Origin of the sequence: Clostridioides sp. ES-W-0018-02, from assembly GCF_020658175.1 — a bacterium.
In the GTDB taxonomy this organism is placed as follows: domain Bacteria; phylum Bacillota; class Clostridia; order Peptostreptococcales; family Peptostreptococcaceae; genus Clostridioides.
Genome location: NZ_JACVVY010000001.1, coordinates 1,095,759 through 1,153,429 on the forward strand (window position 1 = coordinate 1,095,759; position 57,671 = coordinate 1,153,429).

The 57,671-nt window shown below is 28.2% G+C and carries 51 protein-coding genes and 1 riboswitch (2 of these 52 cut by a window edge); of the genes, 10 read left to right on the top strand and 41 right to left on the bottom strand.

Annotated elements, in window-relative coordinates; translation table 11 throughout:
- The 5 genes from IC219_RS04895 to IC219_RS04915 form a co-directional block, all read right to left on the bottom strand.
- A protein-coding gene (locus IC219_RS04895) for an aminotransferase class I/II-fold pyridoxal phosphate-dependent enzyme (protein WP_227432654.1) crosses the window boundary here: on the bottom strand, positions 1–774 show its 5' portion. Its footprint begins 486 nt before the window's first position; 774 of the gene's 1,260 nt are visible here — the first part of the coding sequence; its start codon is at positions 772–774; its stop codon lies beyond the left edge, outside the window.
- A 260-nt stretch (positions 775–1,034) separates the two neighbouring features.
- Positions 1,035–3,026: a sigma 54-interacting transcriptional regulator gene (locus IC219_RS04900; protein ID WP_255612851.1), complete on the bottom strand. Its 1,992-nt coding sequence runs from the start codon at positions 3,024–3,026 to the stop codon at positions 1,035–1,037.
- Positions 3,027–3,047: 21 nt separating this feature from the next.
- A complete protein-coding gene (locus tag IC219_RS04905; protein WP_413926921.1) occupies positions 3,048–4,874 on the bottom strand; it encodes a diguanylate cyclase domain-containing protein in 1,827 nt (608 codons plus the stop codon).
- A gap of 83 nt (positions 4,875–4,957) precedes the next feature.
- Positions 4,958–6,799 carry a GGDEF domain-containing protein gene (locus IC219_RS04910; protein WP_227860517.1) on the bottom strand — a complete coding sequence of 614 codons (1,842 nt, stop codon included), beginning with the start codon at positions 6,797–6,799 and terminating at the stop codon, positions 4,958–4,960.
- Between the two features lie 130 nt (positions 6,800–6,929).
- Positions 6,930–7,349: a DUF3785 domain-containing protein gene (locus IC219_RS04915; RefSeq protein WP_227432650.1), complete on the bottom strand. Its 420-nt coding sequence runs from the start codon at positions 7,347–7,349 to the stop codon at positions 6,930–6,932.
- Positions 7,350–7,674: 325 nt separating this feature from the next.
- Here IC219_RS04915 and IC219_RS04920 point away from each other — a divergent pair, with 325 nt between their 5' ends.
- Together IC219_RS04920 and IC219_RS04925 are read left to right on the top strand one after the other, a co-directional pair.
- Positions 7,675–7,857, top strand: a complete 183-nt coding sequence (locus tag IC219_RS04920; protein ID WP_227432649.1) for a hypothetical protein — start codon at positions 7,675–7,677, stop codon at positions 7,855–7,857.
- A gap of 332 nt (positions 7,858–8,189) precedes the next feature.
- Positions 8,190–9,206: an alpha-hydroxy-acid oxidizing protein gene (locus IC219_RS04925; protein ID WP_227830729.1), complete on the top strand. Its 1,017-nt coding sequence runs from the start codon at positions 8,190–8,192 to the stop codon at positions 9,204–9,206.
- Positions 9,207–9,313: 107 nt separating this feature from the next.
- Here IC219_RS04925 and IC219_RS04930 read toward each other — a convergent pair whose 3' ends face one another.
- The 4 genes from IC219_RS04930 to IC219_RS04945 all read right to left on the bottom strand — a co-directional run bounded on the left by IC219_RS04930 (position 9,314) and on the right by IC219_RS04945 (position 12,615).
- Entirely contained in the window at positions 9,314–9,919 is a 606-nt protein-coding gene (locus IC219_RS04930) for a peptidoglycan-binding domain-containing protein (RefSeq protein ID WP_227830730.1), read from the bottom strand.
- A 63-nt stretch (positions 9,920–9,982) separates the two neighbouring features.
- Positions 9,983–11,026: a M56 family metallopeptidase gene (locus IC219_RS04935; RefSeq protein WP_227830731.1), complete on the bottom strand. Its 1,044-nt coding sequence runs from the start codon at positions 11,024–11,026 to the stop codon at positions 9,983–9,985.
- Between the two features lie 175 nt (positions 11,027–11,201).
- Complete coding sequence (locus IC219_RS04940) at positions 11,202–12,248, bottom strand: M56 family metallopeptidase (protein ID WP_227830732.1); 1,047 nt, start codon at positions 12,246–12,248, stop codon at positions 11,202–11,204.
- Positions 12,241–12,615 (bottom strand): BlaI/MecI/CopY family transcriptional regulator, encoded by a 375-nt coding sequence (locus IC219_RS04945; protein WP_255612849.1) that lies wholly within the window; start codon positions 12,613–12,615, stop codon positions 12,241–12,243. The genes IC219_RS04940 and IC219_RS04945 overlap by 8 nt, the downstream gene beginning before the upstream one ends.
- Positions 12,616–13,331: 716 nt before the next feature.
- Positions 13,332–13,428, top strand: a riboswitch (cyclic di-GMP riboswitch).
- Between the two features lie 48 nt (positions 13,429–13,476).
- Here IC219_RS04945 and IC219_RS04950 point away from each other — a divergent pair.
- A complete protein-coding gene (locus tag IC219_RS04950; protein WP_227432645.1) occupies positions 13,477–13,653 on the top strand; it encodes a hypothetical protein in 177 nt (58 codons plus the stop codon).
- A 551-nt stretch (positions 13,654–14,204) separates the two neighbouring features.
- On the opposite strand, the gene IC219_RS04955 is transcribed toward IC219_RS04950, so the two are convergent.
- From IC219_RS04955 to IC219_RS04980, 6 genes are all read right to left on the bottom strand, one after another.
- Entirely contained in the window at positions 14,205–15,215 is a 1,011-nt protein-coding gene (locus tag IC219_RS04955; RefSeq protein ID WP_227830733.1) for a biosynthetic peptidoglycan transglycosylase, read from the bottom strand.
- 127 nt (positions 15,216–15,342) lie between these two features.
- The gene (locus tag IC219_RS04960; protein ID WP_227432643.1) at positions 15,343–15,849 is read right to left on the bottom strand and encodes a PolC-type DNA polymerase III; all 507 of its coding nucleotides are present in this window, start codon (positions 15,847–15,849) and stop codon (positions 15,343–15,345) included.
- Between the two features lie 158 nt (positions 15,850–16,007).
- Positions 16,008–16,679, bottom strand: coding sequence for a hypothetical protein (locus tag IC219_RS04965; RefSeq protein WP_227830734.1), 672 nt, complete (start codon positions 16,677–16,679; stop codon positions 16,008–16,010).
- Between the two features lie 332 nt (positions 16,680–17,011).
- Positions 17,012–17,518 (bottom strand): flavin reductase, encoded by a 507-nt coding sequence (locus tag IC219_RS04970; protein WP_227824161.1) that lies wholly within the window; start codon positions 17,516–17,518, stop codon positions 17,012–17,014.
- Positions 17,519–17,891: 373 nt separating this feature from the next.
- Positions 17,892–18,929, bottom strand: coding sequence for a 3'-5' exonuclease (locus tag IC219_RS04975; protein WP_227830735.1), 1,038 nt, complete (start codon positions 18,927–18,929; stop codon positions 17,892–17,894).
- Between the two features lie 37 nt (positions 18,930–18,966).
- Positions 18,967–19,827 (bottom strand): tRNA 2-thiocytidine biosynthesis TtcA family protein, encoded by an 861-nt coding sequence (locus IC219_RS04980; RefSeq protein ID WP_227432639.1) that lies wholly within the window; start codon positions 19,825–19,827, stop codon positions 18,967–18,969.
- Between the two features lie 267 nt (positions 19,828–20,094).
- Between IC219_RS04980 and IC219_RS04985 the strand changes: the two genes are divergently transcribed.
- The 3 genes from IC219_RS04985 to IC219_RS04995 are packed head-to-tail and all read left to right on the top strand — an operon-like array spanning position 20,095 to position 21,171.
- Positions 20,095–20,304: a spore coat associated protein CotJA gene (locus IC219_RS04985; RefSeq protein ID WP_227432638.1), complete on the top strand. Its 210-nt coding sequence runs from the start codon at positions 20,095–20,097 to the stop codon at positions 20,302–20,304.
- Positions 20,304–20,570 (top strand): spore coat protein CotJB, encoded by a 267-nt coding sequence (locus IC219_RS04990; RefSeq protein ID WP_021385274.1) that lies wholly within the window; start codon positions 20,304–20,306, stop codon positions 20,568–20,570. Before IC219_RS04985 ends, IC219_RS04990 begins: the two co-directional genes overlap by 1 nt.
- A gap of 28 nt (positions 20,571–20,598) precedes the next feature.
- Positions 20,599–21,171, top strand: coding sequence for a manganese catalase family protein (locus IC219_RS04995; protein WP_227432637.1), 573 nt, complete (start codon positions 20,599–20,601; stop codon positions 21,169–21,171).
- 264 nt (positions 21,172–21,435) lie between these two features.
- Here IC219_RS04995 and IC219_RS05000 read toward each other — a convergent pair whose 3' ends face one another.
- Positions 21,436–22,626, bottom strand: coding sequence for a C40 family peptidase (locus IC219_RS05000; protein WP_227830736.1), 1,191 nt, complete (start codon positions 22,624–22,626; stop codon positions 21,436–21,438).
- Between the two features lie 260 nt (positions 22,627–22,886).
- Positions 22,887–23,318, bottom strand: a complete 432-nt coding sequence (gene dut / locus IC219_RS05005; RefSeq protein ID WP_227432635.1) for a dUTP diphosphatase — start codon at positions 23,316–23,318, stop codon at positions 22,887–22,889.
- A 112-nt stretch (positions 23,319–23,430) separates the two neighbouring features.
- On the opposite strand from dut, the gene IC219_RS05010 reads away from it, so the two are divergent.
- The gene (locus IC219_RS05010; protein WP_227830737.1) at positions 23,431–25,671 is read left to right on the top strand and encodes a type IA DNA topoisomerase; all 2,241 of its coding nucleotides are present in this window, start codon (positions 23,431–23,433) and stop codon (positions 25,669–25,671) included.
- A gap of 114 nt (positions 25,672–25,785) precedes the next feature.
- On the opposite strand, the gene IC219_RS05015 is transcribed toward IC219_RS05010, so the two are convergent.
- Positions 25,786–26,271 carry a MarR family winged helix-turn-helix transcriptional regulator gene (locus IC219_RS05015; protein ID WP_227432633.1) on the bottom strand — a complete coding sequence of 162 codons (486 nt, stop codon included), beginning with the start codon at positions 26,269–26,271 and terminating at the stop codon, positions 25,786–25,788.
- A gap of 250 nt (positions 26,272–26,521) precedes the next feature.
- Between IC219_RS05015 and IC219_RS05020 the strand changes: the two genes are divergently transcribed.
- Genes IC219_RS05020 through IC219_RS05030 form a run of 3 tightly spaced genes read left to right on the top strand, consistent with a single transcriptional unit; the run spans position 26,522 to position 32,220 of the window.
- A complete protein-coding gene (locus IC219_RS05020; protein WP_227830738.1) occupies positions 26,522–27,745 on the top strand; it encodes an efflux RND transporter periplasmic adaptor subunit in 1,224 nt (407 codons plus the stop codon).
- A 4-nt stretch (positions 27,746–27,749) separates the two neighbouring features.
- Positions 27,750–30,881, top strand: coding sequence for an efflux RND transporter permease subunit (locus IC219_RS05025; protein ID WP_227432631.1), 3,132 nt, complete (start codon positions 27,750–27,752; stop codon positions 30,879–30,881).
- A gap of 22 nt (positions 30,882–30,903) precedes the next feature.
- Entirely contained in the window at positions 30,904–32,220 is a 1,317-nt protein-coding gene (locus tag IC219_RS05030) for a TolC family protein (protein WP_227830739.1), read from the top strand.
- Positions 32,221–32,385: 165 nt separating this feature from the next.
- On the opposite strand, the gene IC219_RS05035 is transcribed toward IC219_RS05030, so the two are convergent.
- From IC219_RS05035 to IC219_RS05145, 23 genes are all read right to left on the bottom strand, one after another.
- Positions 32,386–32,631: a hypothetical protein gene (locus IC219_RS05035; protein ID WP_227432629.1), complete on the bottom strand. Its 246-nt coding sequence runs from the start codon at positions 32,629–32,631 to the stop codon at positions 32,386–32,388.
- Between the two features lie 228 nt (positions 32,632–32,859).
- Positions 32,860–35,487, bottom strand: coding sequence for a pyruvate, phosphate dikinase (gene ppdK / locus IC219_RS05040; protein WP_227432628.1), 2,628 nt, complete (start codon positions 35,485–35,487; stop codon positions 32,860–32,862).
- 63 nt (positions 35,488–35,550) lie between these two features.
- Positions 35,551–36,393: a pyruvate, water dikinase regulatory protein gene (locus IC219_RS05045; protein ID WP_227432627.1), complete on the bottom strand. Its 843-nt coding sequence runs from the start codon at positions 36,391–36,393 to the stop codon at positions 35,551–35,553.
- Between the two features lie 6 nt (positions 36,394–36,399).
- Positions 36,400–37,038, bottom strand: coding sequence for a helix-turn-helix transcriptional regulator (locus IC219_RS05050; protein ID WP_227432626.1), 639 nt, complete (start codon positions 37,036–37,038; stop codon positions 36,400–36,402).
- Positions 37,039–37,494: 456 nt separating this feature from the next.
- Positions 37,495–38,787, bottom strand: a complete 1,293-nt coding sequence (locus IC219_RS05055; RefSeq protein WP_227830740.1) for an NAD(P)-dependent oxidoreductase — start codon at positions 38,785–38,787, stop codon at positions 37,495–37,497.
- Between the two features lie 37 nt (positions 38,788–38,824).
- On the bottom strand, positions 38,825–39,181 hold the full coding sequence (locus IC219_RS05060) for a PTS glucitol/sorbitol transporter subunit IIA (RefSeq protein ID WP_227432624.1): 357 nt from the start codon (positions 39,179–39,181) through the stop codon (positions 38,825–38,827).
- 28 nt (positions 39,182–39,209) lie between these two features.
- Positions 39,210–39,569 carry a transcriptional regulator GutM gene (locus tag IC219_RS05065; RefSeq protein WP_227432623.1) on the bottom strand — a complete coding sequence of 120 codons (360 nt, stop codon included), beginning with the start codon at positions 39,567–39,569 and terminating at the stop codon, positions 39,210–39,212.
- 50 nt (positions 39,570–39,619) lie between these two features.
- Entirely contained in the window at positions 39,620–41,593 is a 1,974-nt protein-coding gene (locus IC219_RS05070; RefSeq protein ID WP_227830741.1) for a BglG family transcription antiterminator, read from the bottom strand.
- Between the two features lie 220 nt (positions 41,594–41,813).
- Positions 41,814–42,827, bottom strand: a complete 1,014-nt coding sequence (locus IC219_RS05075; RefSeq protein WP_227482828.1) for a PTS glucitol/sorbitol transporter subunit IIB — start codon at positions 42,825–42,827, stop codon at positions 41,814–41,816.
- A 12-nt stretch (positions 42,828–42,839) separates the two neighbouring features.
- Positions 42,840–43,385 (bottom strand): PTS glucitol/sorbitol transporter subunit IIC, encoded by a 546-nt coding sequence (locus tag IC219_RS05080; protein WP_227432620.1) that lies wholly within the window; start codon positions 43,383–43,385, stop codon positions 42,840–42,842.
- Positions 43,386–43,764: 379 nt separating this feature from the next.
- Entirely contained in the window at positions 43,765–44,634 is an 870-nt protein-coding gene (locus tag IC219_RS05085) for an AraC family transcriptional regulator (RefSeq protein ID WP_227432619.1), read from the bottom strand.
- 157 nt (positions 44,635–44,791) lie between these two features.
- Entirely contained in the window at positions 44,792–45,910 is a 1,119-nt protein-coding gene (locus tag IC219_RS05090) for a C45 family peptidase (protein WP_227830742.1), read from the bottom strand.
- Positions 45,911–46,234: 324 nt separating this feature from the next.
- Complete coding sequence (locus tag IC219_RS05095; RefSeq protein WP_227432617.1) at positions 46,235–46,399, bottom strand: hypothetical protein; 165 nt, start codon at positions 46,397–46,399, stop codon at positions 46,235–46,237.
- Positions 46,400–46,464: 65 nt separating this feature from the next.
- The gene (locus IC219_RS05100; RefSeq protein ID WP_227432616.1) at positions 46,465–46,872 is read right to left on the bottom strand and encodes a MerR family transcriptional regulator; all 408 of its coding nucleotides are present in this window, start codon (positions 46,870–46,872) and stop codon (positions 46,465–46,467) included.
- Between the two features lie 247 nt (positions 46,873–47,119).
- Positions 47,120–48,538 carry a TIGR00366 family protein gene (locus IC219_RS05105; protein ID WP_227830743.1) on the bottom strand — a complete coding sequence of 473 codons (1,419 nt, stop codon included), beginning with the start codon at positions 48,536–48,538 and terminating at the stop codon, positions 47,120–47,122.
- A 23-nt stretch (positions 48,539–48,561) separates the two neighbouring features.
- On the bottom strand, positions 48,562–49,701 hold the full coding sequence (locus tag IC219_RS05110) for a M20 family metallopeptidase (protein WP_227830744.1): 1,140 nt from the start codon (positions 49,699–49,701) through the stop codon (positions 48,562–48,564).
- A gap of 370 nt (positions 49,702–50,071) precedes the next feature.
- Positions 50,072–51,535: an alanine/glycine:cation symporter family protein gene (locus tag IC219_RS05115; protein ID WP_227432613.1), complete on the bottom strand. Its 1,464-nt coding sequence runs from the start codon at positions 51,533–51,535 to the stop codon at positions 50,072–50,074.
- Positions 51,536–52,176: 641 nt separating this feature from the next.
- Positions 52,177–53,439 carry an MFS transporter gene (locus IC219_RS05120; protein ID WP_227432612.1) on the bottom strand — a complete coding sequence of 421 codons (1,263 nt, stop codon included), beginning with the start codon at positions 53,437–53,439 and terminating at the stop codon, positions 52,177–52,179.
- A 23-nt stretch (positions 53,440–53,462) separates the two neighbouring features.
- The gene (locus tag IC219_RS05125; protein WP_227830745.1) at positions 53,463–54,671 is read right to left on the bottom strand and encodes a PLP-dependent aminotransferase family protein; all 1,209 of its coding nucleotides are present in this window, start codon (positions 54,669–54,671) and stop codon (positions 53,463–53,465) included.
- A 28-nt stretch (positions 54,672–54,699) separates the two neighbouring features.
- Complete coding sequence (locus IC219_RS05130; protein ID WP_227830746.1) at positions 54,700–55,593, bottom strand: bifunctional enoyl-CoA hydratase/phosphate acetyltransferase; 894 nt, start codon at positions 55,591–55,593, stop codon at positions 54,700–54,702.
- A gap of 17 nt (positions 55,594–55,610) precedes the next feature.
- The gene (gene buk, locus IC219_RS05135) at positions 55,611–56,669 is read right to left on the bottom strand and encodes a butyrate kinase (protein ID WP_227830747.1); all 1,059 of its coding nucleotides are present in this window, start codon (positions 56,667–56,669) and stop codon (positions 55,611–55,613) included.
- Between the two features lie 158 nt (positions 56,670–56,827).
- Positions 56,828–57,367: a 2-oxoacid:acceptor oxidoreductase family protein gene (locus tag IC219_RS05140; protein WP_227830748.1), complete on the bottom strand. Its 540-nt coding sequence runs from the start codon at positions 57,365–57,367 to the stop codon at positions 56,828–56,830.
- 12 nt (positions 57,368–57,379) lie between these two features.
- A protein-coding gene (locus IC219_RS05145) for a thiamine pyrophosphate-dependent enzyme (protein WP_227432607.1) crosses the window boundary here: on the bottom strand, positions 57,380–57,671 show its 3' portion. The gene runs 428 nt beyond the window's last position; the window shows 292 of its 720 coding nt (coding positions 429–720); its start codon lies beyond the right edge, outside the window; its stop codon occupies positions 57,380–57,382.

A 57,671-nucleotide genomic window follows, 5' to 3' on the forward strand; every position in this document is an offset into this window, starting at 1 on the left:
CATACTAAAACCAACTAATATAAGAACGTTTTCAGGCAAGTTAGAAAATTTCTTAAAGAATTTTCTACATACATCATCATCACCTGCAAAGTCAATATATGCTGAATCTACGAAAAATATTATCTTTTTGTCTTTATCTTGTGCAACTTCTTTTGATAAGTCTAATATTTTATCCCACTCATCATCTGCAACACTATATCCTGTTGGATTGTGAGCTGGTGTATTTATAATTGTAAAAACTCTTCCTTGTTTTTCTGCTATATTCACAAAATTTTCTTTGAATGAATCAAAATTAAATTTTCTATTTTCATCAAACAATTGGTAGTTTACTACTTTTCTATTAGCTTCTTCAGCTATACTAACATATGGACTCCAAAACCAATCAGATGTTAACACTTCATCACCTTCATTTGTATAATTCCATACAGCTAGTTTTATTGCACCACTTCCTCCCGGTGAAGCTAATACTCTTATATGTCCTTCTGGTAAGTAATCTCTAAAAAATACTTTTTTAACTGCTTCTAAGTAGTCTGGCTGACCTTCAAGGGCTGCATATGCACCTATATCACAGTTATCTAATGCTTTATATTCATCATATACAGTTTTCATTGTTATTAATTTTCCTGAGTCATCCATTAGAGCGCCTATTGTTGCATTTATTACATTATCCATACCTAAAGCTTTTTCTGCTGCTTGAGCTCTTCCAGATAAGCTAAATATAACATCATTTTCTTTTGGCCACATTGCATGCTTACCAACCATACTTTGACTCATACCATCACCCCTAAAATTGTATTTACTCTCACATTTATATTAAGCAATTAGCATGCCAACAAATTTAACTTTATGTAAAACTACTTTTGTTTAGAATTCTGATTTTTTTCACTACTAAAATTAAGTGTTTAAGTTATTTTTCTTACAAATCTATGTACTTGTCTGAAAAAATAAAATTCTACAAAAAAATAATGTTAATTTTTCTTAACATTCGTTTTGAAAAATTAACATCACTTCAAAATAATTTATATGTAATTATGTCAAATATTTTTATTATACTTTTTCCATAGAGATGTTCTACTTATTCCAAGAACTTGTGCAACTTCATTTTTGGAAAGCCCCTGAGCAAAAAGCATGCTTATTATTTTTTCTTCAACATACTTATTTACTTCTTTTATATCTATACTTACCTTACCATCATTTATCTTACTTATATCTATGACTTTATCTGTAGTTTCCATACTGGCTGTTGTTTCAACATTAAATTCTTCTACACTGGAACTAGGTACTGCTTCTTTAGCCTTAAAGTTTTGCTCTTTTCTTAATTTAATTTTCCCTGTCACAACATACTTTTGAGCTATTGTTTTTAGCTCTCTAACATTTCCAGGCCAACTATAATTATATAGCGCATTTATCTCATCCTTAGTTATAGCAAAATTTTCATCTATACTGTTTATTCCATGTAAACCATCATCCTTTAAAACTTCATTTACAAAATTATTAAACAATGGTATTATATCTTCTCTTCTATCTCTTAAAGGAGGGATATTTATCTCTAAACTACTTAATCTATAAAATAAGTCAGCTCTAAATGTACCCATAACTATTTTTTCTGTTAAAGATTCATTGGTAGCTGCTATGATTCTAATATCCAAAGGTATTATGTAGTCAGAGCCAATTCTCATTATTTGTCGCTCCTCTATTACTCTTAATAGTTTTGTCTGAATATTAAATGAGAGACTGTTTATTTCATCAAGAAAAAGAGTTCCTCCATGAGCAAGTTCAAATAACCCTCTTTTTCCACCTTTCCTAGCACCTGTAAATGCACCTTCTTCATATCCAAAAAGCTCACTTTCAAGTAAATTTTCTGCTATAGTAGCACAGTTTATAGCCACAAAAGGCCTGTCTTTTCTTTTGCTTATATTATGTATACTATGGGCTATAATTTCTTTACCAGACCCACTTTCTCCATAAAGTAGCGTTGTGTAATCACTTTTCCCAATTTTTTTAGCTTCTTCAATAAATTCCTTTGTTAATTTATCTTTAAATAAAAAATCATCAAAAGTATATCTAGCATATAGACCTTTTTGATTTAAATCAAACCTTATTTTTCTTTCTAAATTTTGTAGCTTAGTTATATCTTGTATTATTCCTAAAACTCCATAAGTGCTATCATCTACTTTTATTAATGTTGTTCTAGTATTAACAATCAAGTTGTTTATATTTCTTATCTTCCTATCTTCTACATCATCTTTCTCATGTAGACAATCTAATAGCCATCCCATTTTTGGAAATATATCTAGAATATATTTATTAAGCGCGCATTTTCTTTCTACTTTAAGCATGTTTTTTGCACTTTCATTGTACAAAATTATACTTCCATTACTATCTATAGCAATTACTCCATCTTTTATACCATCTAATATATTTCTTAATACTTCATTATTAAATTTTTCCTCGCCTAATGTATCTAATAATTTCTTACAATACTCAACAGCTTCTCTTATAGATTCGTCACTGGCAGTTGCAAATACACTATCAATACCATATTGTCTCGCAAAAGAACACGCTAGACCTCCACCAACTATTACAACTTCATCTTTTTGGTCTATATACTTTACAACCTTACTTCTTATTTCGTATTTAGATTCAAACCATTCTTCAGTTATTTCAGTACTTATGACATTTCTCCAACCAACATAATCAAAAGAAACTTCATTATCTCCAAGTATTAATACTACTTTTTTAGAATATCGCTTTGCCATTTCTATTGCTCTTAGAAGGTCGGTTGATTTCATATTCATGGGTATTACAGGTACACTTACTGTGTCTATTACTAAACTATAACCTCCTCCTCTACCGATTATAGCTTGAGCACCTTTCTCAACAAGTATACGTCCTTGATTTTCCATTAAATCAAGATTAAGTATGTCGATTATTATAGTTCCATTTTCTACATCTTCTCTATATAATTCTTCTATTCTTTCTTTTAATTCAATATCAGAGGCTATAATTCCTATCTTCTTTTGCAATAAAATCACCTCAATTTTAAATTATAGTATATACTGATTTCTACCTGCTTTTTTTGATTTATATAGGTTTTTGTCTGCATCTTCAATTAATATCTCGACATCTTTTCTACTACGACATCTTTTTATACTTACTCCAGCACTTATAGTCACATAGTTTTCTACTTTAGAGTATATATGTTCAATTCCTTCAAATTCAAGAAGTTTAAAAACTCTTTTAATATATATTTCTATCTTATCAATCTCTTCAACATTTATTGATTTTATAGAATCTACTAATATTAAGATTTCCTCTCCTCCATATCTAATTATGTGTTCAGTAATATCTATAAATACATTTTTTATAATGTCAGTTACTTTAATTATAACTTTATCTCCTGCTGGATGACCATAGTTATCATTATAGCTTTTAAAATAATCCATATCAATCAATATTGCCATCATATTTTTATCTCTATCTTCATTGAATAAATTCAATTGTTGTTCTAAGTATCTTCTATTATATAGTCGAGTTAGTCCATCAGTTAGAATATCATTTTCCAATTTCTTATTATTATCTACAAGTAATCTTAAACTTTCTTGTTTTTGTCTTAATTCATATTGTTTATGAATACCTTGTGATGTTTTATAAGAATTGTTTTTTTCCCACTTATCTGAATACCAATCCATACTTTTATAATATTCAATTGCTAGTTTGAACTCTTTTTTCAATTCATATCCTTTTGCTATTAGGCCATAAAATATCGACAGTTTTTTAGGATTTAATGAACTTTTTTTAACTAAGTTTAAACCTTTCAAATAATATCTTATTCCTTCATCTACATTGTTAAATTTTATATATAAATCTCCATATAACTTATAAATATAATCTAATTTAGAATTATATATAAAAACATCTCCAAAACTTTTATATATGTTTTTTGATAAAATCAAATATGCATTTACTCTTTCAAAATTACAAGTATCTTTCTTTAACTCTATTTCGGCTGAATATAAAAATATGAATGAGTACAAATAATCTTTATATACGCCTTCAACAACATCCATCAGTTCTATAGTTTTTTCTAAAACAACTTCTGCTTCTTTATTCATATCTTCTTTTAAATATGCCCATATAAGGTCTATTTTTATTGCTACTCTTTCAGTTGAACATACTGAATTATTATTATGTGCAACATCTAGTGCATTTTTTATATACTTTATGGCTTCTCTGTTATTCCCACTTTCTAAATAACAGAGGCTTATTATACATTTGCAAAAAGCTTCTATAGAATATAGATTATTTTCCTGGGCTAATCTTAGACATTCAATCAAATACTCCATACTTTTTATAAAGTTGTTAAATAAGTATAGATATACCCTACCAAATATATAATTCGCTCTACTTACAAGAACTTTATTTTTTAATTTTTTAAAAAAAGATACTTCCTCTACTAAGAGTACTACTTCAGATTTAGTTTTATATAGTGCACTTATTTCTACACATAAACTCATGTTAAACAAAACCAATAATTCATTCAAACGTTGTTGTTTTATAATTTTTTTGGCTAAAAAATAAAAATGATTTGCTTTATCGTATTTTTTTATAGAAATAGCAGATAGAGTAAGATAAATATAAATCTTAGATATTATATCTGCATCATCTTTTAGTGATAATTGTTTAATATCTTTTAGTGAAACTATCAAATAATTATACGATGCTTCTCTATCTTTTTTTACATAGTTTATTAGACTAATTAAATATAAAATATAGACTCTATCTTTAGCATCTATTTTTGTATTTAAAAGGTCTTTGTGATAATCCAAGATGTAGTTTAAATCGGTCAAATTCAGATAGAACTTAGTCAACATATCATATTCTATCTTTTTTATATTTCTCTTTAAATCTTCTATTAAACTCCCTTTCAAGTAAATCACCAATCCTATTTCAAGAGTTAAAAATTCTTAAAATCATAATAATGCAAACATCTATTTCTTCCAGTTTGTTTTGCTTTGTATAAGGCTTTATCCGCATTTTCAATTATTTCACTTATATCTATACTACTATTTTTACAAGTATCAATACCAATACTAATCGTCAAATCATCATTTAAGAATTTTTTTACAACCTTACATAACTTTTTTCCAAATACTTTGCTTTTTCTATAATCTTTGCATATAGACAATATTAAAAATTCCTCTCCTCCATACCTTATAACAGACATGTCCTCTTTTAAATATTTTTTTATTATCATAGTTATATTTTTAAGAGCAATATCTCCATTATAATGACCATGAGTGTCATTGTATTCCTTAAAATAATCTACATCTATCATAAATGCAGAACTGTACTCACTAATCTCTTGTTTTTCTAAGAAATTATTTAAATATGCTCTATTATAAGCATTTGTCAAAGGGTCGATGTATTTTTTCTTATCTAAATCGAGTTTTATTTTTTTCATATTATTTATTTCTTTTTCGATATGTTCATGTCTATAATTTAAGGAGTCTATATAATTTCTATTCCTAGCTTTCATATACATCTGTTTTAACTCATAGTACATTTTAAAGTATCTCATACTCATTTCATAATCTTGTATCTTCTCAAAACACATGTGTATAGTTTTATATGCTTCTTTCACATAATTATAATTTTTAGCTTCTTTAGCCTTTTCAAGAAGTTTTTTGCTTGTAATCAAAGACTTTTCATAATCTTCAAATATATAATATATATTAATCTGATGATAAATCACTTCTAAATCATATATTATATACTCTTCTACATTATTTATGTTATTTAATAAACTTTTAGCCCGATTTAAATAACAAGTTGATTTCTCAAATGATTTTTCATTACTTTCTGCATAGTACATAGCTAGATTTATACATAAGTCTAATTTTTCTACTTCTTTTAAATCTTGATTCTTAAATTTTTCCAAATATACTTCAGATTTTGCTAAATTATTTATAGCACCTGAATAGTCTTTAGTTTTTATTAATAATTTAGTTATGTTATTTGATGCTCTATACTTTTGAATTATATTTACGTTTGTATATTTCTTATTCTTTATTACTTCATTAAAGTATCCTCTTGCTCCTTCATAATTTTCAAATGAACATTCACATTCCCCTAGCTTTATATCGCATAGTGAGCATACTTCTATATCTTTTGATAACTCTGCATATTTTCTTGCTTTTAAGAAATTCATTTTAGCAATTAATGCATCATCTAAAAACAAAAAATATATCTTACCAATTATAAAAAAATATATTTTTTTACAATTAAAATCATTAGTTTCTTTTACTTTTATATATAAGTCTTCTATTTCCTTAATTATTATAGAAGAATCAATACATTTACTTGCTTTAATATAAATCAATTGAGATTCAAAGATAATTTCTTCCACTAAAAAATTGCTCCCCTTACAAATAAGATTAAATTTATCTATATATAGATCTGCTCTATTTACATCTTCATTCTTTAAACTTAAAATGGCTATTTGTGAATAAAATCGTGCTAAAAACACATAATCTTTAGGTAAGTATTGTTCAATATATTTACAGGAAATCAAAATATACTTTTTCATTTTTTCACTAAATCCTTGAATACCATACAGTAAAGCTAGCAAAAAATTTAATTTTAATAACATTAAACTACTTTGTTCAGTTTTGTAGGAATTAATTGAATTGTTAATTTCATCAATTCTTTTTTCAAAAAAGTTATCATTATTTAATAGTTTTTCATTCAAGGTCAGCTTAAACATTGAATCTAAAATTATACTATCTATATCTTCCAAATATTTATTATATATTGTAACCCACCTCCGACTTTCATTATCTCATAAATTTAGTAATTTTCCATACTATTTTTAAAAAAAGTCGGTGTCTTAATTTAGAAATTTCTCCTAAATTAAGACATAAATTACACTAAACTATACAATTTTCTATTTGAATTATATAATCTTGACAATTTTCGCAAATTATCACACTTACAATGTAACTATTATCAACTTTATTTGCTCTTGATAATTTATTAAAAGACATCCCTTTATAATCACTAGATATATTACTTATTACATATTTTCCATCCTTACTAAAAATATAAAAATGATATTCTAAAAACGGAAAGAATTTTTTCTTTTCTTTTACACCCTCCAAGCATAATGGGCATGCTTCTTGATAGTATTCTATATCAAAATCAACATCTTCTGATTCATTAAGTATCTCAATTATTTTTGGAATGCTTATTTCTTGAATTGGACTTTCTTCATCATTTATTAAAGCACTGCAATTATCTTCTTTTAATAAATATTCCTTGTCTTCATATATAAACTTGTACAAACTCATATTATATCCTCCTAATAATTATTAATCTCCCAAGTTATTCTACCACTTAAACATTCTTAATAAAAGTAATTGTTATATAATTTTATAATATTTCTTATTAAGTAAGTTATATACATATATTGTATACATATAATTTACTTAATTATCTTAAAACCCAACTTTACGTTTTGAACATCCAGTTTTTCAAAACCTATTGTCAAAATTCACTTTACCTATTAATATAAGTATATGAATACAGAGATTGGATATAGATGTAACACACTTAACTATTTTATAAGATACGATTTAGTATCAAATTTTATATATTGTATAGGGGGAGATACAGATGTATAAAGATAAAAGTGATGAATGTATACACTTAATGACTGCATATATTGATAGCATAAGTGGATATTATTCATTTATAGACACACAATTAGATGACTTTATGGTGAAGTATGGTGAAAACATTGTTGATTCAAATTTACATAGCATAATGATGTTGCTTTGTAAATGGGGATTAGCCTAACATTTCGAGCAACTTTTTTGTATATTGTATTCTATATTATTTATTCATTGATAAAAAAGAAATTGACATAAATTTAAAGGCTATATATAGATTAAAAAAATCTATATATGGCCTTTTTGAATTTTAATAAATATCCTATATATATACTATATCAACAAAAACAATTTAAGTTTATTTATCTAATATGCTATAATTTACTTACCTACAATAATAAAAATATCTAATATGTATTATTCAGTTTAACTAATCACAATATCATCTCTTCATTTACAATTAAGATATTTTCAATATAGTAATACTCAATTTTAATATAATGAAAAGGAGAATTTGATATGAACTATAATGAATTATTAGAATCTGCTAGAGATAACTTTAATGGAAAGTGTAAAGTCTGTAAGATTTGTAATGGATTAGCTTGTGCTGGAAATGTTCCTGGCATGGGAGGAAAAGGAAGTGGCTCTTCTTTTATAGAAAATAGAAGAAGCTTGGAAAGAGTAAAAATAAATATGAGAGTAATACATAATGTTTCAAATCCAGATACTACTATCGAGTTATTTGGTAAAAAAATGAGTGCTCCTATATTTGCTGCACCTGTATCAGGTACTATGTTAAATATGGGTGGTAAGATTTCTGAAAAAGAATACATAGAACCTGTTGTTAGAGGTTGCTATAACTCTGGAATCTATGCCATGGTTGGAGATACCAATGTAGATACTTTTTTATTGGATAATTTAGGCGTTTTAAAAGATAGTGATGGAGATGGAATTGTATTTATAAAGCCTTGGAAAAATTCAAAGATAATAGAAAAAATTAGATTATCTGAAGAGGCTGGTGCTTTTGCAGTTGGTGTAGACCTTGATGCTTGTGGATTAATTAATAATCAGCTTCAAGAAAATCCTTTTTCACCTAAGACAGTTGAAGAGATTAGAGAGTTGGTTGAAGCGACTAGATTGCCTTTTATAATAAAAGGGATTATGACTGTGGATGATGCTTTGATGGCTGTAGAGTCTGGAGCTAGTGCTATTGTTGTTTCAAATCATGGTGGACGAGTTCTTGATTATACTCCTGGTACTTGTGAGGTGCTTCCAGATATAGCTAAGGCTGTAAAAGGAAAGATAACTATACTTGCTGATGGTGGTGTTAGAACTGGTGTTGATGTGGTTAAGATGCTAGGTTTGGGTGCTGATGCTGTTTTGATGGGAAGACCTTTTGTTACTGCTTCTTTTGGTGGAGGTCTTGATGGTGTTGAGTTTTTTATAGATAAGGTTAGGAATGAGTTATGTGAGACTATGATTTTAACTGGTTGTCAAGAGGTTAAGGATATTGATGGTAGGGTTATATGGAAGTGATTATAAAAGATTTAATTAAACTAACTTCTAACAAGAATACCTTTAATTATTTTAAATAAAAAGAAGAAATAATAAGCTTATTAGCTTATTATTTCTTTAATTCATTTTTATGGAATTCTATTTCCTGCAGCTTCCCAAGTTTGTTTTCCTACAATTCCATCCTTTGTTAAACCAAGTTTACCTTGTAATGTCTTAACTGCATTATATGTATTACTTCCAAATTGACTATCAGGTTCAATATTAACACCTGCCAAATTTTTACATAAAATTTGAGTTAAATGTACTGGGTTACCTGATGTAATATGCCCATAACCTACAGTAACATCTGTACTTACAGTATACTTCTTACTTCCACCTTCAACTGTGAAATAACCACCTTTTTTAGAATATGCAACATCAAACCAAACTCTAGCCTCTTTATACATATCTAAATTATACATATTAATACCATCATCAGGCACAAAGATTAAGTTCTCTGGAGAAGGTTCTATATTAAACTCCTCACAACTCTTCTCATACCCTTTCTTGACTTCTTCTGGTGCATTTTTATATGTAAATTCATATCCTGAAATTGTAAATGATTTTTCATCAGATTTTTCATTTGATATATTCACATAGTTAGAACTTTTATTATCTGAATTTGCAAATACAATATTACTAAATGTCAAAGTCAGACAAGATGTAATTACCAAAACCTTTGTTATTTTTTTCAATATTCTACTCCTCCTTGATATTTTTATTGTAAAAATATTATATTTAAATATTTATTTATAAATTTAATAGTCTTGATACATACGTGTACGACCTGATAAACCTTCCTCTTTAAGATCAGCCTTTGTATTATTGAGAATCCCTATTGTCCTCAAAATATTAGAGTTATCAAAACTAATTTTTTCGATATTAAGATAAGTTATTGAAGATATACAAATCAAAATCAAGGCTATCAAAATACCACTTCTTCCCTTTTTCTTAATGATGCTATCCAATCTCTTTTCTAAATTTGTCCTATTAAACTCTGTAGTTAAAATTCCACTCTGATAATTTTTACTCATCTTAATTGACTTTATAAGTGCTAATGCATATTCTTTCTTTTCTTTTAAAGAACAATCAACCAAAACGCTTTCATCACAACACAATTCACAATCTAGATTTATTCTATTACTCATTATATAAACAAGTGGATTAAACCAATATATTATTTTCACAAATAATACTGCAAACTTTATTAAAATATCTTTATTTTTAAAGTGCATCAATTCATGTCTTAAAATCCAGTTTAACTCCTCCTTACTATAAGGATAATCTGGTAAAAATATATATGATTTAAATAATCCCATACCTGCTGGACTTATTAGCTCATCAGAACCTCTCAATTTAATTTTCTTTTTTATATTTAATTCTTTTAATAAGTTTTCGTAAATACAATTAGCGTCGTCATCTTCTATATCATAAGATACATCAACAACAAGGTTTTTAAATCTTATATATTTTATAAGTGAATAGCCTGCAATGAATATAGTTACAATTACCCATAAACAGGTCAGATAAAGCATAAAATTATTATCTATAGGAATATTGACTTGTGTAATATTATTTTCTATTCCATTTCTTTTTAATTCTTTTACCTCATACATTATTGTGTAATTAAACATAAAAAATAACATTCTAAAAATTATTATCAACCAAATATAATAATTAAATTTTTTACTAAGATTCTTAAATAAACATTTTTTCAAAAATAATAATAGACAAATACAAATACTACATATAACAGATACCTGCATAATATTTTCAAAGATATGTAACATATAATTACTCATCCCCTAGATTACTAAAATAGCCTTTTGAAAAATTAGCTTATATATTTTTTTCTCTTTATATAATACTGAACTTAAACAAGATTGTACAACATGTATAACTATACACTTTTTAGGTATGTAAATTTTTTTACTTGTATCAATAAAAACTATTGCATATAAATATTTATTTCTAAATTTAATAGTCTTGATACATACGTGTACGACCTGACAAACCATCTTCTTTAAGGTCAGCTTTTGTATTATTGAGAATCCCTATTGTTCTCAAAATATTAGAGTTATCAAAACTAATTTTTTCAACATCAATATAAGTTATTGAAGATATACAAATTAAAATTAGTGCTATCAAAATGCCACTTCTACCCTTTTTCTTAATAATGCTATCTAATCTCTTTTCTAAGTTTGTCTTATTAAATTCTGTAGTTAAAATCCCACTTTGATAATTTTTACTTAACTTAATTGACTTTATAAGTGCTAATGCATATTCTTTCTTCTCTTTTAAAGAACAATCATTCAAGACACTTTCATCACAACACAATTCACAATCGATATTTACTCTATTGCTCATGATATAAACAAGTGGATTAAACCAATATATTATTTTCACAAATAACACTGCAAACTTTATTAAAAGATCTTTGTTTTTAAAGTGCATCAATTCATGTCTTAAAATCCAATTTAACTCATCCTTACTATAAGGATAATCTGGTAAAAATATGTACGATTTAAATAATCCCATACCTGCTGGACTTATCAGTTCATCAGAACCTCTTAATTCAATTTTCTTTTTTATTTTTAACTCCTTCAATAAATCTTTATAAAGACAGTTAACATCATCATCTTCTATATCATAAGATACATCGACAACAAGATTTTTAAATTTTGTATATTTTACAAAAGTATATACTGCAATAACTATAGCTACAAATATCCATAAATAAGCTAAATACAACATAAAATTATTATCTGTAGGAACAGTGATTTCTGTAATATTATTTCCTACTACATTATTACTTTTTGATTCTTTTACTTCATACACTATTGTATAATTAAAAAGAAAAAGCAACATTCTAAAGACTATTACTAACCAAATATAATAATTGAACTTTTTACTAAAATTCTTAAATAAATATCTTTTCAAAAATAATAATAGACAAATACCAAGACTACATACAATAGTTGTCTGTATAAGATTTTCAAAAACTTGTATCATATAACTATTCATCCTTTAAATTATCAAAGTAATTTTCTAGAAAATCCAGCTTATTTTTATCTATAGCTTCATCCTCATGTAAAGCTGAAATTAAACTTACCAAAGAATCATTATGTATATTACTTAGGAAATCCTTTGTCTCAAAGTTTAAGTATTCCTGTTGCTTAACCACTATTGTGTAATGTGTATATCTATCTATTTTTTGAGCATATAAGAATTCTTTTTTTACTAGTCTTGATAAAAGTGTCAGTGTTGTGGTTTGTTTCCATCCATATTCTTGCTCCATTGCTTCAATAACATCTTTTGATGTCACTGTAGCATCTACTCTCCAAATAAATTTCATTACTTTTAGTTCTGCTTGTGGTATTTTTTTTATCATGATTTACACCTCCCCCAAAACTCTTTCTAACATAATTCTACAACAAGAGAATTTTTTAGTCAAATACTTTATGAAAAAATTGTGAATTTTTACATTTTATGTTAATTTTCTAATCTTTTTTAAAATATTATAAGTTAGATTTAATAATACAATTCATTAAATTTTTTATTATATTATTAATAACGACAATATATTAATATTTTTTATCTTGAGTAGTACCTAATTATGAATATTCTTTTTTACATGCAAAGAACATTATAATACTTTTTGGGGAAATAAACTAGACTAATCTTTAAATCGCTTTTGATATTAAATTTTTATGTATATTTTTTAAAAAGCTTTTGTTTCAAAGCTAAAATACTTTCTTTGTTTTATTACCACACTATAGTGTAAGTCAATTTATGCATAAATAAATTCTATCTCAATAGAGTCTTATATGCAAGAGAATTAAAGCAAACCTTTTCATCCAATTTTTACCATATAAGTTTTTTAAAATTCTTCTTTTTTCATATCCTATCGTTTCCTAAAGCTTTTTCTAGCCTAAGTCAATAATAGGCACCTTTTAACAAACAACCACATAGAAGTATTTCCATATAATTTATGCATTCGTTTTATTTTTTTAAGCAAAATTTATTTCATAATTTAAAATCTTTTTTATTTTCTCATAATAATATTGAATAATGGATTATATTCTAGTATTATATAGGTGTAGAATAAAACTAAATCGGCAAAACTAGAGAAATTTAGTGACGCAAAGCTATAGGGACTAAGACTTATAAAGTATCTTATGAGTTATGTCAGCCAGTTGCCAAAAAGATATTTTCTTTTTGTTTTTATGAAAGTTTTTTAGGGGGATGTAAAATGTTTATAGAGAAAATAGATACGTGTACACATGTATTAACTGCTTATATTAGTAGTTCACATGATTATTGTAATTTTATAGATACACAGCTAGATGATTTTATGCTAGAGTACGGAGAAAATGTAGTAGAATCATATTTATATCAAGTGATGGTCTTGGTAAATAAGTATAATTAGATAGATTTTATTTTCTAGAAAATCCTTTTTAGTTTTATCTACTTTTAAATAATCTTATAATAAATGATACGAATTTAATTCAAATATATTTCTTTTTTGTATTATAATCGTTATGGTTTTATTTTTTATAAAATCCAATAGAATAAAAATACAAAATAATATCAAAAACAAAAAAAGAAACTACAATCTATTGCTCTAGAGTGAAGTTTCATAATCAATCATAGTAAGTTATTTTTTATAACACTCAATTTTTATATCAAGCTAAAAATCGCTCTTTCACAGAGTGACTTTTTACTTTTTGAGAAATAATATATATTTCTTAAGAAAGAATAAATGTATATAAATCTAGCTCTTAAAATAACACTCTAAATAAAAATTCCCTCATTTCTCCAGTTCATTTCTTATTAATAGATTGACTGTAGAATATAAAACTATAAATATTTTCAAGAATATATAAAATAATTTGCCACCAAATTACAACTTATAGTAGCAATATGGTGACAAATCAAACTTTTGTTATATTATATTAGAAACACTAGTTTTTTTATTTTTTAATCAATTTCTGACTTAAATGGAGTGTCATCAGCTTTTGCTATTCTGTATTCTTTATCAGTTATATAACCAAGTTCATGCATTTTATACAACACCGTCAACTGTCTCTTTTTAGCCTCTCCATGGTCAATATACCTCGCAGGATTATTGGTCATCCCCGCAAGCATAGCACACTCAGCTAGGTTTAACTCTCCAACTTTTTTACCAAAATACACCTCAGCTCCTTTTGCAGCTCCATATGCATTTTTTCCTAGGTACATATTATTTAGATACGCTTCAAGGATTTCATCTTTACTCATAATCTTATTCATCTGCTTTGCATTATACATATCCCTTATTTTTCTCTTCATAGTTTTATCATCACTTGTAAGCAGATTTTTTGAAACTTGCATATCTATAGTACTTCCACCTTGTGTTGTGTCTGTAAACACATTATTAAGTACTGACCTAGCTAAGGAAATAACATCTACTCCTCTATGCTTATAAAATCTCTCATCTTCTATTGAAACTATAGCCTGTTTTAAGTCCTTTGGCATTTGTTTTATACTGACAACCTCACTACTTATATATTTAGACTTAATTAATTTTTTAGTGACTTCAGGTGAACCTTTTATAGCTGAAACTGTAAAAATTGCACCTGCCACTGAAAATATAATAAGTGCCACTAACATAACAGATAATAATGCTCTAGCTATTTTAATTCTCTTTTGCTTTCTTCTTTTTTTGCTTTTTAATTTTCTATCTCTTTGCTTGTACTCAACTCTTCGTCTATCTCTCTGACTATAATCTGTATTTAAAGGTCTTACATTATCTCTTGTAAAACTATCTCTTTTTATAATATTTTGTGAATCTACCTTTTCACTCATTCTTTTACTAGAGGCTGTCTGAGAATTTTTATTTTTTTTACTTGTTGAAGTATAAGAATGTTTAGATTTTTTATTACTATCTTTATTATTACTAACTTTTTTACGTCTTATTTTATTATTATCATCATCATTGTAATAACCCATTTTAGTCTCCCTTCTTTATATAAGGTACATTATACATTGTTCCACAAAATAAATCAAAGAACAAAATTGTAAGTTTAAGGGTCAATTTTATAAAGGATATTTTCACTAATTTTCTCTATATTTGTGATTAATATTCATCTTTTATTTTTAAAAATAGCTTTGCAGTTGCTAAAGTGTCACTATCAGCTCTATGAGCATTTATATTCTCTATATTATAATAAGCACAAGCTGTTTCAAGCTTCTTATTTTTTCCTTTATAACTTTTACATTTTTTTAATAATTCTAGTGTACATATATAATTATTTATTGGCTCTAAATCCAACTTTCTAAGATAGTAATTTAAAAACTTTAAATCAAATTTTGCATTATGTGCAATTATAGTTCTATCACCTATGTATTTTCTAAATCTAGGTAAAACCAACTCTAAAGACTCCTCTTTTTCTACCATTTCATTACTTATGTGTGTCAATTCTGTTATAAATGAAGAAATTATACCCTTAGGTTTTATTAACCTTGAATAGTTTTTTACAATTTCGTCATTTTTTATTTCTGTTACACCTATCTCTATTATTTCACAACCTTTATATGGATCTAATCCTGTAGTTTCTAAATCTACAACTACATATTCTCTCATATCTCTTCTCCTTATTATCAAATGGATATATTTATATTCTATATTTATGCAATATACTAATCAATACTTAATTTTATATGATATATGAAATTTTTACAAATTTTACTAAATATACAGCAGATATTCCATTATAAATAAAGATTATTTTACTATAATAATTAAATTTTTATCTTATTATCATTTAATCTATTTTGATAAACATTATTATTTAATTCTTTATTGCTTAATTCTTTAAAATCTAAACTTTTACATTGTTCATCATTTTCCCATATTCCTGCCTGCTTATTTCCATCACTTTTATATAATACACCTTTGCCATTTTTCTTATTATCTAAGAAATAACCTTTATATATATCATTATTTGGATAAGTTAATTTTCCTAGACCATTTTTAAAACCATCTTTAAATTCCCCTGTATATATTGAACCATCTTTATAAGTATATTTACCTATTCCATGCATCTTATCATCTTTCCATAACCCTTCATACCTTTCCTTACTTGAAAAAATATATGTTCCAAATCCATTTTTCTTCCCATCAATAAACTCACCTTTATATAAGTCTCCATTATCATATTTGAATACTTTTTCTCCCTTTAATTTCTTATCAATATTCTTATTTTTATCGCTATTTCTATCTTGTGTATATGTTTTTTCTCTCCTTGTCTCAATTAAATCTCTATCATAACGAAAACCTTTTTTTGAATTATTTTTTATACTAGTTTTTTTCTTATTAATAAAAACTCTAGCTAATTGAATAAATATAAATGCAGATGATAAACATATAAACACACATACTATTGTTCTAAAATAACTAGTTATATTTTCCATAAAAATCACCCTTTTACTATAAAAATTTATTTAAAATACCTAATATAATATATATTTTTATTAGTTGGCATTTATACTTTTAAGACTATATATTAAGTAAATCTCATTTTAAAAGAATCTCTCTTAAAATAAACTAAGTACAATAAACACAGATAATTAATAGATACATATGAAATATCCTTGAATACTTCATATAAATATTTCTATACAAAGAAATAAAAAAGATGAACCCTAGAAAACAAAGTTCATCTTTTAATAAAAAAATATCTATTTAATAGTAATTAAAAGAAAATACCTATTTACTATTAAAAATATTTTTTAATTTATTTTATCTATTCTTTTATAAGAACTTTTACAACTTCTGATATATACATAGTATGATAATCTTTCTTTGGATACCACTTTTCATCATTTTCTTTAGCATCAAAGTTTTCTGGTGGCATTGTATCATGATATAATTTTTTACAAACCATAATCATATTAGCTTCTTCAAAGGCTACTGTATCATCTATAAAATATGGTGTAAGTCCTGCTTTTTCTACTTTATTTGTATCTCTACCAGAAATAGTACCACAAATATTTAAAGCTTCTCTGTATTTTTCATCAAAAAATGCAATTGTAAATGTGTCATTATTATCTACAAACTCTTTTGTATATCTCTGTGGTCTTATGTAAGTTGTTACAACATTTTTACTCCAATACACTCCAACACCACCCCAGCTTGCAGTCATTGTGTTAAATTTATCTGAGTTTCCTGCTGTTATAAGTAACCACTCTTTACCAATTTTAGTGAATGGATTAAACTGTAGTTCTTCAATTTTTACTTCTTTAAATCCCATAACATCATCCTACCCTTCATCTTTTAATAAATAAGTCATTTGTTAAAAATTTAAATATATGCACTTTTATAATACAGCTTTCAAGATTATTTTCCATATTCATGTAAATTATAATACAACAAATCAATTACTTTCGCAAGAAGTAGTTTTTATATTTTTTAATCATAAAATGTCAATAAAATATATTAATTATAAAATATATAATACATTTATTAAATTTAGAATACTATAATATTAAAAATGTAGAAAGTATATACACTTTCTACACTTATTACTATTTTATATATTTTTATAGTAGTTTAGTTCCATTTAAATCTAGTTTTGTTCAAAAACTATCATAATCACCAAATTTGGTTCTATTAATTGTAACTTTTTATACTTTATTAATAACATTTAAGTTATTATTCTTATCAATATATATTTTCTCACTATCTAAATCTTCATCAAACATCTTTATTATATTTTCTATTTCGTTTTTGTATTCATCTTCATGTACTCTATAAAGCATTAAATCTTCTAATAAATCTTTTATATCAAAATACACATCTTCTAATAAATAAAAATATCCATCTTCTATATTCTTTAATTTATCTATAGTATCCAATTTTTTATCTATATCTTTTATAACTTCTATGTTTTGTATGTTTATATTTATAATTGTCAATAAGTACATTCTCACAGTTTTTATTATCTCAATAGAAAAATCTACAATATCATAATTTCCTTCTTTTTTATAAAGTGATTCTTTAAATTTATCAAAACAATCATTTAAATCTGGATTTATGTTATTAAATGGAGGTCTTATTATATCTAGCATTATTAAAAGATTTTGTATATCTACATTATTTGTAATTGCCTCATCCAAAACAAATAAATTATATGCATCATTTAATGGGTCATGTGCATCTCCACTAAACTCTAAGTTAGCAAATTCAAGTAAATTTTTTAGTGATATATAGTTCATACATTTTATACCACACTCTATATATTTCTCTTTTATATCCACAAATAACGCTCTAATGTTGTTTACGAACCTTGGATGATTGTTTTTTTTAGAACTTCTCATATCAGTGTTATTGAAACATGTTAAATCTAAATTACCAAAAGTATATATTCCTTCAATCTCAGAAAATATGCCTAACCACTTTTTAAACTTTCTCATGACCTCTTCATAGCTTGGTGCATACTTTAATTCTTCTGAAGATATATGAGTCAACTCTTGTATATGAGGATACAACTGGGCATTACTTACTGGCTTTATTAAAGATTTAAACTTATCAATATTTTTTGTCTTTTCATCATACATAACTGCTCCAATTGCAATTATATCTGAATTTAATATATCTCTCTTTGATTTAGAATTTGGCATATTCATCTCAAAATCTATATATACTCTCTTCAATATAAACACCCTTTCCAATTGTTTATAGTGATTCTTTTAATTACTTTTATTCATAATTTTCTAAGAAAGAATGTTTCTCCCCATCTTTTTGCCACCCTAGTACCGAATCAAGATTTACGTTTTCTGCTGCTTTAAATATGGATTTTTCTACATTTTTAAAATTTGGCTCTAAACTTTTTATTAAATCTTTTATTTCATATCTTTTATTTCCAGTTTTTTTAGCAGCAACCATGCACGCACAATTTAAAGGCCATATACCACTATTTTGGATAAATCTTATAATGTGTTCTTCTCTTATATAGTAAAGTGGTCTTATAATTTTTATTCCTTCAAAATTAGTGGAATTAAGCTTAGGAAGCATAGTTTTAAAATTTCCTGCACACAACAAATTAAGCATAGTTGTTTCTATTACATCATCATAATGATGACCTAATGCAAGTTTATTACACCCCAATTCTTCTGCTTTTGAATATAATGCTCCTCTTCTCATTCTTGCACACATATAACATGGATAATCTTTTGCAATTTCATCAGCTATTTCAAATATTCTTGAATCAAATAAATGTATTGGAATATTTAAATACTCACAATTATCTATAAGTAATTGCCTTATATTTGCATGATATCCAGGGTCCATAGCAATAAATTCAACATCAAAATTAACTTGTCCATGTCTCTTTAATTCTTGAAACATTTTAGCCATAAGAATACTATCTTTTCCTCCAGATATTGCTACAGCTATTTTATCCCCTTCTTCAACTAGTTTATAATCTCTTATTGCCTTTATAAACTTAGACCATAAATGTTTTCTATATTTTTTTATAATACTTTTTTCTATATCCCTTAGTGAAAGTCTTTCCTCAAAAGGAACTATAATTTCACAGCCTTTTCCTGATAGCTCACTCATTTAATCACCTCGTATATTTATGTTAATAATATTTTACAAAAAAGTCTACATACTTCTATAAAATACTATAGTTTTACTTTAATTTTAATAAATACTTTATAGTTTACAATAACACATAAACTTATAATAACATAAATAAAGCCTTTCTTTTATTATCTTTTTTATTTTTCTCATTTAATATTTTATTATGAGTAACGATTTTTAAATGTATGAATATTATACACTAGATAGACTTACCTATCTATTTACAACAAGGAGGTTTTCATCTTGGAAAATAAAACTAGAGATATTAAAAAAAATTGTGGTTCATCTTTGGCTAGACCATATATTAATAATCAAATTTTCACAGAAATGTACTGCCTTTCTGATGCATTAAAATTTGGAACTATATTTCCAGAACTAAATTTATTAGAATCTGAAATGTACAACAAAGAATTATATGCTAAGCCAAAAAAATTAAGAGGAGGTAGAAGATAATGAAAGATTCATCTAGAGCTGAACTTATGAGAAAAATTCAGGAAACATCTTTTGCATGTGTTGATATGAACTTATATTTAGACACTCATCCTGATGATAAAAATGCTATCAACACTTACAATTCATTATGTAACCAATTTGCACAGGCTAGATATGCTTACGAAAATAAATATGGTCCTTTAACTAACTTTGGGTATGCTCCAAGTAGATGCCCTTGGCAATGGGCTGAGCAACCTTGGCCTTGGGACAGAGAATTTAATTATTAGACATCAAGTATTGGAGGATTGAAAATTCATGTGGATATATCAAAAAACTTTACAACACCCAGTTAATATAAAAACTTGTGACCCAAGAATGGCTAAGTTTCTTATAACTCAATTTGGAGGACCAAATGGAGAGCTTGCTGCATCTTTAAGATATTTAAGTCAAAGATATACAATGCCTACTGGTAATATGCGTGCACTTTTAACAGATATTGGTACAGAAGAACTAGCTCACGTTGAGCTTATATGTACTATGGTTTATCAGTTAACTTCTGATGTAAGCCCAGAAGAATTAAAAGCTGCTGGTCTTGGCTCAAACTATGCACAAAATGGATATGGAATTTATCCAACAGATTCAAATGGGGTTCCATTTGATGTAAGACCTATCGCAGTTATGTCAAATCCTGTAACTGATTTACATGAAGATATGGCTGCTGAACAAAAAGCACTTGCAACATATTATCAACTTATAAACTTAACAGATGATGTTGATGTTATAAACGTACTAAAATTCTTAGGTCAAAGAGAAATAATTCACTATCAAAGATTTGGTGAAGCTTTAATGGATGCTTATGAATTAGAGGAATGTCAAAAAATATTCTAAAATTCTTCTTTATATATAAAACTACAATTATTTACTAATTTACTAACTTACTTTTTCGCTTAAATTAGCTTAAAAATATAAAAAACTATAAAGAACTGTCCATTTTCTATACGCAGATAGAACAAATAAACAACAAAAAGCAGGTACTGAATCAACAGTAATAATAGATAGTAATCTACAATACTATTGACACCATACCTGCTTTTATTTTATAAGCAATAAAGAAATATCTATTTATAAAGTTTTATCATTAAATTTAAATGATTATAAAACTCTTCTTGCATTTACATATCTACTTGAATAGTAACTACTATTTATATTAGATATTGTTACCTTTTTTGATGAACCTGAAGATGCGTGTATCATCTCTCCATTTCCCATATATATTCCAACATGACTTACAGAGCCATTATTTGAACCTTGTGTATCAAAGAATATTAAATCTCCGCTTCTAAGGTCTCCTCTATTTACATATGCTCCATACTTACTTTGGTCTCTAGATACTCTTGGTATACTAACTCCAGCAGATTTTTTCATAACGTATTGTGTGAATCCAGAACAGTCAAAACTATTTGGACCTTCTGCTCCCCATACATATGGTTTTCCAAGTAGTGTCTTTGCAAAGCCTATTACACTATCAGCTCCCTGACTTGGAGAATTAGTTGAATCGGATGGAGTTGAAGTATCAACAGAACCTTTTTCTGCAAGATATTGACTTGATACATATCCTGTTTGGTCATCATGATTTACTTTTGTCCATCCACCATCTTCTGAGATACTTCCAACTTCAGTACCATAACTTAACGTAGCCACTTTAGAGTGTCCTGTTCCTGGTCCTGTTCTAAGGTTTAATGATTTTGCTGTTACAACTTTTGTATCCTTTACAATATCACTTGAACTGCTTCCATCATTTCCATTTGCAGAATCACTTAAGTTAATTCCTAAGTATTTACTTGAAACATAACCAACTCTACCATTAGAACTTATTTTTGACCATCCATTTGATTCAGATATGTATCCAACTTCAGTACCATATCCCAAAGTAGATATTTTAGAACTTCCTGTACTTGGACCTGTTCTAAAATTTAATCCCTTTGCTGTAACAACTTTTGTTGATTTTACTGAAACATCATTACTTTCATTACTATTTCCTAGGCTATTTATTGATAAATATTTTTCATGTACATAACCTGTATTCCCATTATATTTAACTTTTACCCAAGAACCATCTTTTCCTATGTACTCAACTTTATCACCTTTGTAGAACTTTCCTATAGATGCATTATTTGTACCTGGTCCTTTTCTAAAATTTACTGCATTCCCTGTTATTGTTCTACTTTCTACAGTTGAACTTTCTATTTCAGACTCATTAGCATATGCTAAATTCCCCATTGTAGGCATTATTATCGCTGTGGCCATTATACTGGCTGCTACTCTCTTTTGATTAAAATTCATAACTTTCCACTCATCTCCTCTTTTCTAGTAGATTTATTTTTTATTTCTAACATAAAAGAAATAATTGACACTATTTTTAAATATCAATTATTTCTTTTATATTAATATTATTACAAATTTGTAACTATTTGTCTATAGTAATAATTCTATACCATAAATTACCATAAATATTTTTTAATCATAGAGAGGTTAAAACTCAGTTATATAGCCAAACTATATCTTATTAAACAATTTTATATTTTTTAACTTTTTTGTAACTTTTATAACCCTGTTGAACCAAATCCACCTTTTCCTCTTTCGGAATCACTTAATTCTTTAACTTCTTCTATATTAATCTCATATATAGGTTTTACTACCATTTGAGCAATCTTCATATGTTTTTCAACTTTAAAATCATTTTTTCCATGATTTATTAATATGATTTTAAGCTCTCCTCTATATCCCTCATCAATAGTTCCTGGTGTATTTAACACAGTAATTGAATGTTTTAAAGCAAGTCCACTTCTAGGTCTTACTTGCGCTTCTGTCATAACAGGAAGTTCTATACATATTCCAGTTTTAATAAGTTTAGTCTCTCCAGAAGGTATTACAACCTCCTCTATAGAATACAAATCCATACCAGCATCACCTTTGTGAGCAAAATTAGGTATTATAGCGTCGTCATTTAATTTTTTTACTTTTAAATTGTACATTTTATATCTCCTTTCAATTTCCTATAAATATTATAACTTAAATTTCAGCCTCTTGAAGTTTTTTATTTTTTTGTGGTAATATAATTATTAGTGTTTTAAAGGAGGATTTTTTATGAAACTTGTACTTGCTGAGAAACCATCTGTTGCAAAAACTATAGCATCGTTTTTAGGTGCAAAGACTAGACAAGATGGTTACTTTGAAGGAAATGACTATATAATTACTTATGCAGTTGGACACTTAGTATCATTATATGATATGAAAGATTATGATAAAGATAAGTATTCTGGCTCTTGGAAAATGAATAACTTTCCATTTGTGCCTGAAAATAAGTTTAAATTCAAAATTGATAGTTCTAAAACCAAACAATTCAATACTGTAAAAAAACTTTTAAACAGAAAAGATGTGGAATATGTAATAAATGCCACTGATAATGACAGAGAGGGAGAACTTATAGCATTTTTAATATTTTTACTTGCAAAAAATAAGAAACCAGTAAAAAGAATTTTGGTAAATGAATGGACTCCAGAAGACATTACGAGAGGTATAAAAAACTTAAAAGATGAAGATGAAATGAGAAATCTTCAAGCTGCTGGATATACAAGACTTATTACTGATTGGTTAATTGGAATAAACTTCACTTCCGTTGCTACATTAAAATATGGAAATGGGAAATTATTAAATATAGGTAGAGTAATTCTTCCAACAGTCAAATTAGTCTATGATAGGGATATGGAAATACTGAATTTTGTTCCCAAAACTTATTATGAAGTAGAAGGTCATTTTAAAGCTGAAAATGGTGAATATAAAGGTAAATATATTAAAGGTAAAGAAAGTAAATTTGACACACTTGAAGATGCAAATAAAGTCATAGCTTCAATTACATCTCAAACTGGTAAAATACTAGATAAAAAAGTTACTATGTCAAAAGAGTATGCACCAAAACTTTTTAGTTTAACATCACTTCAAGGATATATAACTTCTAAGTACTCTAATTTTACCTCTGATAAAGTTTTAAATGTATGTCAATCTCTTTATGAGGGTAATGGTAAAGGTGGGTATATAACTTATCCAAGAACCGATTCTATTTTTTTAGAAGAAAGTTTAACTTCAAAGGCTTCTCAAACTTTAGAAAAATTAAAAGTCGGTCTTGAATATGAAAATAAAATTAAATTCTCCAAAACAAAAAGGGTCTTTGATTCATCCAAAGTAGATTCACATAGTGCTATAATTCCTACTTACATAATACCAAAAAATTTATCTAAAGATGAACAATTGGTTTATGATGCTATAAAAGATAGATTTGTAGCAAATTTTATGCCTCCTGCTGAATATGAGAATACAGAAATTAAGACTAAAGTAGATGATTGCACTTTTTTAACAAAAGGAAAAGTACTTAAATCAAAGGGATACCTTGAGGTGTATAATAAGGAAGAAAAAAACGATTTACTTCCATTTGTAAACAAGGATGATATTGTTGATGTCTTAGAGATAAAGCCATTAACCAAACAAACAACACCACCTAAATCATATACTGAAGATACACTTTTAAAAGCTATGAAAAATTGTGGTAAAAATGTACCTGAAGAAGACACAACTGTACTTTCAGGGTATTCAATAGGAACATCAGCTACACGTGCTGATGTACTAAAAAAAATAAGTCAAGTGGGCTATGTAAAGAAAAAAGGCAAATCTTACTTTATAACAGACCTTGGAAAAAATTTAGTTGAAATTTTTCCTGTTAAGGACTTATTTGATGTAGATTACACTGGTAAACTTGAAAAAAGTTTAAGTGATATTCAAAAAGGTAAATACACTAGAAAAGAATATCTTACTCATATTATTAGTTTTATATATCAAAATGTTAATATTATAAAGCAGGATGCTTCAAAAAATATAAATACAGAGGCTTATACTTTTGATTCAAAAACTAAAAAATTTACTAAAGTAAAAGCAAAGGATTCAAAAAATAGTTCCAAAAAAAGTTTAACTGATTCTGAAAAGGAAATTGCTGTATCAAAAGATACAGATATTAAAAAAGAAAATAAAACCAATAATGAAAATACGTCTCTTGGTAAATGTCCTATTTGTCAAGGTGATGTTCTTGAGTTTGATAAAGGATTTGCTTGTAAAAATCATAAAGAGTGTAAGTTCGTTATTTGGAAAAATGACAAATACTTAAGCCTCTACAAAAAGAAAGTTAATAAAACTATGGTCAAAAATATTTTAAAAAAAGGTGAGACAAAAGTAAAATCTTTAACTTCTAAAAATGGAAACAAGTTTGATGCTACATTAAAATATAATAAAAATCCAGATACTGGCTACTTCAACTGGAAAATAGAATTTGATAATTAAATAATATTCATAAAAGCAGAAATAGCAGTAGTATAATATTAAATATATTATACTACTGCTATTTCTGCTTTGTGTAAAAATTTAACTTTATATAATAACTTCTCATATGTACATTTAAACTAATTTTTTTACTATTTCTGATAGTTTAAGTGTATGTTCATCTAATAAAGTTAGTTCCTCATCAGAAAGATTTGATAGTTTCTTTACTATAGACTCTTTAAGAATAGATTGTACAATATCAAATAATTCAAATGCTTTATCTGTCAATTCAACTCTAAGAACTCTTCTGTCTTTTGGGTCAGGAAATTTATTTACTAAATTATGCTCTACCAATCTATCAATAATTGGTGTCATATTTGATTTTAGTATTCCTAAATTAGAAGCTATTTGAGAAATTGATGATGAGTTTGATGTCATAAGATAAAGAATTACCTTTGCATGTGATGGAGCCATTGGACACTCTCCAAAATACTCTTTCATCATATCTGAGTTGTTTTGAAATTTTTTTAACAAATCGTTTTCTTTGAATATATTATTTTGAAGTACAAATAAAAAGTCTAAAAAAGAGTCTGCTATTTTAAGTATATTATCGTTATCCATATTTGTAACATCCCTTCAATAAATACTGTAATAAAATATTCATTACTTATTATAGTATAAATTATAAACTATTAATAAATTTAAAACAAGAAAAAGTTATTGACTCATAATAATTATAAATTTATAATCAAATTAGAGAATTATAAAATGCCAAAAAAGGGAAGTTTTTTAATTAGCCTAAAACTAAACTTAAATTATAAGACACTTTAAATTCTACAACAAGCTAGTGTAAAATATAATAGGAGGAGATATGAAAAGATATTTAGTAGTTTTTTTAATGTGTAGTTCACTGTTCTTAGTTGGATGTGGAAAAACAGATGAACCTGAACCAGAAAAACCTATAGCAGTCTCTGTTCAAAAGGCAGTAGGTGGAGAAATAGAAAATACAAATGCTTTCTCAGGAACTACAAAAGTTAAAGATGAGACATCAGTTACTGCTCAAACTGCTGGCACAGTTCAAGAAGTTTATGTGAAACTTGGCCAAAATGTAAGAAAAGGTGATGATTTATTGAGTATAACTAGTGAAGATTTAGAAAACAGTGTAAAACAGTCTAAAGCATCACTAGATTTAGCAAAAGCAAGTTATGCAAGTGCTACTGGGGGTGCATTAGAAGCTCAAGTGAATCAAGCAAAAACAGCTCTTGATAGTGCAAAACTTCAATATGATGAATCCCAAAGAAATTATGACAATAACAAGGTTCTTTATGAGCAGGAAGTAATTAGTTTAGACCAATTTAAAAAAATAGAAGTTGCTTTAGAACAATCAAAACAACAACTAGATTCTGCACAAAGAGCATACAATACAGCAACTTCAAAAAGTATACCTCAAGCTAAATCACTTGCTAAAAAACAACTTGACCAAGCTCAAGTATCATATAACTTAGCAATGAGTAACTTAGATAAGCTGACATTAAAAACTCCAGTGGATGGAACAATCACAGCCAAAAACTTTGACTCAAAAGAGATGATAACACAATCACAACCAGCTTTTGTGATTTCTAATCCTAATATATTAGAAGTAGGCTTAAATGTAGCAGAAGCAGATATAGCTAAATTTAAAAAGGATGGTAATGTAGATGTTGTTATTGAAGACCAAAGAGTTTTAGGAAAGATAGATTATGTTCCTTCAGTAGTTGACCCTCAGACATCTTTATATCCTGTTAAAATACTTGTTACTAATACTAACAACAAATTTAAAGCAGGAATGTCTGCACAAGTAAACTTAAGCGTTGAAAAAGAAAATGGAGCTGTTACAGTACCTAAAAAAGCAATATTTGAAGAAAAGGGAAAAAAATATGTATACATAGCAACTAAAGATAACATAGCAAAGAAAACATTAGTTCAAACTGGAATTGTAACAGAGGATAAAATAGCAATCAAAAGTGGTGTAAGTGAAAAAGATACAGTGGTTATTGGGGGGATAAGTCTTATTTCTGATGGAACTAAGATATTTCCTGTAGAAAAGGAGAAATAGTATTATGAATTTAACACATACTTCCGTTAAGCGTCCTCTCACAATCATAATGGTCTTCTTAGTATTAATAGTTTTTGGTGGTATTGGATATAAAAAAATGTCAATAAATCTAATGCCTGATATAGAAATACCTGTTGTAATGGTTATGACTACTTGGACAGGTGCAGGTCCTCAAGACGTTGACGAACAAGTTAGCCAAAAAGTTGATGAAAGTTTATCATCTGTTTCAAATGTAAGCTCAACTATATCAAGTTCACAAGAAAGTGTTTCTATGGTCGTAGCTCAATTTGAATTTGGAACCAACCTAGATGAAATAATGAACGATGTTAGATCTAAAGTAGATGCATTACAAACTAGTTTACCAGATGATGCAGCTAAGCCAACAGTACTAAAATTAGATATGAATGCACAAGCTATAGGTCAGCTTGTTATATCTGGTGGAAATAATAATGCACAAGCACTAAGAAAATACGCTGAAGATGTAATTCAGCCTAAAATAGAATCTATAGATGGTACTACATCAGCAGACATTAAAGGTGGAGAAAAAGCTCAAGTTAATGTAATAGCTGACCCATCAGTTCTTTCAAATTATGGAGTTAGTTTATCAACTATAAAAGGTATTTTATCATCTAGTAATAAAACATTCCCTTATGGTTCAATTACTCAAGGTGAAGATAAGATAGTCTTAAGATCAATTGATAAATTAGAATCTTTGGATGATATAAAACAGATTCAAATTCCTGTAAAAGGAGGAAACACTGTTAACTTAGATACTCTTTGTAGTGTAGATTATGGATTTGCAGACAAAGATAGTATTTATAGATACAATGGAAAAAGCAGTTTAGTAATAGATATTTCTAAGCAACAAGATGCAAATACTGTAAAAGTTATGCAAGATGCATATAAATATGTAGATGAATTGAATAAAGAAAATCCACAATTTAAAATTAAAATTGCCAATGATACAAGTGCTTACATAAGCGAATCAATAAACAGCGTAATGAGCAATTTACTTATAAGTGCAGTTATTGCATTTGTAGTAATATTTGCTTTCTTAAAAAGTGTAAGAGCTTCATTAGTTGTTGCAGTGGCAATACCAATTTCTATAATAGGAGCAATAGCTGTTCTCTATTTTACAGGCGAAAGTTTAAACCTTATCACTGCAAGTTCATTGGTAATTTCAGTTGGTATGGTCGTTGATAATGCTACAGTTGTAATTGAAAACATATTTAAATACAGGAAAAGTGGTCGTTTGAGCATTGATGATTGTGCTATTGAAGGTACAAGAACTGTCACCAATGCAATACTAGCATCAACATTGACTACTATAGCTATATTCTTACCTATTATGTTTACAGAAGGTATAGCCAAAATAACATTTGGGGCTTTAGGTAAAACACTTATAGCTTCTCTAGCCTTCTCTTTTATAGGTGCAATTACTCTTGTTCCTAGTGTATTTGCAAAACTAAGTAGAGGTAAAAGTAGTGAAAAAATGAAGGAAAAAGATAGCCCTATATTTGATAAGGTAAGTGAAGGATATAAAAGATTACTAAGTGTATGCTTAAGACATCAGAAATTAGTAGTAATATCAAGTTTACTTATATTTGTAGCTTCTCTATTCGGAATGAGCTTTATAGGTATGGACTTTATGCCTGCAGCAGATAAAGGAGAATTGGCTATTTCTATAGAACTTCCAAAGGGTCTTAGCTTAGAAGCTAATGATTATTATGTTTCTATGACAGAGAAAAAAGTTTCAGATATTCCAGAAATCAAGACATTGATAACAAGTTTGACATCAGACTCAAATAATAATAGTGCAAGTATAGCAATTGAATTGGAATCTCAAAAAAATAGAAAAAGAACTACCGATGAAATAGAAAAAGAAATAATTGATAGAGTTGCTACTGTTCCAGATTGTAAAATAAATGTAAGTCAAAATAGTAGTGTTATGGGTGGAACTTCAGGAGCAGACTTCACATTAGAGATGAAGGGCCCTGATTTGGATGTATTAAAGATATTAGGAAAAGAAGTTGAAAAAGAATTCAGTTCTATAAAAGGATTTAGAAATGTAGAGACTTCCCTTACAGATACAACACAAGAAGCTCAATTTACAATAGACAAACATAGAGCTCAAGAATACGGTGTAAATACAGCAGAAATTGCAGGATTATTGCGTACTGCAATAAATGGTGATTCAGTTACTACTGCTACTATTGATGACTACAAAGTCGATGTAAATCTAAAGTTTAAAGCAGATAGTATTGATAATCTAGAAGATATAAAACAGTTAAAAGTAAATTCTACAACTGGAAATGAAGTACCTCTTGGAGCTTTCTCGGACATAAAAATGGTAGATGGTTTACAGTCCATATCAAGAACTGATGGTGATTTTTCTGTAAATATAACTGCAACACTTGATAATTTAGATGCTGGTACAGCTACAAAATTAGCATTAGAAAAAACTAATAAGATGCTAATCCCTAAAGACTACTCTATTGGTGTTGGTGGAGAAACAGAAATGATGAATGAATCTATGGCCAGTCTTGGATTCTCAATGGTTATAGCCATAGCACTTGTTTATATGGTAATGGTAGCTCAATTTGAATCATTTAGTAAACCATTTATAATAATGTTCTGTGTGCCATTTGCATTTGTTGGAGTTGTACTTTCTCTTTTGGTAACCGGTCAAAGTTTAAGTACTGTAGGTATGTTAGGTATAATCTTACTTATTGGTATCGTTGTTAACAATGGTATAGTTCTTATTGACTACATAGAACAACTTAGAAAAGCAAATAGTAGTAATGATTTAATTGGATTGGTTTCAATTGGTTGTGCTGCGAGACTAAGACCCGTTTTAATGACAACTGCAACAACAATTCTAGGTATGTTACCAACAGCATTATCTCTTGGTGAAGGTGGCGAAACAATGCAACCACTAGCCGTAGTTATAATGGGTGGTCTTACTGTATCTACACTAATAACACTAGTACTTATACCTACTATATATTTAATATTTGATAAGTGGGAAAATAAGTTTTCAGATAGGATGCCTAAAATATTTGGTAAAATAACAGATAAAATAGGAGATATAAAAGGAAAAATATTTAAGAAACCAAAATTAAAAGCTAAAATTTAAATATAAATGGAGGGCGATTGTATTGAAGAAAAAAGTTAGTAAAATAATTGCAATTGGATGTGGTGTTGGTATAATAACAGCTAATTTAATGCCAGCCTATGCAAATGATAATACTTCTTCTATAAATAAAGTTGATAATGCTACCTTAAGTGACTCGACTAAAAGAACAGCTGAAAAAGAACTTTTAACTGCTAGAGATGCTGTCAGTGCAGCAATTAAAAATAGTGAAAAATTAAAAATGAAATCAGAAGAAATAAAAATGTTAAAAGAAAAACTAGAAGTACAGGATGAATTTGATAGATATTCTGAAGGTAATAATTCATTTCCATACGACCAAATTGGACTTCTTAAAAATCAAAGCGAACAGGCCAAATATTTTATGGAAGACCAAATAGCAAATGATATTACTAATAAGTATAATGATTTAGTATCAAGAGAAAATGAGTTAGATAAAATAAAAAATAATCTTGATATAAAAACTAAAGAAATTAAAGATATGAAACTAAAAAAGGATTTAGGTCTAGTGACATCATTAGAAACTGAGTCAGCTGAGCTTGAACTTCAGACGCTACAAAATACTCAAAAATCTAAACTTCAAGAACTAAAAAACAATCAAGATTATTTTAAGTTGTTGACTAATATAAATTTAGACAACTATCAATTAGATAAAGAATACCGTTTTGAGTCTTTTAGAGTAGGTGGTTCAGTTGATTCATATATGGAAGGTAAGGTTAATGAATACTTAAAGTATGACCAATTGATTTTAGAACGTACAGAAGAAAGTTTTAATGATGACGATGAAAATAAGGCAGATTTACCAGATAGACCTAATCTTACAAGACCAGTTGCTCCTACAAAACCAGAACAAGGTAGTTTAACTGATGACCAATATAAAGTTCTTCTAGATAAGTACAAGAAAGATTATGAACAATACAAAAATGCAGTTGAAGCATACAATCTTGAAAGAAAAACTTATGCTGCTGGGCTTACTACATATGCAAATTACCTTCAAAGAAAATATGAAACTGAAAATGGCTTAGTTACACTAGAGGATAGTAAAAAAGCTCTAAAAAAAGGCTTGATTGATAGCTATGCACAATTACTTGCTTTAGAAGATACAATTGGAACAACTAAAAAACAGCTTGAATTATCGGAAAAACAATTAAAAAATACTAAGCTAAGATATGACTTAGGATTGATTACTCTAACTGACTATAAAAAACAAGTAGTAAGCAATGAAGATGCTAAAAATAGCTATGATACACTTATTGTAAACTATAATTCATTAAAAAATGGGATAGAAAAGCCATGGATACTTAGCGATGGAGGCAAAAAATAATACTGTTGTATAAAAGCATTTATTTACTAAAATAAATTTGCTCAATAAAATAGAAAAAGAGTTGGCTTATTATTAGTTCAACTCTTTTTCTATTTACTAAAATATTATTGATTCTAAGAACACATATATTCTTTACTACAAAATAAAGTCTAAAGCTTAATTTAATTACTTTTTATCAAATGTTTCATCTATTTTACATCTGACCATATTAACAAATTCTGAAATATTATATCCTTTCAGCTTACATCCACATTTAGGACAATAGTCCAACTTCCTAGATACCAATGCTCTACAGCTAGGTTCTGGGCATCTCATTTTAAGACTCTCTTCTACTACTTTAAATCCACATCGTGGGCATATACTACCTGGACGTGATGATACTTCTTTTCCACATTTAGGACACTTTGTCAACTTTATCCCCTCCAGTAAACTCAATTTAATTATTGGTTGAAATTTCTCTCTTACAATAATGTATGCAACATAATTAAATACGTTTCACCTACTATAATATAAATTAGTTTTTTTATAATAATATAAAATAAAAATCCCCTATACTCAATTTACAAATACTCTATTTGATACATTGATATATAGGAGATATAATATTTTAGTTTAATTATATATATTTATAATATATTATTATCTAGGGTTTTTTATAGATGCTTGAGCTGCTGCAAGTCTAGCAATTGGCACTCTAAATGGTGAACAAGATACATAGTTAAGTCCTACATTATAACAGAACTCTACTGAAGATGGTTCTCCACCATGTTCGCCACATATTCCTAGTTTTAATTCTGGTTTAACTTCTCTACCTAATTTAACTCCCATCTTAACTAACTTACCAACACCATTTTGGTCTAGTACTTGGAATGGGTCTTTTTCTAATATTTCTTCATCTACATATTGACCTAAGAATTTACCAGCATCATCTCTTGAATATCCAAATGCCATTTGAGTTAAGTCATTAGTACCAAAACTAAAGAAGTCTGCTTCTTGTGCTATTTCATCAGCTGTTAAACAAGCTCTAGGTATTTCTATCATAGTACCTACAGTATAAGGAACTTCTACTCCTTCTTCTTTGATTATAGCATCAACAGTTTCTACTATCATTTTTCTTATTATCTTTAACTCATTTACTTCTCCAATTAATGGAACCATTATTTCTGGAGAAACTTTAACACCTGCTCTTATTGCTTCTATAGCACCTTGTATTATTGCCTTAGATTGCATTACACATATTTCAGGATAAGTTATTGCAAGTCTACATCCTCTGTGCCCAAGCATTGGGTTAAATTCATCTAAATCAACTATTCTCTTCTTAATATCACTTACTTTTATTCCCATAGTTTTTGAAAGTTCTTCTATAGTTTCATCATCATGAGGTAAGAATTCATGTAGTGGTGGATCTAGTAATCTTATATTAACTGGCTTTCCATCCATAACTTTGAATAACTCTACAAAATCTTCTCTTTGCATTGGTAATATTTTTTCAAGAGCTTTTTCTCTTTGCTCTACTGTATTAGACAATATCATTTCTCTAACTGCTGGTAATCTGTCTTCATCAAAGAACATATGCTCAGTTCTACATAAACCTATACCTTCAGCACCAAATTCTATAGCTGCACGAGCATCTCTAGGATTATCTGCGTTAGTTCTAACCATCATACATTTATGCTTATCTACCCATTGCATTAATTTTTCAAAGTTTCCAGTTAAAGAAACTTCTGTTTTCTTAACATCTCCTAAGTAAACATTTCCTGTAGAACCATCTATAGAAATGTACTCTCCTTCTTTTATAACTATATCATCAAGAGCTCTTACTTCTTTATTAAACTCATCAACTTTTATTTCTCCACATCCAGCAACACAACATTTACCCATACCTCTAGCAACAACTGCTGCATGTGATGTCATTCCACCTCTAGCTGTAAGAATTCCTTCAGCCTTAACCATACCTTCTATATCTTCTGGAGATGTTTCTAGTCTAACTAAAACTACTTTTTCTCCCTTTTCATTTGCTTTTACTACATCATCAGCATTGAAGTAAACTCTACCACTTGCTGCACCTGGTGATGCTGGTAAACCTTTTGCTATAACTTTAGCTTCTTTTAAAGCTTTATCTTCAAATTTTGGATGTAATAACTGGTCTAATTGATTAGGCTCAATTCTCATTATAGCTTCTTTTTCATCTATTATTCCAGCTTCAACTAAATCAACTACTACATTTATTGCTGCTGCTGCTGTTCTTTTACCATTTCTAGTTTGTAATATATATAATCTTTCATTTTCTATAGTAAACTCTATATCTTGCATATCTTTATAGTGACCTTCAAGTATATGAGTAATTTTTACGAATTCATCAAATACAGCTGGCATTACTTCAGCAAGAGTTGATATATTTTGAGGAGTTCTTATACCTGCAACAACATCTTCACCTTGAGCATTCATTAAGAATTCACCAAATAATTTATTTTCTCCTGTAGCTGGATTTCTAGTAAATGCAACACCTGTACCACTAGTTTCTCCCATATTACCAAATACCATTGATTGAATGTTTACTGCTGTTCCTAAATTATGAGCTATATCATTTAATCTACGGTATACGATTGCACGAGGGTTATTCCATGATCTAAACACTGCCTCTATAGCAAGCATTAATTGCTCTTTTGGGTCTTGTGGAAAATCACTTTTTATTTCTTTTTTGTATATTGCTTTAAATTCTTTTACTATTTCTTTTAAGTCATCAGTTGTAAGTTCTGTATCAACTGTGTATCCTTTTGCTTCTTTTACTCTATCTAGTACATTTTCAAATTTGTATTTTGGCACTTCCATAGCAACATCAGAAAACATTTGTATGAATCTTCTGTAACTATCATATGCAAATCTTTCATTTTGTGTAGCTTCTGCTAGACCAATAACACTATTGTCATTAAGACCTAAGTTAAGTATTGTATCCATCATTCCTGGCATAGAGAATACTGCACCAGAACGAACTGATACTAGTAGTGGATTTTTATTGCATCCTAATGTTTTGTTTAAATCTTTTTCTAAAGTAGCTAGATGTGCTTCTATTTCTTTTATTATTTCTGCTCTTATACTTTCATTATTAACATAGTAGTCATTACATGCCTCTGTTGTTATAGTGAATCCAGGAGGGACAGGTAAGCCTATCTTAGTCATTTCTGCTAAATTGGCACCTTTACCTCCTAGTAAAGATTTCATGTCTTTGCTTCCTTCACCAAAACTATAAACATACTTAGTTTCCATTGTTAAATCCCCCATTAATCTTTTTTATTTTAATTTATATCATTTTTACTATTAAACATTTTATTAAATTTCTATTTCTTTATATATTTTTAGACCATTTTCCTTCATTATGTCTAAAATTATACCTGCAGTTTCTTCAATTGCTTTATTTGAAACATTTATTACTGGGCATCCAATTTTCTTCATTATTTCTTCTGAATAGTCTAATTCTTGAAGTATTCTTTCTAAGTTAGCATAATTAGCTTTACTAGATAGCCCTAAAGCTTTTAATCTTTGAGTTCTTATTTCATTCAACTTTTCAGGTGAATTAGTAAGACCTATTATCTTCTTAGTTTCTATTTCAAATACTTCTTTAGGAATTGGTATTTCTGGAACTAATGGTACATTAGCTACTTTTATATTTTTATTAGCTAAATACATACTTAAAGGAGTTTTAGATGTTCTTGATATTCCCACTAAAATTATGTCTGCTTGAAGAACTCCTCTAGGGTCCTTTCCATCATCATATTTTACTGCAAATTCTATAGCCTCAACTCTCTTAAAGTAAGATTCATCTAATTTTCTGATTATACCAGCTTCTCTTTTAGGTTTTCTTCCAGTTCTTTTACTTATTTCCCTTAATATATCTGTCATCAAATCTATACAACTAAGACCTTCTCTTTCGCAATATCTTTCAACAATACTGCATAGCTCTTCATCAACTAATGTATATACAATCAAAGCGTTTTCAGCTTTTGCATTTTCTAGTGTTTCAAGTAATACTCCCTTATTAATCATATATGGAAATCTTTTTATTTCATAAGTTTCATTTACATAAAATTGTGACATACATGCTTTTGCAACTTGTTGTGCAGTCTCTCCTACTGAGTCTGATACTGCATATATAATTAGGTTTTTCACCAGCATACCTCCTTAATTGTCAACTATTTCTAAAAATAGCTTAGTTATGTTGGTTTTTGATATTCTCCCAACAACTCTCATATGGTTTTTGTCTTCTTCTTTATATTCAACAATTGGAATCGAATCTACTTCATGTTCTATTATTTTTTTTGAAGCCAATAAAACACTTGCTCCCTTAGTCAAAGTAACTACATTTGGAGTTCTTGTCATTATCATACCTATTGGCATCTTATTTATATCAGAACCTCCTATAGTTGCTTTTAATAAGTCCTTTCTAGAAACAACTCCACATAATTCTTCATTTTCATCTATAATAACTATACTCCCTACATCAGATAAAAACATAGTGACTATTACATCATATATACTTTCGTCTTTCTTAGCTAGTACAGGCATGCTCATTATATCTTCTACTGTTTTTTCTTTTATACTTTTACCAATTAAATTAATTTCACTAACTCCTGAATAAAAATATCCAACTTTTGGTCTTGCGTCTAGTATTCCTGTCATTGTTAATATAGCTAAATCAGATCTAAGTGTAGCACGAGTCACATTCAAGCTGGAGGCAATACTTTCACTCGTTATTGGTTCATTTTCCTTAACTATATCTATTATTTTTAGTTGTCTTTCATTAAGCTGAATAATAATCACCTTCTTTCATTGTGCTATACTTTTTATCTTTTCGTATCTTATATAGTATATTATATAACTATATATACCATTCTGTAAACAGATTTTTTATTGAATACGATATATTTTTTACCAAGTTCTTTTGCTTAAAGATATTTATTGTATATTAATGGGGGATATTTCTTTAATTAATAGAACTATATTAGTATTACAGTTAATATTATAATACATAATTGGCTATTTTAATTCATTTTATATTAAAATTTTTAATTATATTATCTTAAATATGAATATAAAATTGCAGAATTAATTTAAATTAAACCTACTAGTAAGATTTTTAACTGTAAACAAACTATAAAATAAGATTTATCAAAACACTCTCTCAAAAAATATAAAAAAATTTAAAAGGGCTGATTTTAAAATAACCATCAACCCTCTTTTAAATAACATCTATATTATATTATTATACAATAAATTTTATCCAAATATTTTTTCTTGTAATTGTCTTAAATGATATAAAGTAGTATCTTTTTCTATCTCTACCATATCATATGTTATAACTTCACCCTTTTTAATATCTTTGATAACTTTAGTCTTTTTACTGATTAAACCAATAGGTACAGCATTCATTTCTTTTGCAACATCATATTTTTCTATAGTGCCATAGCATGTATATGCACCATATCCATCCATATACTCACCTTTTTTCAAGTCTTTCTTAGCTATAGTCATAACTTCTGCAACTAATCCAGCTTTAGGCACTATTGTAGCCTTATGCTCTAAAACTGCCATTGCTGCTGATAAAGGAGTTTCTAAACTGCATAAATGATATGGTCTATATAATATGTAATTAGGTCCATCACCCATACTTAAGTATTTTAATTCATCATTAACTGCTTTTAATTTATGAGCAACTACAACGAAAACACCAGGTGCTATACCATTTACAAAATCAACTACACCATAATTATCTAATACTCCACCCTCGCTTTTTAATGCATATTTCTTAGGTACTTCATTAACTGTAGCTTCAATACCATGCCCACCTCTTACATCAGGTACAAATCCAGTTGCATTACACATTAAAGCCATTTCTACCATTGTTTTAGTACCTTCTTTAAAAGAAGCTATCATATGAGGTGAAGCTCCTTTTCTTTCTGCTTCTTTTTTTACAGTATCAGGATTACAGTCTAAATCTAGTTTATTGTTTTTACCTTTACCTACTACTCTAACTTCAAATCCCATTGCATCTGCAAAATCAAATAGACCCATTACTGCCCCTGGTTCATCTCCTGCAGAACCTGTAAATATTACTCCTGCGTCATCTGCTAATTTTTTAAGTATTGGACCAACAACACAATCAGTTTCAGCGTTTAACATTACTATATGTTTTTTATTTAAAATAGCATTTAGTGCTATTTCTGCACCAATTGCAATACCTCCTGTTGCATCTATAACTACATCTATTGACTTTGTTTTGCAAGCCACAAGAAAGTCATTACATGTTAATACTTTTCCTTCTTGTAATTTTAATTCTGCATCTATTTCATTTGTTACATTATCTATGATTTCTTCTTCTATACCTGCATCAGTAAATGCTTTACGAGCTAATTCTAGATTTATATCTACAACAATAGATGCTTCCATTCCTTTCATATTTGCCATTTGACTTACCATTCCATTACCCATATGACCAGCACCTATAAGAGCTACTTTTATTTTTTTACCTTCTTCTTCTAGCTTTGCAAGTTTTCTGTTTAAATCTAACATATCAATTCCTCCTGTTATAATAATTTTATTTTTCAAATTAATAAATAGTTATTAAATCTCCAATCTTTATATCTGGTTTTCCAATTTCTACATGTATTTCTCCAGGTAAATTTACTTTATCTTCTCCATCAAATTTAATTGTACAGTGACCAATTTCTCTAAGAGTATTTTGAGCAATATCACCAACTGAAACTATACAATAATCTCGATTTCCTATTGTAAGTGTATCCCCTATTTCAACATTACTTTTTAATGTTGATATTGAATGAATTACAGATATATCTTTCAAATCTTCATCATTAATAGTTTCATCGTATATAATAAGACAGTTGCTTTCATTTATTAATTCTTCAACTAAACTGCCTATCCCACTTATCTTAACTTCATACTTCATGATATCCCTCCTGATAATTTATATTAGATTAATTAAAAGAAACATTTATTTTTTCTTTTATAAATTTTATAGCTTGTACAATACTTTCTTCATCTTTAAATTTTTGCTCTGCACTATATATGTCCAATCCTTTTATATCTTCAATCTCTTTAAACTTAGCCATCACTGTGCGACCTTTTAAAATTTCTCCACACTTTATAAATCCCTCTGAATCTGAAGATATAATAGCTATACTTCCTTTAGAAAAATAACTTTTCTTTTTTCCTGTAGACACTATATCGCCCATTTTTTTAGCTTTATTTAAGGCTTTGAAATATAGTTTATTCTGATTCATTACAAACAAAGTATTTAAAACATAAACAACAAATAAAATTATAAGTAGTTTCATATTTACACACCTTTCATAAATTAATTTGTTTTTTTAGTCCTATACAAAACTTATATAATATTCTCAATCAATACTTTTTTAAATTCTACAAAGCTTCTACATTTACTTATCTTATTTGTTAATTTTACATTTTGTCCTATCTTTAAAACTTCTTCATAAATCTTTACCAATAAATCTGAATCCACCTTATCCTCACATGGAAACATTGTCATAAGTATTATTTTTATACTTCTATTTGCATAAAATATTGGCTCTTCTAAAACCCCAACTGCCATTAAAAATTTATCTGACTTTTCATTTACAGCATGAGGAAATAATAAACCTTTATCAAAAACTGTAGGAGATTTTTCTTCTCTTTTGATTATATTTTTTCTAAAATTATCATCAATACATCCCAAATCCATAAGATTGTCCATCATTTTTTCTAATGAATCAAGTATCGTTTTTTCATTTAATATCATAAATTTATTTTCATTTAACAAATTATTTATTAGTAAATTTGGAGAATCAGTAGTATCTATGTTGCCTTCTCTTAAACATAATACGGTCTTTAATTGTTCCCTCAATTTATTTTCATCAAATATTGTATTGATTTTTAATACTATTGTATTTATATTTGATGTATCTAAATCAATAGTTGTAAAAACTATATCGTATTCATCTAAATTAATGTTTCTCAAATTAAAACTTGAAAGAGTATCAATTTTAGGATTATTTCCTATCAATTTTTCAACTCTTATTTTTAATAGTTTTGCTGTTCCAAGACCTGTCCCACATATAATTGCTATTTTCCTAATTGAATAAAATCTACTACTATTTCTTTCTAAGTATCCACTAAAATGAATTGCTATATAACCAATTTCATCCTCAGAAACTTCTAGATTATATTTTTTCTCTATTACTTTTCCTGCTATTTGTGCCAGCTTAAATGGAAGTATATAGTTTTGTTTGATTTCTTCTAACAATACATTTTTTAATTTTATATTAAATAATAGCCTGTTCAGTGTAAAACTAAGATGATATCCAAGTCCTACCCTTAACTCATCCTCATTTATAAAAATACCCATATCAACATATATCTGATTGAATATGCTTTCCATTAAATCATCAATATTTTTATTTATTCTACTACTATTTAAAGCACATTCTGATGCTGGTGCATTTCCACTTACTAATGGTATAGTTAAATAAATAATTTCTTCATCGTTTAAAATATATTCAAATTTTTTTGATAAAATATTCTTTATTTCCCCAGCAATAAGATACTCATCATATGACTTAAGTAAATCAAATTTTACATCATACTCTTTTACTATCTTCTGTTCTTTTACTCTGTACATCAAAACTACTATGTAATTAAAAACTTCTCTGAGCATTTCATCTGTAACATAAAAATTATTATTTTTAAATAAAGTCAATAATTCTTCTTCTAAACTTGCAATTTCTTCTTTTTTGATACATTTAAAGTACTTAGAATTATTTAAATCTTTTCTTGAATCTTTATACAACTGATTTAATATAAGTAACCTAATATCAAGTTCACTACCATGTAATTTCATTCCTGTATTTTGCTTTTTTACTAAATTCAAATTATAAGAATTTAATACCTTTTCTACATATTGAAAGTCATTTACTAGTGTAGTTCTTCCTATACACATCTCATCTGCTAGACTATCCAGTGTAATAAATCCATCTAGTTCTATCAAATAATTTAGTATAAACTCTGCCCTCTCTTCCTTTGAATTTAATGAAAATACACTTTTTTTATTCACATCAATAATCTTATTGAGTATTTGCTTATCTTTTATCTCTAGTTTATAGCCTTGACCTTTTATATATTTTATTATTGCTATGTTACTTCCTAAATCTTTATTCAATTGCTTTATATATGTTCTGACACTTCTGGTTGTAACATTCAATTCGTCTGCTATTGAATCAATACTTACAAACTCTTTTTTACTACACATAATCAATATCTTGAATATTTTACGGTCAATAGAAGGAATTTTCTCAGTTACATTCATTTTGCATCTCCTCCTTGATTTCATTCTAGTACAAACTTGAAACCAAATTAATACATAAAATTTCACTTTGCTAGAGGAAAATTTAGTATTAATCCAAATCAATAATCACTCCTAATTAATACTACAAAAGCTAGTCTTTCATTAACTAAAATTTTGACTAGCTTAAGTTTACATTTACAATTTTATTAATTAAGTTTAAATCTCATAACAACATAAAATACTATCTTAATGCAAATATTGCAACGCCATACGCAATAATTACAGATATTGGCCCAGTTATTAAACGAGAGTAAAATAATGCTGGTACTCCATATTCCACGGTTTCTGGTTCTGCTTCTCCTAAACTTAATCCTACTGGGACAAAGTCACAGCCAGCTTGCCCATTTATTGCAAATAAAGCAGGAAGTGCTAAATATGCTGGTATTGCACCAAGACCAATTTGTGTTCCTACAAGAGTACCTACTACCTGTGCTATAACTGCTCCAGGACCTAATATAGGTGATAAAAATGGAAGTGTACAAATTATTGATATAACTAACAAACCACCAATGTTTCCTGCAAGTGGTGATATTACCTTTGCAATCCAATCACCTAACCCAGATGCCAAAATAATTCCCATAAGCATACTTACAAATGCCATAAATGGTATTACATTATTCATTATCATTTGGATAGTATCTCTACCCGCATCATAAAACTTTGATACTACTTGTCCTGCTCCTTGCCCAATAGAAAGTATTATGTTTTTCTTCGCATATTCTTCTTGAGCTTTTGATTTTACTTCATTATAATTATCAGGCTTTCTAATAGAACTTTGACTTTCATTTTTATTTTCTTGAGATTTTTTTTGTGTTTCTTCACCATCTAAAATACTTATGCAATTAATATTAACATCTGATACATAGTATTCTTCAGTTATAAATTTTGCTAAAGGCCCTGTTTTTCCCACTGGATTTACATTAATTGTAGGTATTTTCTTCTTTGGATAAACCCCACACCTTGCTGTTCCACCACAATCAATAATAACTACTGCCACCTCTTCATCAGGAATCCCAGTTTTAAATCCATCTATAACCTCACAATCCAATAATTCTTTTATTTTTAATGTCACTTCATGAATACCACCAGCAGTCATTGACAATATTTTATTTCTAGTTGCTTCTTTTTTTATGTATAAAGGTCCTCCCCAACCAGAAGTTCCCTTTTCTATCTTTAATACTCTATTTGCATCCATTTTAAACCCCTCCTAAGCCTTATTTGTTGCTTTATTTTTTCTTGTTAAAAATGCGTACATTTTTTCTGTTACTACACCTCTTATAAAAATCACAATTAGACCAACTATAAAATACCATAATGCTAATGTAGTTGTTTCCTTACCTAATGTAGTTAAACCTGCTGAAATACCTAGCCATACAAAAAGTTCTCCTGCATTTGCATGTGGGAAAAGTCCTGTAATTGGATGTACAAATGAAACAGCTGCATCATAAAATCCTGCTTTATGTTCCTCTTTTAGAAATCTACCAAATGTATAACACATAGGATTTCCTAAGAAAAATACTGACACTAATGGAAGCAAAGTATATCTTGTAAAAGCATTTCTTCCAAGTTTAGAAGCCCATTTATTTACTCTTTCTTCACCAACTATTTTAATCAATGAGTTAATAGCTACCATTAAAACGATTAATGTTGGAAGAGTCCCTGATATAAGACCTACAAATTGTTCTCCTCCCTTTTGAAATAAACCAATAAACCACTCTGCACCTTTACTTAGACCTGTAATAACGTTTTCCATAAGATTATAACCTCCCTATAATTTCTTTAAATTTTTAATTTTATTGACTAGCTTTAATTCTACAAATTGCATCCTTTTTCTGTAAGATATACTATTATTATAAATGTTTTTCTTTGATTAATATCATTTTAATATAATATTTTTGATAAATTAATACATCTTTTTTCAACTTTGCAAAGGAAAAAGTTGTACTAATTAGAATTTTCAGAAATATACAAATTTTATTGTGACTATATTTTAAATTTTTCTTAGAAATTTAAGAACTTGTTTTTATTTATTTTATTATCGAAATTGTCGATAGCTACTATAAATAAAAAAATAGATGCTCTTTTCTGAGCATCTATTTTCTATTTCAACTTATTTTTAGTTTTATCTACAGTTATTTTATAGGTATACAAATATCAATCTGTGAATCTACATTATCAGGTCCTAAAAATCTTTCATCATATATCTCGAAATCATCTCTTATATCAATTTTTTCCTTTGTGCTTAAGAACCAAGTTCCCCATATATATTCATAAGTTTTATCTAGCTTGTCCAAGCTACCAGTATGAGTGAATACAGCGTATTTTCCTCCATCAATATTTTTTGAAACAAATAAACTTGGTATATTTTCATAGCTACTAACTTCAAGCCCTATTATTTCGTTAAATTCCATAGTTTCACTAAGTAGATGTATTTGTGGAGTTGCTTCACAAATTCCAAATGCTCTGTTTGATGGCAAAGTGTTTGGCACCATATTGTATACTTCTCTAAATTTTTCCCACAAACTAGGTAATGACTCATCTTCTAGTGTTACTTTTTCTTTTATACCAATTACTTTTATTGAATCTATCTCTTTTATAACTGGTTTGATTGTTACATTTTCAACTAAATGTTTCATAAAATCTAATTCTAGTTTTTTCTTCTTTCCAACAAATACATCTATTCTATTTTTTCTATATTCTATGGGACTGACCTTGTATATAGATTTAAATGCTCTACTAAATGCTTCTGAAGATTCAAAACCACTATCAATTGCTATATCTAGTACCTTTTTATCACTGTATAAAAGTTCTTTAGAACTATTAACTAATCTTCTTTTTTTTATATAACTTCCTACACTCTCACCAAACATAGATTTAAATAAACGTGTTAAATGATAATAAGAATATCCAGATTCTTTTGCTACATCATTTACACTTATATCTTCTTTTAAGTTATTTTCAATATATATTATAGCTTTTTCAAAATACTTTAAGTAATCCAAGGTTATACCCCTATTCTCTTTAATATTCTCAAGTATTATAATATTTTAAGTAACACTATTTTGTTTACTATACTAAAATATCATAAACAATGCAACATTATGTAGCACTTTCATTTTATTTTGTATATATAACTACATAGGATAATCAGAGTATTTCTTATTCAATTAATTTAAAAAAATCTGATGGTGATTTCTCTATATTTATATTTACAAGTTGTGTTGTATACTTAAAGTTATCATTTAAATAGTAACTATTCCAACCATTGTCTTCCAATCCACCCCATAAAATATTAAATTTTCCCATAGTTAGGTCCATAACTATACTTTTTAAAGTTCCAAAAAAATCATTATAATAATTACAAGATAGACCTTGTGGATATTTTGAAGTCAATAAATTAATTAAATCTTTCTCTCCAATCTTTTTAGAACTTTCTATATACTCTTTAATTAATTTATATCTATGAATAGAATTGCTCATTGATTGTGGTTCTAGTTTATGAAGTTCCTCAATATGGACATGATTTGTAGAATGCAAAAATGATTCCCTTTCACTTTCTGCCTTATTTATTCTATTTATGTCTTTTCTTCCATCTAAAGTTTCTACAAGTGCAATATTTCCAGACTTATCTGCAATCAATAAATTAATATTATATGCTATTGGCATGTCTTCTATATATACCAATGCTTCCTCTACATCCTTACAGTTTTCCAACAAATATCTAATAACAGCCCAAAATTGTAAACCTACAACAGCTGGCTTTCTCAGTCCCTCTGAATTACCTACAGGTAAACCACAAGATGACTGACTCACACCTAAACCACATTCATTCATTCCCTCAGTTCTACCAAACTGCATTACTGTAGTCCCAATATGTGCGTATTTACCAGCTACCTTAGTTTTGCATAATACAAAATCCTCCATCTTGTGTGAAAAGTCAAAATTACGTGCAAATAGTACATGACCATTTTCAGTTAATTCTGGTGCTAATGCAACTTGACTACAACCTGGTCTAAGATATGTCATAGTATAGTATAAAATTTGATTCTGATTTACATGAATAGCATCAGCAAAACCTTGTAATTCTTCATTAAGCCCTGGACAATATTTATCAAATAACTCCATCATATGATTTTCTTCTTCTTTAGTTAAAACATTAGATTTATTAATTTGTTCACCTATCAACTCTGGTATATTTACAATTGATTTTCCTAACTCATACCCTATTTCATAATTTGTACCACATAATTCGAAAGTTCTTACTTTTAAAGTCTCCATATTGTTTCCTCCTACATATATCTTGTATTTAATTTTATCATCAGAGCTATAACCTTTCATGATATTTTTTGCTATGATAAGTTAACAAATCTAAAAGGTCTAATAAGTACCAGATTTATATAGGATTATTTAAGTTTCTATATCATTTAAATCATATGATGTTTTTTTAATACTAGGCATAATACCTTTTTGTATTTCTTGTTGGGCTTGTTTTACTAGTGCATTATAATCATTCCCCTTCATTCTTTCTAAGTGTCATACATTTAGCAAATGTATTTCCTGTTTTTAAATATGTATATCCAGGCATTTCAAATAAAATTGGTTTTAATTTATCATAATCGATTTTGCTAAACTTACCATAATATGGTCATGTCCAATAATACCTAAATGTCCTACTAACATCCAGTTAGGTCTTTCATTAATTACTACTCCAACTACTACTAATGGTGTAGGATATAATCCTATTACAGAACCTAAATCTTTTTTCATATATAATTACCTCTTTTATTTTATTTTTTATATTGTATTCCCTTAACTCAACTTAAGGTCAAGCATTATTTTTTATATTCATGCTTTTCTTTCCACTCCTTAACCATTTTTTGTGTTACAGGGTCACACAGGTTATAGTAATTTTCAATTTTATACTCAACAACATCTAAACATTCTTGAAGTTTACTAATCTGTGTAGTCAAATCTTCCTTTACTTCCACCAATATTTCTCTACGTACTTCCTTTGTATCATCATCAGAGCATGCAAGTCGTACATATTCAATAATAGCTTCTAAAGAAGCACCTGCTTTTTTAAACTTCATCACAAACTCAATCCAATGAATAGCGCGTTCATCATAATCACGAATTCCAGATTTATTTTTAGGAATAGGTGGAATCAAACCAATCCTTTCATAATAACGCAAATTATCGACTGATATTCCAGTACGTTTTGAGGCTTCTTTAATTGTCATAAGCATCACACTCCTTATAATTATCTTTTTTTAATATACAACCTTAAGTTAACTTTAGGTCAAGTCTTTTTAAAAACTTTTTTTATAAATTAAAAAAGTAAATCAAAAAGGTGAACTATATAAAGTTCACCTTTTATTTTAGAGACTATACTTAAATGTAATTTATTATATTATAAATTTTATAATTTAATATGTTCAATCCCAATATATTTTATTTTAAAATTATATAAATGTATTTTTTAACACTTTAAAAAGGACCTAAATTAATCTGTACTGCAATCATCAAAAATATAAATCCTAAAGCTAATTCCATAAGTATTATCTTTGATGCAAATTTAAACCATCTTGTATAAGGGATATGAGCAATAGATATTCCAGCCATAAGAACGCCTAGCGTTGGTACTATTCCATTTGCAAATCCATCACCCATTTGGTAAGCTAAAACTGCAACTTGTCTAGGTATCCCAATAACATCTGCAAGTGGAGCCATAAGTGGCATAGTTACCATAGCTTGACCTGTACCTGAAGGTATAAAGAAATTGATTACAGATTGCATAATCATCATTGCTCCTCCACTAAAAATCCTAGGAACATAATTTAACACTAATGACAATCCATGAACTATTGAATCTAAAATTACTCCTTGTTCTAATATAACTACTATACTAGATGCAAATCCTATCAAAATAGCTGGATAGACCATCTCTTGCATCCCTTTTACAAATCCAGAGGCAATTTTATTTGGATTCATACCATAGACTATTCCACATAAAATTCCTAGAGCAAAGAAATAAGCTGATAAATCCGACATTCCTAAAGAAAATTTTACAATCAATATCATCAGAACCAGTATTCCTCCAAAGAATGTAACTAATACTCTAATATTTCCAGAAGATAACTTATCCCCGACAGAAGACTCATCAATTTGCCAGTGACTATAATCAATGTCTGACACTAAACTTTTACTTGGGTCTTTTTTTATCTTTTTACAATAAAAAATTATATATGTAGAAAGTAAAATCATTGTACAAATCCAAAATATCCATCTAAACCACATACCTGAAAAAAGTGGTAAACCTGAAATACCTTGTGCTAATCCTACTGTAAAAGGATTAATAGTAGCTGAACCATAACCTGATGCAAGCCCTAACAATAAAATTCCTGAAGCAACTAATGCATCATATCCCAAAGCAATACATAAGGTCATCAATATAGGTAAGAATGCAATACATTCTTCATACATTCCTACAACTCCACCAGCTAGTCCAAAAGTCAATACTAGACACGTAATTATAATCTCACCTTTTTTGCTTCCTTTACTTTTGGAGATAACTCTACCAATTAGGGCATCTAGTGAGCCAGTAGAATTTACTACACCAAATGCACCTCCAATAATAAGTACAAAAAAAACTGTTACAGAATTTTTTCCAAGCCCGCTTGGTATAGCTCTGAATACATCCATTATACTGACAGGATGTTGTTCTCCATATGTAAAACTTCCAGCTTGCACAATCATATTTCCAGTATTTAAATCTTCAACTCTATTATATGTTCCAGAAGGAACAATGTAGGTCATTATGGCTGCAAATATAATTAAACCTATCATCAAAACATATGCATCCGGGAATGCTAATTTTTTCTTTTTGATTTTACTCTTATTAGTCATAGCCTAATCCCCTTTGTTAGAATTTACTCTTCTTTCATTTTTTTTAGTAATTCTGGTTCTTCAAATAAACGTAATCCTGTCAAAGCTAATACTTTTATTCCATCAATTACTCTATCTTTTGCATATGGCTTTATAGCTGCTTCTAAAAATTCTTTTGTATGTAGTTCTTCACCATTTTCAGAGAATTTTATCAAAGGATGTATACATGGCATAATTTGACTAAGATTTCCCATATCTGTCGAACCTAATAATACCTGCTCATCGTCATCATATATACCAAATTCCTCCATAATGTTTGTAAAGATACCTGTTAAAACCTTGTTTGCATTTAAGCCTTGGCAAGTTGGCTCAAAATGGTAAAATTCAAGTTCACAGCCAGTAGCTATTGCAGCTCCTCTAGCACAATTTTTTACTTTTTCAACCACCTCGTCAAAGTAGTCTTGCTCTTTTGCTCGTATTTCTAGTCTTACTTTCCCCATGTCAGGTATTACATTTGCAGCAGTTCCTGCTTCTAGTATGATACCATGTATTCTAGTTCCATCTAGCAATTGTTGTCTCAATGCATTTACATTATTATATAATAACACTACTGCATCCAAAGCATTTATTCCATTATATGGCTTAGCTCCTGCGTGGGATGCTTTCCCAGTAAATATAAAATCTAATCCTCCTATTGCTATAATTTCTGGAGTTACACAAGTCTTTGAGTTTGGGTGTATCATCATTGCAGCATCATAACCATCAAATACACCATGTTCTATCAAGTAAGGTTTTCCATCCCCAGTTTCTTCAGCTGGTGTCCCAATTATACTTACCTCTCCTTTGTAAGTATCTAGTATACTTGCAAGAGTTATTCCAGCTCCAACTCCCATGGAAGCTATCAAATGATGGCCACATGCATGACCATTACCTGGAAGAGCATCGTATTCTGCTATAAATGCTATTCTTGGACCATCGCCATTTTTCTTTGTTGCTTTAAAAGCTGTTGCCATACCTGCCAAATTTTCCTCAACCTCAAAACCTTCTTCTCTTAGAAATTTTGATATTTTTTTAGCAGATTTATACTCTTGTAGGGCAATTTCTGGTTCATCATACAAAGATTGACATAGCTCCAAAATTTTTTCTTTCTTTAAATCCGCAACTTGTATTATTTTTTCCTTCATATCAATCTTACCTCCCATTAAAATTAATTTATATATTTATTCATATAAGATAAAACAAACTTATATTTATTACATTAAAACTATTTCTACACTTATAGTAAAACCTAGTGACTTATTCAACAGTACAAATTTTTCTATCCATTATTTTATCTATTAAAATAAATAATCTTACTATATATACTAACCTTTAAAATAACAGTTTTGAATATAAATATGTATTTCTACATGTATAAACCAAATAACTAATAAGTAAAAATATAAACATATGCATTAAAAATTATAATTTATTATATTGAGTTTACATAACTTTAATATCTATTTTGAAAGTCCAATTAAAACGTCTATATAAAATACTATAAAAATCATTAATTCAATTTAACTTCTGCTCGTTCTCTTTTAAGCATCTATTTTCCCAAAATTCAGCATTTTTTATATCCAATTCAACAGGATTAAAATTTCTATCAGCTCTTTTTATTCCTAATTTTTTCTGTCTTAGGTAATCATAATATGCTTTTATAGCTGGCCTTTGAAGTGTAAAGATAGCAATTAAGTTTATATATGTTAAAACGCCTATACATATATCACCTAATGCCCAACTTGTAAGTGGTTCTATAAAACAACACATTGCTGCACATATTATAAGCATAAATCTACAGACATTTATTATATGCTTTTCATGTTTTTGTGCTTTAATTCTAGTTACCAAATAAGATACATTGGTCTCCATCATATATGAGAATGCTAATAATGTTGTGAAGGTAAATAATAATAAAACTATTGCTATAAAAATATCACCTAGTTGAGGATGTAATGTATTTATTGCACTCTGCACATATTGTGGACCTGGCTCTACACCTGGTAATACAGTTAAAACTCCTGTAACATTGTATTTTCCTGTTATTATAATCATAATACCTGTAGCCATACATATTAATAATGTATCCACATAAACAGAGAAAGCTTGAACTAATCCTTGTTTAGCTGGATGACTTACTTCTGCTGCTGCTGCACCATAAGTTCCAGAACCTTCACCTGCTTCATTTGAATATATACCTCTTTTAACTCCCCAGGATATTGCTGCACCTAACATTCCTCCAAACATTGAACCAAATCCGAATGCAGATTTAAACATAGTTATAATAGCTCCTGGAACTAAATTTATATTTACTATGATTATCACTATTGTCATGATAAGATATGCTCCACCCATTATAGGTACTACCTTTTCAGCAAATAAACCAATTCTTTTAATTCCTCCAAAAATTATTATTCCTAATGCAATAGAAGATGTAACTGCAATTGTCATTCTTGAAAATCCAAATGCTTGATTCATTGCTAAGTATAAAGTATTTGATTGCGTCCCAGGCATGAAAAATGTATAACTTATGATTGCAACTACTGAAAATAAAATTGAACATCTTTTCCATCCAAGACCTTTTTCAAAGTAATACGGAGGACCACCTCTGTACTGACCATCATGTTCATCTTTGTATATTTGAGCTAGAGTAGATTCTACAAATGCAGTCGCCGAGCCTAAGGTAGCCATTATACACATCCATACTAATGCTCCTGGCCCTCCCATTGCTATTGCTACAGCCACACCAGCTATATTACCAGTTCCAATTCTTCCAGCCATTGATGTAGCAAATCCTTGAAATGATGATATACCAACCTGAGAACTATCTCCTTCAAGTAAAAGGGTAAACATTTCTTTTATGTCTTTTATTTGGAAAAATTTTAATTTCAATGAAAAATACAATCCTATGCATAAGCACATTGCAACTAATACAGGTGACCAAACAATTCCATTAATGGTGTTAACTAAATCGGTCACTCAACTCACCACCATTCATTTTAATTTATAGACAATAATTTAAACAGCTATGTACTAATATTTTGTATAAACTTTATTTAACTCAACATATCTTATAGACTCATTTTTTATTTTATTTACCTTATTTCTATCTTTTAATATGTAAACTCCAACAATTATTACCAAAATTAAGAATATCAATTGATACATGAACATAAGTGTATAAATTTTTTAACGATATGTGTTTGACAGACAATCAAACAATATAAATTGAAATACATATAAGGAAAAGCCCAATACTACTACATAAATAGTACACTATTAATATGTAGCTAGATAATATATAGTTAGATTTCATAATTTTCTTATTTATCATTAGATATAAAATTGAGTGCAAATATCATCTATTACTAAAATCCATGTAAAATTTATATTAAACAAACTTATGTAAATATACAAATAGGTGATAATTGCTACTCAATCTTATACTTTTAGGGGTAACTTTATGCTAAAACTGTACTAAAAACACTTGATAACATTTTAATTTTTTCACACTTTATTCATCAAATATAACTATAAGTTTTAATTTAGTATTACTTTTTATACAGTATTTATGTCAGTAGATTATACTGAAAAAAATACTCTCTTATTAAATGAAACTTTTAAGCTTTTAACTTCTCTAATCTTTTCTTTTTAACTTTTAATATATATAAACAAGATAATATTCCTATTACTAAAATAGCTATTTGGAATATAAATGTATATGTGTACCCTTTATTACCATAAGTATCTATCCAATGCCCTATTAATGCAAATTGGAATACATCTGGTGAAAAGCCTAAAGCTGCTGCTATACCTATAGTAGTAGCTGAATATTTAACTGGCACATTTACTTCCTCTTGAACTGCATAGTATATACCTTTTCCCATATAACCTAATATACCTACTACAAATGTTAATGCTATAAATAAAGTCATTGGCGTTGATGAAGGCAATACTAAGAATAAAACTATTACTACTATACCAAGTACATATATTGGTAAAAGCACTTTAGTAGGTGATTTTACTTTGTCTGCACAGTACCCTCCAAATGGAGCACCAAATAATTTTAATCCATGTTGTCTTATTATAGCCAATGCTCCAGATAGTGCAACTGAACCTCCAAGTACTGATGTTATATAAGGTGTAAAGTAAGACATTGTAACTGTAAATGAATATACACAGAATATACTTATACCTACTAACCAAGTATTTGGTGATTTTAAAACTACCATAAAGTCACTAGCAGCCATTTTTTCACTTTTACCTTCTTCTTTTTCTTCACTAATATCTACATCTTTAATTACAAACCATAATACTGGACACATTACTATAGATAATATTCCTAAAGATATCATTACCCATCTCATACCTAAAACAGGAGTTGAAAATAATGTATAAATATATAAGAATATAGCTCCCATTACTACTCCAGAAACTCCAACCATAGCTTCATTAAATCCATAAACTTTACCTTGATTTTCTTTTCCTATAACTCTAAGTATCTTTACCATAGAAGGGTAGTTCATAACTAATGATGTAATTGCACAACCTACCCAAGTTATGACAGCAAATGTATAGTTCATGTTAAATGCAAATAAAAATGATACTATTCCATTAAGAAATACAGAGCCTAAAATTATCTTTCTATAATCAAATCTATCTGCTAACCATCCTCCTATAGGAGCTCCAAATATATTACCTAATCCATAAATTGTAAGTAAAAAACCTAGTTGAGTATTTGAACACTGTAATGCTTTTAAAATTGGATCATACAATGTGTATTGGATAAATGGTATAATATAAACTAATTCCCAACATATAGCTATAATAACAAGTTGAATCATTAACTTTCCAAACTTTATCCCGTTCCCTTTTTCTCCCATAATTAAGCCCTCACTTTTAATATTTATTCACAAGCATAATTGAGTTCTTTTTTTATAACTTCTGCAAGTATTTTAATCCCTTCAACTATTTGCTCTTCTGACATTGTTGTATAATTAAGTCTCATAGTATTTTTTGGACCATTATTTGCAAAGAATGATTCTCCAGAAACATAGGCAACTCCAGCATCAATAGCTTTATCTAGTAAATTATCTACATTTATACTTTCAGGAAGTTCAACCCATATAAACATACCTCCATCTGGTTCTGTATATTTTGCTTCTTCTGGAAAATATTTTTTCATAGTTTCTAACATCAAGAAACATCTTTTTTTATACTCAGCTCTTATTTTTTCTACATGTTCATTTAAATTATACTTCTTTAAGTATTCTATTACCTGTACTTGAGAAAATTGATTTGATTGTAAATCGATACCTTGCTTTAAAAGTTCTGCTTTATCTATAATATCTATATTCCCACACATCCAAGCAACTCTAAATCCTGGACATAACACTTTTGAAAATGACCCTAGATATAATACTTTATCTTTAGTATCAAGTGATTTAAGTGTAGGTAGTGGTTCTTGTGTAAATCTTATTTCTCCATAAGGATTATCTTCTATTACTATGACATCATACTTGTTTACAACTTCCATAAAACCTTTTCTTCTTTGTAAAGACCATGTTTTTCCTGTAGGATTTTGGAATGTTGGTATTACATATATCACCTTTATGTTTGAATTTTCAGATAATAATTTATCTAAATCTTCTGTTACCATTCCTTCTTCATCTGTATCTACTCCTAAAAAATCACATTCATAAGGTCTAAATGCATTTATTGCACCTAAGTAACTTGGATTTTCTGTAACTACTATATCTCCTTTTTGTAATAAAATCATAGCACTAAGAGCTATACCTTGTTGTGAACCAGTAGTTATTATAATATTTTCTGGTTTTGTTTCAATATTTTCTTCTTCTTTCATTCTCTTAGCTATTATTTCTAACAACTCATCTTCACCTTTAGTAGGTCCATAAGCTAAAGCAAATTTTCCTCTTTCATCAAGTACTTGCTTAGTTACTTCACTTATTTCTTTTATTGGAAATAAGTTTGGGTCAGGAAGTCCTGCTGCAAAAGATATAACAGTTCCACCACTTGCCACTTTTTGAGCTATCTTCTTTTGAGAGTCTCTTATAGCTGAAGCCTTTACCATATCCATTCTTTTTGCATATTTCATAATAATTCATCCCCTTTTAAATAATTTCTTATTGTGATGCTAAGCAGGCTAGTGCTATTGAATTTATTTTAATTTCGGCTGTATCAGAGCGTGAACCTAAAATTATTGGATTTGTTGCCCCCAAAACAATCCCTGCCCACTTAGCTTTATTGAATCTAAGCCATGACTTTCCTAATATGTTTCCTGCCTCTATATTTGGAAATACAAGTAAGTCAACATCGCCAGCAATATTACTTTCGATACCTTTATGCTTTGCTGCATATGCATCAAATGCAACATCAAAGGCTATTGGACCTTCTACTATACAATTTGGTATTTCTCCTAATTTTACCATCTCTACAAGTGAATTAGCATCTACTGTAGATTGTATTTTGGGGTCTACCATTTCATTTGCAGTAAGTATAGCAGTTTTAGGATTTTCCATACCTATACTCTTCATAGTAAGAAGTGAATTTATCAATATATCTTTTTTTTGATTTAAATTTGGAGATACATTTATACCACTATCTGTACAATAAAGAAGTTTGTGGTATTGAGGCAATTCATATACTGCAAGTAAACTTAAAAGTCTTCCTGTTCTAAGACCAAACTCTTTATTTAATATAGCTCTCATATAAACACTTGTATTTACTAACCCCTTCATAAGAACTTTAGCATCCTTATTTTTAACTACTTCTACAGCTTTTTTAACTGATTCATCAGGATTTTGACACCCTATTATTTCATATCCCTTTAGTCCAATCTCTTTTGATATATTTTCTATTTTATCTTTATTGCCTACGAGAATTGGTTTTATAAGATTTAAATCTGTTGCTGATTTTACAGCTTTTAACACTTCTTCATCTTCTGCAACAGCAACACTTACAATAACAGGTTCAAGCTTTTTAGCTTCTTCTAATAAATTATTAAAATCTTTTAACATATTTTTTCTCCTAAATATTAATAAGTTTTTGCCATTTCTTCTCCATTAAGTACTCTAAGAGCTCCAAGAGCAAGTGCTTCCATTTCCATCTCACCTGCCACTATTTCTACTGGTGCTAAATATGAAACTTTTTCCATTATTCCTTTAATCACCATTTCCGAATGCGATATTCCCCCTGTTAAAATAATTCTATCTATATCTCCAGAAAGTGATGCTCCATACATAGAAATTTCTTTAGCTGTTTGATAGATGAATGCATCCATTATAAGTTTAGCTTTTTCATCACCATCTTTAATTCTATTTTCAATTTCTATCATATCTTTTGTTCCTAAATAATCGTACATACCCCCAATTGAGCTTACTTTTGCAACCATTTCATCGTGAGTATATTTTCCTGAGTAGCATAATTCTATAAGAGGGTATGCAAGTAATCCTCCACTTCTTTCTGGCGAAAATGGACCATCAGACCTTCCACCACTTCCATCTATCATTTTTCCTTTTTTATGTGCTACAATTGATATTCCAGAACCTAGATGAGCTACAATAAAGTTATAATCTTCATATTTTCCACCTAGTTTTTGTGCTATTTTTCTTGATACAGCCTTATGATTTAGTGCATGCAGCCAGCTAGCTTTTTCTATATCTGATATACCTGTAATCCTTGATACATCATCAAATTCATCTACAGAAACTGGGTCTACTACAAATGATTGAACTCCTATTTCATCTGCTATAGTCTTAGCTAACAAGGCACCTAAGTTTGATGCATGTTCTCCATTTATTTCATTTCTCATGTCCTCAATCATTTCTTTACTTACAATATAGGTACCACCTTTTATAGCCTTCATAAGTCCACCACGACCCACTACTGCATCAAAAGAATTTATATCATGATTTTCACTACTTAAAACATCCACTATTAATTGCTTTCTATAATCATATTCATCAAATACCTTGGAAAATTTTTTTAAATCTTCTCTTGTATGAGTTATATTTTTTTTCAAAACTTCATCTTTATCTTGAAATACAGAAATCTTTGTAGATGTACCACCAGGATTAATTACTAAAATTCTCACTTCAACGCCTCCTCGGTTTCATACTGTAGAACGTCGTTCTGTTAATTTTTTAAAATTTTTGTCGTCCTATCACTCAGAACGACGTTCTATATTTTATTAATTAAATACTAACACATAAAAATGAGTATTTCAATAATAATTTTAAATATTTAAAATATTCACTCATAGTCATATCCAGCTTCAAATGCTTCTACATTTTTGGCATTAAACTTTCCTTTACCTTGATTTTCAAAGTATTCACACATACCACTTTCAAATTCTTCTTTTGTGAATAAATCTAATTTCTTCACCATAGCACCTAACATACAAATATTAGCAGATTTTTCATTACCTAAATTTTGAGCTATTTCAGTAACAGGTACTTTTATAACATTAATATCTTCTCTATATTTTCTATCCTTATTTACTAGTGATTCATTGACAAACATATAACCATTTGCTTTCATTAAACTCTCATACTTATCTACTGATACACTATTCATTCCCAATAAGATATCTGGATTTTTTACACAAGGATTTGCAATTTTTTCATCACTTACAACAACATTACAATTTGCACTTCCTCCTCTCATCTCATTTCCATAAGATGGGAACCATGTAATCTTCTTTTCTGCCTTATATGCAACATACATTATAATTTTTCCTGCTGTAAGAACTCCCTGTCCTCCAAAACCAGCACATATAATTTCATTTAACATATTATTTCCTCCCTAATCAATAAATTCTCCAAGTGGATACTTTGGAACAAGTTCGTTTTCTATTCTCTTCATAGCATCTACTGGCTTTAATCCCCAGTTTGTTGGACATGGTACAAGTATTTCTATTAAGCAAAAGCCCTTTTTATCTTTTTGTTTTTCAAGTGCTTTTTTGATATATCTTTTTGTTGTATTTATTTCTTTAGGGTTAGTTATTGTTCCTCTTGCCAAATATGCTATATCTAAATTTCCCATAACTTTTACAACATCAAATGTTGAGCCATGGTCTTCATATGTTCTACCTGCT

Bases quoted from the DNA above. Each gene is read 5' to 3' on its own strand.
- IC219_RS04905 (WP_413926921.1), bottom strand. From the start codon at position 4,874: ATGTTGACTAAGTTCTATCTGAATTTGACCGATTTAAACTACATCTTG.
- IC219_RS04950 (WP_227432645.1), top strand. From the start codon at position 13,477: ATGTTTATAGAGAAAATAGATACGTGTACACATGTATTAACTGCTTAT.
- IC219_RS05075 (WP_227482828.1), bottom strand. From the start codon at position 42,827: ATGGATGCAAATAGAGTATTAAAGATAGAAAAGGGAACTTCTGGTTGG.
- IC219_RS05060 (WP_227432624.1), bottom strand. From the start codon at position 39,181: ATGAAGTATGAAGTTAAGATAAGTGGGATAGGCAGTTTAGTTGAAGAA.
- IC219_RS04920 (WP_227432649.1), top strand. From the start codon at position 7,675: ATGTATAAAGATAAAAGTGATGAATGTATACACTTAATGACTGCATAT.
- IC219_RS05140 (WP_227830748.1), bottom strand. From the start codon at position 57,367: ATGTTAAATGAAATTATATGTGCTGGTTTTGGAGGACAGGGAGTTCTT.
- IC219_RS05065 (WP_227432623.1), bottom strand. From the start codon at position 39,569: ATGAAACTACTTATAATTTTATTTGTTGTTTATGTTTTAAATACTTTG.
- IC219_RS04970 (WP_227824161.1), bottom strand. From the start codon at position 17,518: ATGGGATTTAAAGAAGTAAAAATTGAAGAACTACAGTTTAATCCATTC.
- IC219_RS05130 (WP_227830746.1), bottom strand. From the start codon at position 55,593: ATGTTAAAAGATTTTAATAATTTATTAGAAGAAGCTAAAAAGCTTGAA.
- IC219_RS05110 (WP_227830744.1), bottom strand. From the start codon at position 49,701: ATGAAGGAAAAAATAATACAAGTTGCGGATTTAAAGAAAGAAAAAATT.
- IC219_RS04990 (WP_021385274.1), top strand. From the start codon at position 20,304: ATGAAAGATTCATCTAGAGCTGAACTTATGAGAAAAATTCAGGAAACA.
- IC219_RS05080 (WP_227432620.1), bottom strand. From the start codon at position 43,385: ATGGAAAACGTTATTACAGGTCTAAGTAAAGGTGCAGAGTGGTTTATT.
- IC219_RS05095 (WP_227432617.1), bottom strand. From the start codon at position 46,399: ATGAAAAAAGATTTAGGTTCTGTAATAGGATTATATCCTACACCATTA.
- IC219_RS05100 (WP_227432616.1), bottom strand. From the start codon at position 46,872: ATGACAATTAAAGAAGCCTCAAAACGTACTGGAATATCAGTCGATAAT.
- IC219_RS05045 (WP_227432627.1), bottom strand. From the start codon at position 36,393: ATGCTGGTGAAAAACCTAATTATATATGCAGTATCAGACTCAGTAGGA.
- IC219_RS05000 (WP_227830736.1), bottom strand. From the start codon at position 22,626: ATGAATTTTAATCAAAAGAGAGTAGCAGCCAGTATAATGGCCACAGCG.
- IC219_RS05105 (WP_227830743.1), bottom strand. From the start codon at position 48,538: ATGACTAATAAGAGTAAAATCAAAAAGAAAAAATTAGCATTCCCGGAT.
- IC219_RS04915 (WP_227432650.1), bottom strand. From the start codon at position 7,349: ATGAGTTTGTACAAGTTTATATATGAAGACAAGGAATATTTATTAAAA.
- IC219_RS05020 (WP_227830738.1), top strand. From the start codon at position 26,522: ATGAAAAGATATTTAGTAGTTTTTTTAATGTGTAGTTCACTGTTCTTA.
- IC219_RS05015 (WP_227432633.1), bottom strand. From the start codon at position 26,271: ATGGATAACGATAATATACTTAAAATAGCAGACTCTTTTTTAGACTTT.
- IC219_RS04940 (WP_227830732.1), bottom strand. From the start codon at position 12,248: ATGAATAGTTATATGATACAAGTTTTTGAAAATCTTATACAGACAACT.
- IC219_RS05090 (WP_227830742.1), bottom strand. From the start codon at position 45,910: ATGGAGACTTTAAAAGTAAGAACTTTCGAATTATGTGGTACAAATTAT.
- IC219_RS04960 (WP_227432643.1), bottom strand. From the start codon at position 15,849: ATGAGAGAATATGTAGTTGTAGATTTAGAAACTACAGGATTAGATCCA.
- ppdK (WP_227432628.1), bottom strand. From the start codon at position 35,487: ATGGAAACTAAGTATGTTTATAGTTTTGGTGAAGGAAGCAAAGACATG.
- IC219_RS05010 (WP_227830737.1), top strand. From the start codon at position 23,431: ATGAAACTTGTACTTGCTGAGAAACCATCTGTTGCAAAAACTATAGCA.
- IC219_RS05025 (WP_227432631.1), top strand. From the start codon at position 27,750: ATGAATTTAACACATACTTCCGTTAAGCGTCCTCTCACAATCATAATG.
- IC219_RS04980 (WP_227432639.1), bottom strand. From the start codon at position 19,827: ATGAGTGAGCTATCAGGAAAAGGCTGTGAAATTATAGTTCCTTTTGAG.
- IC219_RS04965 (WP_227830734.1), bottom strand. From the start codon at position 16,679: ATGGAAAATATAACTAGTTATTTTAGAACAATAGTATGTGTGTTTATA.
- IC219_RS05120 (WP_227432612.1), bottom strand. From the start codon at position 53,439: ATGGGAGAAAAAGGGAACGGGATAAAGTTTGGAAAGTTAATGATTCAA.
- IC219_RS05070 (WP_227830741.1), bottom strand. From the start codon at position 41,593: ATGAATGTAACTGAGAAAATTCCTTCTATTGACCGTAAAATATTCAAG.
- IC219_RS04935 (WP_227830731.1), bottom strand. From the start codon at position 11,026: ATGAGTAATTATATGTTACATATCTTTGAAAATATTATGCAGGTATCT.
- IC219_RS04955 (WP_227830733.1), bottom strand. From the start codon at position 15,215: ATGGGTTATTACAATGATGATGATAATAATAAAATAAGACGTAAAAAA.
- IC219_RS04945 (WP_255612849.1), bottom strand. From the start codon at position 12,615: ATGATAAAAAAAATACCACAAGCAGAACTAAAAGTAATGAAATTTATT.
- IC219_RS04925 (WP_227830729.1), top strand. From the start codon at position 8,190: ATGAACTATAATGAATTATTAGAATCTGCTAGAGATAACTTTAATGGA.
- dut (WP_227432635.1), bottom strand. From the start codon at position 23,318: ATGTACAATTTAAAAGTAAAAAAATTAAATGACGACGCTATAATACCT.
- IC219_RS05055 (WP_227830740.1), bottom strand. From the start codon at position 38,787: ATGTTAGATTTAAACAGAAAACTTGCAAAGCTAGAAGAAGAAGGTAAA.
- IC219_RS04995 (WP_227432637.1), top strand. From the start codon at position 20,599: ATGTGGATATATCAAAAAACTTTACAACACCCAGTTAATATAAAAACT.
- IC219_RS05125 (WP_227830745.1), bottom strand. From the start codon at position 54,671: ATGAAATATGCAAAAAGAATGGATATGGTAAAGGCTTCAGCTATAAGA.